Annotated in this window: 51 protein-coding genes and 1 tRNA gene (2 of these 52 cut by a window edge); 6 read left to right on the top strand and 46 right to left on the bottom strand. The window is 30.7% G+C overall.

Annotated features, from left to right (window positions below; all coding sequences use genetic code 11):
- From T483_RS0110285 to T483_RS0110225, 13 genes are all read right to left on the bottom strand, one after another.
- Nucleotides 1–228 carry the beginning of a ferritin family protein gene (locus T483_RS0110285; RefSeq protein ID WP_026886780.1) on the bottom strand. The gene continues 324 nt to the left of window position 1, outside the view, so only the first 228 of its 552 coding nucleotides appear in the window; it begins with the start codon at nt 226–228; the stop codon falls past the left edge of the window.
- A gap of 66 nt (nt 229–294) precedes the next feature.
- Entirely contained in the window at nt 295–1,242 is a 948-nt protein-coding gene (locus T483_RS0110280) for a sensor histidine kinase (protein WP_035790099.1), read from the bottom strand.
- A 1-nt stretch (nt 1,243) separates the two neighbouring features.
- Nucleotides 1,244–1,933, bottom strand: a complete 690-nt coding sequence (locus T483_RS0110275) for a response regulator transcription factor (RefSeq protein ID WP_026886778.1) — start codon at nt 1,931–1,933, stop codon at nt 1,244–1,246.
- 25 nt (nt 1,934–1,958) lie between these two features.
- On the bottom strand, nt 1,959–2,336 hold the full coding sequence (gene crcB, locus T483_RS0110270) for a fluoride efflux transporter CrcB (protein ID WP_026886777.1): 378 nt from the start codon (nt 2,334–2,336) through the stop codon (nt 1,959–1,961).
- Between the two features lie 149 nt (nt 2,337–2,485).
- Nucleotides 2,486–3,127, bottom strand: a complete 642-nt coding sequence (locus T483_RS28925; RefSeq protein WP_080696968.1) for a TIGR01906 family membrane protein — start codon at nt 3,125–3,127, stop codon at nt 2,486–2,488.
- Nucleotides 3,128–3,254: 127 nt separating this feature from the next.
- Nucleotides 3,255–3,722, bottom strand: a complete 468-nt coding sequence (locus T483_RS0110260) for a chemotaxis protein CheX (RefSeq protein ID WP_026886775.1) — start codon at nt 3,720–3,722, stop codon at nt 3,255–3,257.
- Nucleotides 3,704–4,579, bottom strand: coding sequence for a response regulator (locus T483_RS0110255; protein ID WP_026886774.1), 876 nt, complete (start codon nt 4,577–4,579; stop codon nt 3,704–3,706). Before T483_RS0110255 ends, T483_RS0110260 begins: the two co-directional genes overlap by 19 nt.
- A gap of 460 nt (nt 4,580–5,039) precedes the next feature.
- Nucleotides 5,040–8,480 carry a pyruvate carboxylase gene (locus tag T483_RS0110250; RefSeq protein ID WP_026886773.1) on the bottom strand — a complete coding sequence of 1,147 codons (3,441 nt, stop codon included), beginning with the start codon at nt 8,478–8,480 and terminating at the stop codon, nt 5,040–5,042.
- Between the two features lie 308 nt (nt 8,481–8,788).
- Nucleotides 8,789–9,229, bottom strand: a complete 441-nt coding sequence (gene mscL / locus T483_RS0110245) for a large conductance mechanosensitive channel protein MscL (protein WP_026886772.1) — start codon at nt 9,227–9,229, stop codon at nt 8,789–8,791.
- A gap of 268 nt (nt 9,230–9,497) precedes the next feature.
- Nucleotides 9,498–11,228: a glycoside hydrolase family 13 protein gene (locus T483_RS0110240; protein ID WP_026886771.1), complete on the bottom strand. Its 1,731-nt coding sequence runs from the start codon at nt 11,226–11,228 to the stop codon at nt 9,498–9,500.
- A 35-nt stretch (nt 11,229–11,263) separates the two neighbouring features.
- Nucleotides 11,264–12,166 carry a sugar ABC transporter permease gene (locus tag T483_RS0110235; RefSeq protein ID WP_026886770.1) on the bottom strand — a complete coding sequence of 301 codons (903 nt, stop codon included), beginning with the start codon at nt 12,164–12,166 and terminating at the stop codon, nt 11,264–11,266.
- Nucleotides 12,166–13,125, bottom strand: a complete 960-nt coding sequence (locus T483_RS0110230; RefSeq protein ID WP_026886769.1) for a carbohydrate ABC transporter permease — start codon at nt 13,123–13,125, stop codon at nt 12,166–12,168. The genes T483_RS0110235 and T483_RS0110230 overlap by 1 nt, the downstream gene beginning before the upstream one ends.
- A gap of 104 nt (nt 13,126–13,229) precedes the next feature.
- Complete coding sequence (locus tag T483_RS0110225) at nt 13,230–14,453, bottom strand: maltose ABC transporter substrate-binding protein (protein ID WP_026886768.1); 1,224 nt, start codon at nt 14,451–14,453, stop codon at nt 13,230–13,232.
- Nucleotides 14,454–14,653: 200 nt separating this feature from the next.
- On the opposite strand from T483_RS0110225, the gene T483_RS0110220 reads away from it, so the two are divergent.
- A complete protein-coding gene (locus T483_RS0110220) occupies nt 14,654–15,334 on the top strand; it encodes a helix-turn-helix domain-containing protein (protein WP_026886767.1) in 681 nt (226 codons plus the stop codon).
- A 63-nt stretch (nt 15,335–15,397) separates the two neighbouring features.
- Here T483_RS0110220 and T483_RS0110215 read toward each other — a convergent pair whose 3' ends face one another.
- The 11 genes from T483_RS0110215 to T483_RS0110165 all read right to left on the bottom strand — a co-directional run bounded on the left by T483_RS0110215 (nt 15,398) and on the right by T483_RS0110165 (nt 31,155).
- The gene (locus tag T483_RS0110215; RefSeq protein ID WP_026886766.1) at nt 15,398–16,201 is read right to left on the bottom strand and encodes a response regulator transcription factor; all 804 of its coding nucleotides are present in this window, start codon (nt 16,199–16,201) and stop codon (nt 15,398–15,400) included.
- A gap of 44 nt (nt 16,202–16,245) precedes the next feature.
- Nucleotides 16,246–18,006 (bottom strand): sensor histidine kinase, encoded by a 1,761-nt coding sequence (locus tag T483_RS0110210; RefSeq protein WP_026886765.1) that lies wholly within the window; start codon nt 18,004–18,006, stop codon nt 16,246–16,248.
- A gap of 15 nt (nt 18,007–18,021) precedes the next feature.
- The gene (locus T483_RS0110205) at nt 18,022–19,176 is read right to left on the bottom strand and encodes an extracellular solute-binding protein (RefSeq protein WP_242841831.1); all 1,155 of its coding nucleotides are present in this window, start codon (nt 19,174–19,176) and stop codon (nt 18,022–18,024) included.
- 284 nt (nt 19,177–19,460) lie between these two features.
- On the bottom strand, nt 19,461–21,173 hold the full coding sequence (locus T483_RS0110200; RefSeq protein ID WP_026886763.1) for a methyl-accepting chemotaxis protein: 1,713 nt from the start codon (nt 21,171–21,173) through the stop codon (nt 19,461–19,463).
- 211 nt (nt 21,174–21,384) lie between these two features.
- Nucleotides 21,385–22,410, bottom strand: coding sequence for a sugar ABC transporter substrate-binding protein (locus T483_RS0110195; RefSeq protein WP_026886762.1), 1,026 nt, complete (start codon nt 22,408–22,410; stop codon nt 21,385–21,387).
- A 120-nt stretch (nt 22,411–22,530) separates the two neighbouring features.
- A complete protein-coding gene (locus T483_RS0110190) occupies nt 22,531–23,547 on the bottom strand; it encodes an ABC transporter permease (RefSeq protein ID WP_026886761.1) in 1,017 nt (338 codons plus the stop codon).
- Nucleotides 23,540–25,042: a sugar ABC transporter ATP-binding protein gene (locus T483_RS0110185; RefSeq protein WP_026886760.1), complete on the bottom strand. Its 1,503-nt coding sequence runs from the start codon at nt 25,040–25,042 to the stop codon at nt 23,540–23,542. The genes T483_RS0110190 and T483_RS0110185 overlap by 8 nt, the downstream gene beginning before the upstream one ends.
- Nucleotides 25,043–25,487: 445 nt before the next feature.
- Nucleotides 25,488–26,006, bottom strand: a complete 519-nt coding sequence (locus T483_RS0110180; protein ID WP_026886759.1) for a nitroreductase family protein — start codon at nt 26,004–26,006, stop codon at nt 25,488–25,490.
- A gap of 136 nt (nt 26,007–26,142) precedes the next feature.
- A complete protein-coding gene (locus tag T483_RS0110175) occupies nt 26,143–27,750 on the bottom strand; it encodes a glycoside hydrolase family 43 protein (RefSeq protein WP_026886758.1) in 1,608 nt (535 codons plus the stop codon).
- Between the two features lie 202 nt (nt 27,751–27,952).
- On the bottom strand, nt 27,953–28,930 hold the full coding sequence (locus T483_RS0110170; protein ID WP_026886757.1) for a glycoside hydrolase family 43 protein: 978 nt from the start codon (nt 28,928–28,930) through the stop codon (nt 27,953–27,955).
- A gap of 95 nt (nt 28,931–29,025) precedes the next feature.
- Nucleotides 29,026–31,155, bottom strand: a complete 2,130-nt coding sequence (locus T483_RS0110165) for a glycoside hydrolase family 3 C-terminal domain-containing protein (protein ID WP_026886756.1) — start codon at nt 31,153–31,155, stop codon at nt 29,026–29,028.
- 150 nt (nt 31,156–31,305) lie between these two features.
- Here T483_RS0110165 and T483_RS0110160 point away from each other — a divergent pair, with 150 nt between their 5' ends.
- The 5 genes from T483_RS0110160 to T483_RS0110140 all read left to right on the top strand — a co-directional run bounded on the left by T483_RS0110160 (nt 31,306) and on the right by T483_RS0110140 (nt 36,771).
- Entirely contained in the window at nt 31,306–32,076 is a 771-nt protein-coding gene (locus T483_RS0110160; protein ID WP_026886755.1) for an AraC family transcriptional regulator, read from the top strand.
- A 171-nt stretch (nt 32,077–32,247) separates the two neighbouring features.
- Nucleotides 32,248–32,961, top strand: coding sequence for a MurR/RpiR family transcriptional regulator (locus tag T483_RS0110155; RefSeq protein WP_026886754.1), 714 nt, complete (start codon nt 32,248–32,250; stop codon nt 32,959–32,961).
- A gap of 226 nt (nt 32,962–33,187) precedes the next feature.
- Nucleotides 33,188–34,735 (top strand): PTS transporter subunit EIIC, encoded by a 1,548-nt coding sequence (locus T483_RS0110150; RefSeq protein ID WP_026886753.1) that lies wholly within the window; start codon nt 33,188–33,190, stop codon nt 34,733–34,735.
- A 15-nt stretch (nt 34,736–34,750) separates the two neighbouring features.
- The gene (locus T483_RS0110145) at nt 34,751–36,088 is read left to right on the top strand and encodes a 6-phospho-alpha-glucosidase (RefSeq protein WP_026886752.1); all 1,338 of its coding nucleotides are present in this window, start codon (nt 34,751–34,753) and stop codon (nt 36,086–36,088) included.
- Nucleotides 36,089–36,525: 437 nt separating this feature from the next.
- Nucleotides 36,526–36,771 carry a hypothetical protein gene (locus T483_RS0110140; RefSeq protein ID WP_026886751.1) on the top strand — a complete coding sequence of 82 codons (246 nt, stop codon included), beginning with the start codon at nt 36,526–36,528 and terminating at the stop codon, nt 36,769–36,771.
- A 236-nt stretch (nt 36,772–37,007) separates the two neighbouring features.
- Here the strand turns inward: T483_RS0110140 and T483_RS0110135 are convergent, their stop codons facing one another.
- The 22 genes from T483_RS0110135 to T483_RS0110030 all read right to left on the bottom strand — a co-directional run.
- Nucleotides 37,008–38,456, bottom strand: a complete 1,449-nt coding sequence (locus T483_RS0110135) for an MFS transporter (protein WP_026886750.1) — start codon at nt 38,454–38,456, stop codon at nt 37,008–37,010.
- Between the two features lie 46 nt (nt 38,457–38,502).
- The gene (locus T483_RS0110130; protein WP_026886749.1) at nt 38,503–38,946 is read right to left on the bottom strand and encodes a MarR family winged helix-turn-helix transcriptional regulator; all 444 of its coding nucleotides are present in this window, start codon (nt 38,944–38,946) and stop codon (nt 38,503–38,505) included.
- A 249-nt stretch (nt 38,947–39,195) separates the two neighbouring features.
- The gene (locus T483_RS0110125; RefSeq protein ID WP_026886748.1) at nt 39,196–39,984 is read right to left on the bottom strand and encodes an alpha/beta fold hydrolase; all 789 of its coding nucleotides are present in this window, start codon (nt 39,982–39,984) and stop codon (nt 39,196–39,198) included.
- Between the two features lie 748 nt (nt 39,985–40,732).
- Nucleotides 40,733–40,822 (bottom strand) — tRNA-Ser (locus T483_RS0110120).
- Between the two features lie 289 nt (nt 40,823–41,111).
- Nucleotides 41,112–42,287 carry an SAM-dependent methyltransferase gene (locus T483_RS0110115; protein WP_026886747.1) on the bottom strand — a complete coding sequence of 392 codons (1,176 nt, stop codon included), beginning with the start codon at nt 42,285–42,287 and terminating at the stop codon, nt 41,112–41,114.
- A gap of 82 nt (nt 42,288–42,369) precedes the next feature.
- Nucleotides 42,370–43,041, bottom strand: coding sequence for a FadR/GntR family transcriptional regulator (locus tag T483_RS0110110; protein ID WP_026886746.1), 672 nt, complete (start codon nt 43,039–43,041; stop codon nt 42,370–42,372).
- 21 nt (nt 43,042–43,062) lie between these two features.
- Nucleotides 43,063–43,650 (bottom strand): hypothetical protein, encoded by a 588-nt coding sequence (locus T483_RS0110105; protein ID WP_026886745.1) that lies wholly within the window; start codon nt 43,648–43,650, stop codon nt 43,063–43,065.
- 16 nt (nt 43,651–43,666) lie between these two features.
- A complete protein-coding gene (locus tag T483_RS0110100; RefSeq protein WP_026886744.1) occupies nt 43,667–44,371 on the bottom strand; it encodes an LrgB family protein in 705 nt (234 codons plus the stop codon).
- The gene (locus T483_RS0110095) at nt 44,368–44,718 is read right to left on the bottom strand and encodes a CidA/LrgA family protein (protein ID WP_026886743.1); all 351 of its coding nucleotides are present in this window, start codon (nt 44,716–44,718) and stop codon (nt 44,368–44,370) included. The genes T483_RS0110100 and T483_RS0110095 overlap by 4 nt, the downstream gene beginning before the upstream one ends.
- 288 nt (nt 44,719–45,006) lie before the next feature.
- Nucleotides 45,007–45,456, bottom strand: a complete 450-nt coding sequence (locus T483_RS0110090; RefSeq protein WP_026886742.1) for a nucleoside deaminase — start codon at nt 45,454–45,456, stop codon at nt 45,007–45,009.
- Nucleotides 45,457–45,670: 214 nt separating this feature from the next.
- On the bottom strand, nt 45,671–46,609 hold the full coding sequence (locus T483_RS0110085) for a carbohydrate kinase family protein (RefSeq protein WP_026886741.1): 939 nt from the start codon (nt 46,607–46,609) through the stop codon (nt 45,671–45,673).
- Nucleotides 46,602–48,059: a glycoside hydrolase family 32 protein gene (locus T483_RS0110080; RefSeq protein ID WP_026886740.1), complete on the bottom strand. Its 1,458-nt coding sequence runs from the start codon at nt 48,057–48,059 to the stop codon at nt 46,602–46,604. The genes T483_RS0110085 and T483_RS0110080 overlap by 8 nt, the downstream gene beginning before the upstream one ends.
- A gap of 21 nt (nt 48,060–48,080) precedes the next feature.
- The gene (locus T483_RS0110075) at nt 48,081–49,073 is read right to left on the bottom strand and encodes a LacI family DNA-binding transcriptional regulator (RefSeq protein WP_026886739.1); all 993 of its coding nucleotides are present in this window, start codon (nt 49,071–49,073) and stop codon (nt 48,081–48,083) included.
- Nucleotides 49,074–49,263: 190 nt separating this feature from the next.
- Nucleotides 49,264–50,619, bottom strand: coding sequence for a sucrose-specific PTS transporter subunit IIBC (locus tag T483_RS0110070; RefSeq protein ID WP_026886738.1), 1,356 nt, complete (start codon nt 50,617–50,619; stop codon nt 49,264–49,266).
- A gap of 351 nt (nt 50,620–50,970) precedes the next feature.
- On the bottom strand, nt 50,971–51,444 hold the full coding sequence (locus T483_RS0110065; RefSeq protein ID WP_026886737.1) for a hypothetical protein: 474 nt from the start codon (nt 51,442–51,444) through the stop codon (nt 50,971–50,973).
- Between the two features lie 269 nt (nt 51,445–51,713).
- Nucleotides 51,714–51,980 carry a hypothetical protein gene (locus T483_RS0110060; RefSeq protein ID WP_026886736.1) on the bottom strand — a complete coding sequence of 89 codons (267 nt, stop codon included), beginning with the start codon at nt 51,978–51,980 and terminating at the stop codon, nt 51,714–51,716.
- Entirely contained in the window at nt 51,973–52,866 is an 894-nt protein-coding gene (locus tag T483_RS0110055) for a ParM/StbA family protein (RefSeq protein WP_026886735.1), read from the bottom strand. The genes T483_RS0110060 and T483_RS0110055 overlap by 8 nt, the downstream gene beginning before the upstream one ends.
- 234 nt (nt 52,867–53,100) lie before the next feature.
- Nucleotides 53,101–53,286, bottom strand: a complete 186-nt coding sequence (locus tag T483_RS0110050) for a DUF1778 domain-containing protein (protein ID WP_026886734.1) — start codon at nt 53,284–53,286, stop codon at nt 53,101–53,103.
- Between the two features lie 344 nt (nt 53,287–53,630).
- Entirely contained in the window at nt 53,631–54,116 is a 486-nt protein-coding gene (locus T483_RS0110045) for a PTS sugar transporter subunit IIA (RefSeq protein WP_026886733.1), read from the bottom strand.
- Nucleotides 54,117–54,124: 8 nt separating this feature from the next.
- Nucleotides 54,125–55,450 (bottom strand): 6-phospho-alpha-glucosidase, encoded by a 1,326-nt coding sequence (locus T483_RS0110040; RefSeq protein WP_026886732.1) that lies wholly within the window; start codon nt 55,448–55,450, stop codon nt 54,125–54,127.
- Between the two features lie 60 nt (nt 55,451–55,510).
- Nucleotides 55,511–57,100 (bottom strand): PTS transporter subunit EIIC, encoded by a 1,590-nt coding sequence (locus T483_RS0110035; RefSeq protein ID WP_026886731.1) that lies wholly within the window; start codon nt 57,098–57,100, stop codon nt 55,511–55,513.
- Between the two features lie 129 nt (nt 57,101–57,229).
- Nucleotides 57,230–57,671, bottom strand: partial view of a MurR/RpiR family transcriptional regulator gene (locus tag T483_RS0110030; RefSeq protein ID WP_026886730.1) — the 3' portion only. It continues 317 nt past the right edge of the window; 442 of the gene's 759 nt are visible here — the last part of the coding sequence; the start codon falls outside the window, past its right edge; its stop codon occupies nt 57,230–57,232.

Genomic DNA, 57,671 nt, shown 5'->3' with positions numbered 1-57,671 from the left:
ATTAAAAAGTTCGAGCTTAACAGCATGATCTAAAATTTTTAAAGCATTCTCATTAAGTAAATTACTATCCACTTTAATAATTTCGTCGCTTTCAACCAAGTATTTTTTTCCTGCTCCACAGAACGGACAATATATAATATTGTCTTCAGAATTCTTATTTATAAAAGCTAATTCATTAAAATTATAGTTTTTTTCGTTTATCTCCATGCCACATACTTTGCACTTCAAATACCCCACCGCCTTTAATCTTTATATAAATTTTTACACATTCTTTTATTAAATTATCTATTCTTACTATTTAATATTTTTCAAATCTAAATTTTGAGGCAATGTAACTGTAAATACTGTTTTCTTAAATGGAATACTAGAAACTGAAATAGTTCCATTTAAAGCCTTTACCAGCCTCTTTACTATAGCTAGCCCAATTCCACTGCTCCTTGTATTAATTCTTCTTGATTTTTCAACTGTATATAATCTATCAAATATATAATTTATCTCGTTTTCCGGTATTCCAGCACCATTATCGTATACTTCCACAGAAATTTTATCTTTCTGATTAATTAAGCTAATTCCTATTATTGTCCCTTGTAATCCATGTTTTATAGAATTATTTATAAGGTTAGTTAAAATCCTGTTTAATGCTCTTTCATCTCCTAAAGCGTAAACATCATCTTCTGGAAGATTTATTTGAGGCTGTATGTTAAGTTTTTTTATTTCATAAAAAAAGCCAACAATATTCTGCCTTATAATTTCAGAAACATTTATTTCTTTTATTTCTAAATTAATATCATTAGAATCCAATTTAGAAAGCTCAAAGAATTCTTCCATTAAATTATATAAATAATTCCCTTTATTATAAACAATTTTTAAGTATTCTTCTCTTTTGCTTAATTCTTTAACATCTGTAGTATTATCGTCTAATATAAGTTCCATATATCCAAGTATTGAAGTTAGAGGTGTTCTAAGATCATGAGACATATTAGATATCATCTTTTTTCTTGATTCTTCATTCCTCTTATTTTTTTCATATACTTTTTGAAATTCTTCTATTACTGAGTTTACTTTTATACTTAATGTACTCAAAGATTTTATATTGTTCTGCAATCTTATTCTTTGATTTAAATTTCCATCTGAAACTTCATCTAGTACCTTACAAATATGATTTAGTTTTTTGAAAAAAGAAACAAAAAGCATTATAAAAATAACTATAACAAGCATTAATATATAATTTAATGTATTCATATTATTCACCAAGTTTATATCCTATTCCCCATACCGTTTGTATATATTTAGGTTCATTAGAATTATCCTCAATTTTATTTCTAAGCCTTTTAATATGGACCATTACAGTATTATCATCATTTAAATATTCATTATCCCATATACTGTTGAATAGTTGGGCTTTTGTAAAAACCCTGCTAGGGTTAGACATGAACAATTTTAAAAGTTCAAATTCCTTTGGTCTCAAACTTAACTCCTGTTCATTTTTGAGTACTTTATAATTTAAAGTATCTAATTTCAAATCATTATATCGTAAAATATCATCCTTAGTTTCTACACTATTATAATCAACATATCTCCTCAATTGTGCCTTTGCCCTAGCTACTAATTCCCTTACAGAAAATGGCTTTACCATATAATCGTCTGCACCCATGCTGAGTCCAATTATTCTATCCGTTTCCTCATATTTAGCTGAAAGAATAATTACAGGTACAGTACTTAAATCTCTAATTCTTCTTAAAACTTCGATACCATCAAAATACGGAAGCATTAAGTCTAATATAACTAACTGATAATCTTTGTTATATTTTTCAATAGCCTGCTTACCGTCAAAAGCCTGAATTATATTATAGCTTTCTTTTATTAAAGCTTCAGTAATTAAGTTATTTATTTCCTCATCATCTTCTACTACTAAAATATTAGGTTTTTCCACATCTATGCCCCCTATTACGCTTAACTTAGATAGCTATTCTACATATTAATCTAGCCAAAACAACTCCACCTAAACTCAAAAATAAATTTAAAAAAATATTAGCCATTCCAATCAAATACTTTCCATCACTTATTAAGTTTATTGACTCAAGACTAAATGTAGAGAATGTTGTGAGTCCCCCCATAATTCCTGTAGTCAAAAATAACTTCAAATTAGGAGATATAAGCTCTGTAGACATACTTAGTTCTACTATCGTTCCTATAAGAAAACCACCAACTACATTTACTATTAATGTACCTAGTGGAAAATCTGAATTAATCATTTTTGCAGATTGGATGGTAACCAAATACCTGATTATTGCACCAATACCTCCACCAATTCCAACAAATAAAATTTTTTGCAAAATAATCTCCTCCTTAATAATAAAAAAACTCCTGCCTTCTAAAGCAAGAGTCTTTAAGATAGCGCATTTTGCATTAACCCCGCTATATTTTAATCTGTTTTCCCAATAAATGTTATTATATATCAGAGAGTTTCAAAAGTAAATTATAATTAACCTTTTGAAACTGACTTATTTCTAATATAAAGTATCTTTATAGCTAGCGTGACTACTACTAATAAAATTATTATAATCATTAATTCAATCATGAAAAACTCTTCTGGTAATGCATTTATTATAGGGTCAGTTATAGGATCAAATATCCAATAATTATTTCTAAAAAATATTTTATGAAAATAAATGAATGCTTTAGAAAAATCCTTTGCTGATATTGCACCAACAAATATGAATATTAATGCCATTATATTTACACCACTATTAAAATTTGCTATAAGCCTCTTTCTTAAATCAGTTGATTTATTAGTTAATATTTTAAAGATTATAACTCCAATAAATATTATGCCAATTACATATAGAGTTACAAATATCCTCTTTACTTCAAAAAAGTGTATTCTTCCGAATTCGCTCATAGGTAGATTATTAAACTTTAATTCCTTAATAAACGGGTTCTGGACATAATCAATTACTCTTTTATAATTATCCATTAATACTTCTGCTGATAATCCTGTGTATTCATTTAGCTTATATCTTTGTATTGCATAACCATACACACTAGTTGTATTTAAAACACTTAAAACTATAATAGATATAATTGAGATCGCATAAAATATATCTCTAGAGATCCCAAAAAACACCTTTAAAACCTTTGAAAATATACTCTTATTTATATGAATTCACTTCCTTAAATAATCTAATTCTTCTTTAATAAAACCATTTATGATTCAAAATCACAAATGGCTTTATATTAAAATTATAAATATTCTAAATTGTATTTTTCTCCATTGAAATATTAACTTCAATAGTCATATCTCCCACGGCCATTTGTACACATACAACTTTATCTGAACTTGCATTTGCAGTAAAGTTTCCATGCACAAGAGTTGGCGTAGATATATTTATATTAATATCTTCTTTTGAAAAATTAGTTGCTACAGTTGCAGTCAACATATTTGTAAGTTCTGAAATTGCACTTTGAGCCAATTCATCAAATTGTTCAACTGGCATTCCCATCATCATTGTTGATGCTATTCGTTTTGCATCATCTATACTTAAGCCATAAATAACATTACCTTTAATATCACCGATAATACCAACGATAATGACAACTCCAGGGCTCTCTATAAATCTGCCTTTTAAACTTATTCCTTTTTTCTCTACATCAGGCAATCCTAACTGTGGCAATACACTTGCAAAAGAATTTAATATTGGATTTATATAATTGACATCCATTCTCCTTCACCTCTTCCAAAGCCTATACTAATTGATAAATCTCCGAACTGAGTTTTTGCATTTGCAGAATAAGTAGTTTCTAATTCTGCTTTCGATATACTAATTGATTCTCCATGGAATGTAGTTGGCGGGGCAACCCTTAATCCAAATATCCTATTTCTTTTATTTATCATCGAACATGCATTTCCTGCCGCCATATTCGTTATTTCAGACATAACATTAAGCATTTCTTCAGTATTCTTTACATCTCTCTTAAGCAGTACTTTTCCTATACTCTGGGCAGTTTCAAATGACATATCGAAAATTATTCTTCCAGAATACTTTCCTATAACACCCATGACAATTGAAATTCCCTTGCTTATTTTCTCAACATTTTCATTGCTTTCATGTGTAATCATTGGTACTGTCTTAGTAATCTTATTAAAAACATCTAAGAGAGCCTCTCTAAACACTACTGAATATAGACCTTCCAATTCTAGAAACAATTCTTCATCTGCCATGACTCTATTTATTAATAATGTTAATTCTTCCGAATCTACTGGCTTTTGTGCATACCCAGATACATGATTTTTTTTCGCTTTTCTCACTATCTCATCATCCATCATAGAACTAACAATTATAACTTTAATATTAGGATCAATTTTATGTATCTCTCTTGTACATTCAAATCCATCAGTTCCTGGCATAGTCATATCCATTGTTACTAAATCCGGCTTCATACTTGTAACAACTTCAATGGTCTCATCTAAAGAACCTGCTTCCCCCACAACATTAAATCCACTTTCTGTCAACAAATCTCTCAATAAAGCAATTTGAAAAGGTGAGTCATCCACTATAACAATATTCACATTTTTCATAATTACACCACCTACCCTTTTATTTATAACTACTATCAACCTACCTAACTTTAATATTAATCTGCCTCAAAATTCTCTCATTATAAAATCACCATTAAAAATTAATATGTTCTGTAAGTTAATCATATTATCATTATATTTTAAAATCTACTAATACTCAACGAAATTTCTACATAATATAATAAATTTATCTTATTAATACATATTTTAGTTAAGATAAAATGATAACTTACTCTATTCCTTATTTCATATTTATATTATATTTTAAGCTTGTCATTTCATGTATTTTCATATAATACTTATGCATACAAATTTTTAATTTATTTATTATATACCTTGACTAATAAAACATCTCAATATAAAAATAACGATTAATTACAATAATAACCTTCTATGTTAATATTCTATTCACTATAAATAACCCTATAAAATATATTATAGGGTTATTTATGTATTCTTACTATTTAAGTTTGACTAATAATTCACCTGTTTTAACCTGTTGGCCTTCACTTACTAAAACAGATTCAATAGTTCCAGCACTAGATGCAACAATATTTGTTTCCATCTTCATTGCTTCTACCACAAGTAAACTATCTCCTTCTTTAACTGTATCTCCAGCTTTAACAAGTACCTTAATTATAGTTCCTGGAATACTTGCACCAATTTCCAACTTATTATCAGTATCAGCCATCTTAGAAGCAATAACTGAATTTGAGTTGCCTATTATTCTTTCTGTTTTATCTTTTATTTTAATTTCTCTTCTATTTCCGTTAATTTCAAAATCTAAAGTTCTATTTCCTTCCTCATCTAACTTGCCAATTTCAACTAACTGAACAATCATTGTCTTACCTTCTGCAACTTCAATTTCACTAGTTTCACCTTCTGCAAGCCCATGGAAGAATATATCGCTGCCCATACGGCTTAAATCACCATACTCTAATATAGATTGAATATATGCTTCAAATACATCTGGGTATAATGCATAACTTATTATATCTTTCATACATGGCGTAAATTTGTATTTGTCTTTTAAATATGTTTCAATTTTATCGAAATCTTCCGATGGTAGTAATTCTCCTGGTCTAACAGTTATAGGTTCTTCTCCTCTTAAAACAAGTTCCTGTAATTCCTTAGGGAACCCGCCTTCTGGCTGACCCATCATTCCTTTAAAGTATGAAACTATAGAATCTGGAAATGCCATGTTTTTGGCTTTCTCAAGAATATTTTCTGGAGTTAAATCATTCTTAACCATAAATATTGCCATATCTCCAACCATTTTTGATGAAGGGGTAACCTTGATTATATCACCAAGCATATCATTTACCTTTTTATACATATGCTTTACATCATTAAATCTATGACCAAGTCCAAAGCTTTCAACTTGTGGTTTTAAGTTTGAATACTGTCCACCAGGAATCTCAAATTTATAAATTTCGGCACTTCCTGATTTTAAGTCTGATTCAAATTGGTTATATACAGGTCTTACTGTATCCCAGTAATCAGATACCTTTTGAATTCCACTTAAATCAATACCAGTATCTCTGCTTGTATTTCCAAGAGCTGCTACTATTGAATTTAATGCTGGTTGGCTTGTAAGTCCTGACATACTATTAAATGTTGTATCAACTATATCAACTCCTGAATCTGCTGCCATTAATACTGTAGCAACACCATTACCAGTAGTATCATGGGTATGAAGATGAATTGGAATTGAAACTTCATTCTTTAATGCAGTTATAAGTTTCTTAGCTGCATAAGGTTTAAGTAATGCCGACATATCCTTTATAGCAAGAATATGTGCTCCCATTTTTTCAATTTCCTTAGCTTTATCCACATAATATTTCAAGCTATATTTGTCTCTAGTCTCATCCAAAATATCACCAGTGTAACATAATGCAACTTCTGCTACCTTATTACATTTTAGTACTTCGTCTAATGACACCTCTATACCTTTTAACCAGTTGAGTGAGTCAAAAATTCTAAATACATCTATTCCACTTTCTGCTGATTCCTTTATAAATGCTCTTATTACATTATCAGGATAGTTTTTATATCCTACAGCATTTGCACCCCTAATAAGCATTTGAAACATAACATTGGGAATTCTCTTTCTTAAGGACTCAAGCCTCTTCCATGGAGATTCCTTTAAAAACCTATAAGCTGTATCAAAAGTGGCTCCACCCCACATTTCAAGTGAAAACAAGTCATTTCCATAAACAGCTGTTGCCTTTGCTATATTCTTCATATCTTGAGTTCTAACACGAGTCGCCATTAATGATTGCTGTGCATCCCTCATTGTTGTATCTGTAAGAAGCAGCTTCTTTTGATCTTTTATCCATTTAACTACACCTTCCGGACCTTGCGCATCTAAGATTTGCTTAGTACCACTTAATCCATCTAAAGAAGTTATAACTGGAATATCCGGTACATCATATTCTCTCTTCTTTCCTTTAGTCTCATTTACAACCTTTTCTCCAATAAATTTTAAGATTCTATATTCTTCATCACTTCTTGCTGTTATATCAAATAATTGCGGATTGTCAGCTATAAAGTTAGTATCGCACTCACCTTTTTTGAACTTCTCATGGTTTAATACATTTATTAAAAAATCGACATTAGTCTTAACACCTGAAATTGTTAATTCTTTAATTGCACGTATAGATTTTCTAACTGCATCATCAAAGGTTCTTGCATATGCAGTACTCTTTACAAGTAAGCTATCATAATATGGGCTTATTATTGCACCACTATATCCATTTCCTCCATCAAGTCTAATACCAAAACCTGATCCAGTTCTGTAAACATCAATTTTACCTGTATCTGGTGAGAAATTGTTTGTAGGATCTTCTGTAGTAATTCTACATTGGATTGCAAATCCTCTTGGTTTTATATCATCTTGAGAATTTATTCCTACTTCTTTAGAACCTAATTCATATCCTTCTGCTATTAAGATCTGACTTTGAACTATATCAATTCCTGTAGTCATTTCAGTTATAGTATGCTCAACCTGAATTCTTGGATTCATTTCTATAAAGTAGTGATTTTCGTGCATATCAACTAAGAATTCTAAAGTTCCTGCACTTCTATACCCTACAGACTTAGCTATTTTAAGTGCATCTGCACAAATTTCTTCTCTTTTTTCTTGAGTTAATGATAATGCTGGAGCAATTTCGACAACCTTTTGGTGTCTCCTTTGAATAGAGCAATCTCTCTCATAAAGATGAACTATATTCCCATATTTATCTCCTAACACTTGTATTTCAATGTGCTTTGGCCCTTCGATATATTTTTCAATAAACATATCGTCATTACCAAAAGCTTTTTTAGCTTCATTTTTAGCATTTCTGAAAGCAGCAAGAAGTTCTCCCTCGCTTCTTACTATTCTCATACCTCTTCCGCCACCACCTGCAGCAGCTTTTATCATTACAGGAAAACCACACATTTTAGCAACTTCAAAAGCTTCATCCTCAGAATCTATAGGTTTCTCTACCCCTGGTATTACTGGAACACCAACACTTTTAGCTACTATTTTTGATTTGATTTTATCCCCTAACTTATCCATCATTTCTGGTTTTGGACCTATAAATTCTATACCAGCTTCTTCACATCTTCTAGCAAATTCTGGATTTTCAGATAGGAACCCATATCCCGGATGGATAGCATCTACATGTTTTTTTAACGCAAGATTTATTATTTCATCAATGTTTAGATAAGCTTCTACTGGCCCCTTATTTTTTCCAATTTGGTATGCCTCATGAGCCTTAGTTCTAAAAAGAGCAAACTTATCTTCTTCTGTGTATATAGCCACGGTTCTTATTCCAAGTTCATGACAAGCTCTGAAAATTCTTATTGCTATTTCCCCTCTGTTTGCAACCAGTACTCTTTTAAATTTTTTCCCCAATTGAAATACAACTCCTTTAATGCTTATTTTTTATTTCATATGAATTATTTTTTTGATGCATGTATTAGTCGTTCGAAACTAATTATGCAATTTTCACAACTCATAAGTTGTCATAATATAGATTTTATTCATTTAAAAATTAATACATTGATTATAACATATTTAACGCCAAATGCTATATGTTATTTATCTTTTCTATTAATTTTTACACGATTCTCACTATAGTTACAAGTTGTTTTTTTTCACAAATATGAAATTTAAAAATACTTTTCCTTCATTTTTCTGTATTTATATACCAATTCGCTTATCTAATTTTCTTTTAATTGAGATGTACAATTAGGACATCTTGTTGCATCTTGATGAATTTCAGTATAACAATATTTACATTTTTTCTTATCAGGAATAATATTTTCTCCCCTTTTCTTAGAAAACTTGCTTATTTGCTGTATAATAATAAAAATTGAGAATGCTACAATCAGAAAATCTATTATGTTATTTATAAATATTCCATAGTTCACTGTAGGTACTCCTGCATCTTTAGCTTCTTGGACAGTTTTAAAATTTCCGCTTCCTAAAGTAACAAATAAATTAGAGAAATCAACCTTTCCCATTAACAATCCAACTAACGGCATTATAATATCATTAACTAAAGATGTAACAATTTTACTAAAAGCCCCACCAATAACAACTCCTACTGCTAGACTGACCATGTTCCCTTTCATCGCAAACTCTTTAAATCCTTTAAACATTCTTTATTCTCCTTTTTCTTGCTTTATTGTTTAGATACGTAACTGCATTAAACTTAGACTTCTCATTCATAACTTATTTTATTATCTGTCACTTTAACTTTTTTATTCTGATGCTATTTCACTTCAAATTTTGTTCTACATATCTTCCTTTATATGAAAAAACAAAACATTAGGAATTGTTTAATCATTAAACTTTTAACAAAAAAGGTATATATCTTTTTTACTTAATAGATATATACCTCAAATAACCCATTTTCTATAAATAGCTTTATTTAATTATTCTATATATTTTGAACTCCATAGGATTCAAATGTATTTTTTCTCCAACGAACAATGATTTCGAAGTGAAAATGTCTTGAACTTCAGCATTGATGGATAGATTAACCCCACAACTTTCATAATCATTATTAATTGCTACAATCACTTTTTCATTTTTATATTCTCTTTCAAAGATTATCTTGTTTCCTCCACAATATAATATCTTGAATGATCCATACACAAGAATCTGATTACCTTTTCGAATTGAAATAAACTTTTTATAAAAATCAAGAAGTTCATTATTTTGATTTTCCTCTTTCCATATCATACACTTTCTTGATTGGGGTTCCTCACCACCATTTACTCCCACTTCATCTCCATAGTATATATATGGTACCCCTATGTATGTGAATTGAAAGGCAATTGCTAATTTCATTCGCTCAACCTTCTCATGACATTCAGTTAAAAATCTCTGTGTATCGTGGCTACCAATCAAGTTCCACATTTGTCTTGTTATACTATCCATATAAATATTCCTATTAATAGATAAAATCTCATTAAACATTTGTGCATCTATAGTTCTATTTCCAAAAAAGTCTACCAACGCACCTTTAAAGGGATAATTCATAATCCCATCAAGCTGATCTCCTCTTAAGAACGAACTTGCTTCATGCATAATTTCTCCAATAATTATAGCCTCTTTTTTAATACTTTTTACAGCCTTTTTAAATTCCCTCCAAAAAGCATGATCAACTTCATCACAAACATCAAGCCTCCAACCATCTATTCCTATTTCATTTATCCAATATTTTGCAACATCTAATAGATACTTTTTTACTTGCTCATTATTAGTATTAAACTTTGGCATTGTTGCAACATTATCAGCGAAAGTATAATAGTTCACTTCTGCTAAGCTTACTGGAAAACTGTCTATGAAATACCAATCCTTATACTTAGATTTTTCTTGATTAAAAATTATATCTTTAAATGCGAAAAAATCCGAACCCGAGTGATTAAATACTGCATCAAAAACTATCTTTATATTTTTATCATGGCATTTTCTCACCAACTCTCTTACTTTTTCTAAATCACCAAACTGTGAATCAATTTCATAATAATCTGCTGTGTTATATTTATGATTGGAAGATGATTTAAATATAGGAGTTAAATATAATAAATTTACGCCTAAGTCTTCTAGATACTCTAACTTATTAATTATTCCTTGTATATCTCCACCAAACATTGATGCTTCATTCACATCACTTCCCCATTTTGCAACATTTTGGGGATCATTACTCGTATCTCCATTGTAGAAACGATCCACAAAAATTTGGTAAACAACAGCTTCCTGAAGCCATTTCTCTTCATTATATACATCTGGTCGCGCTATATATGGATATTGAAATGCTGTTGCTTCTTTTCTCCTTGCCTCCCTTCGTCTAAGGCCTCTTTCATCTAAAAAGAATCTATCTCCTCTATTATCTATTAATTCGAAAAAATATCTGTACCTATTTCTTTCTATGGATATATCTGTTGAAAAAAAATCAAATAAACTATTATTATCCTTAATTTTCATTTCTTTTATATTGAAGCTGTTTTCCCAATCATATCTGCTTTTATAGTGTATATTGCATATTTTTATATCATTTTTAGCAGCTCTCAGTGTAACTGATAATGTATTAATATCTTTTGCATATGCATATGGTGTGTCTAATATATGATATATTGCATGTCTATTCAATTTAAAATTCCTCCTCTATAATGCCTATGAACTTTCTACTCTTTCACTGCGCCTGAAACTAACCCTTTAGAAATAAACTTTTGAATGGCTACAAAAAGCATTGCAAGAGGAACCGAAATCATTATAGAACAAGCCGAATACATTGGCCAATCTGTTAACTTCCCTGCTGTAAATGACTTTAAACCTATTACTAATGTTTTTAAATCCTTATCTTTAAGTAGCGATGCTGAAAATACGAATTCACCATATACAGCAATGAATGAGAAGAAAAATATTACTACCGACATGGATTTAGTTAATGGTAAAATTATTTTGGTAAATACCTGCCATACAGTAGCACCATCAACCTTAGCTGCCTCATCTAATTCTTTAGGCAAGCCATCCATATATCCTTTCATAAGCCAGATATTATATGCACTTCCAGCACAAAGTACTAGTGATAAGAATATCAAATTGTCCATTCCAAAAGGCAATCTATATGCAACTGCTAATATTGCTGGTACACTCATTATTGTAGGAAACATTTGAAGTATTAACAGTAGCATTAAGCCTTTTTTTCTACCTATAAATTTTAATCTAGAAAATGCAAACGCCGCCGGTAACGTCATTGCCAATTGAATAATCGATACTAGTACTGCTACAAAAGTAGTATTAACCATCCATTTAATAAATCCAACATTATCATCTAAAGCCTTTTTGTAATTTTCAAAAGTTATAGTCGATGGGATAAGATTTTTTTGCATAAAGCTTGTCCCAGTGGAAAGTGACGCTGATATTATAGCAAATACAGGGATTATTATTATTATTATAGATGCTATTAAAAATATACGTTTTCCCCATAACTCTATTCTTTCTGTATTAGTAATTCTCTTCTTATATACTAGTTTTTCTTCTAGCGCTAAAGATTGTTTATCTGTATTTACATTAACTTTTGTCATCAATTTTCCACCTCCTTAAATTGTCCTGAAATCTTCATATTAATAAGTGATAATGTACCTATTATTACAAATAATAGTATAGACATAGCTGCTCCAAGGCCAAAATTACCTTTATCTACTGACATTTTAAAAGTTGCAGAACCTATAATATCAGTCCATCCAGCGAAAGATGACCCTGCTTTTGCTGGTCCTCCCTCAGTTAATAAATAAGCAGCATTAAAATTATTAAAATTAAATGCAAAACTTGATATCAAAAGGGGATATGAGACACTTGCTAGTGATGGTAATGTTATCTTTTTAAATTTTTGCCATCTGCTTGCTCCATCAATATTTGCCGCTTCATAATAAGTATCTGGTATTGCTGTTAGTGCACCAATACAAATATTCATCATATAAGGAAACCCTAACCATAAGTTTACTATGATAACAGCGACTCTAGCTGCTATTGGAGTAGTTAACCATGAAATAGGATCATTAATTAAGTGAAATTGCATCAAAATATTATTAATGGCTCCATATTGACTGTTAAATAATCCTTTAAATGAAATTATTGTTATTGCTCCAGGCAGTGCCCATGGAATTACTAAAAGTCCTTTATAAATGAACGCTTCTTTCATATTTTTATCTGACAATGCCATAGCAAAAATAAGTCCAATGGCAAATGCACCCAATGTAGACACTATTGTAAAAATCAACGTCCATCCAAGCAGTGGAAAAAATTCGTCTTTCAAGGGACCCACTAATACCTGTTGAAACTGGTAAATTCCAACCATTTTCCATCCACTAGCAGTGCCATAACCAAAATTCTGGTTTTTTAATGTATAATTAGTGAATGCTATGAATATTGTATATAACATTGGTGATACACTTAATATAGCTATACTTATTATAGCTGGTGAAAGATATCTATAACCCTGCATGCTATTTCTTAATGTAATACCCTTTCTTGCTTTAAACATATTCTCACCCTCTCCTTAATGTTTTGATGTATATTATTCCAAGCTTAGTTTTAAAAATAATACTCATATAATTCAGAACCAACGCTTGGAACCTTTTAAATATTCTAATTGTTACTAGCTTTAATATTGTCCTGAACTGCTTTTTCTATGTCTTTAGCCACTGTAGCTGGATCTTCTCCGTTTAATATTCTTGACATGTTATCCATGGGTTTCCATATGGATTCAATTTCTGGTATATTAGGAATTGGTACTGCTGAATTTGTTTGGGATATAAACCCTTGTGTATATTCATTATTCTTTATTTGGTCCTTATTTAATTCCGTCTTAAGTACTGGTATTCTATTTCCTATCTTATATAGTCTTTCTCCTGAATTATTGGCTAAATACTTCATCAATTTCCATGCATCATCTTGTATCGGTGATTTACTGCTTACAAATCCGGCTTGCAATCCCATTAGAGTTTTTGCTTCTTCTCCATTTATCTTCGGAAGCTTGACTACCCCAAAGTTTACACCTGCATCTTTAAATCCACTAATATCCCAAGGTCCTCCTATATAAAATATTGCATTTCCTGATTTAAATGAACTATTAGCTATATCAGCAGTTATATCTGCTGGCATGAATTTATCCTTTTGTACTAAATCTTGTAAAAACTTATAAGCTTTTATTGCTCCATCATTTGCAAGTCCTATGTCATCAACTTTTAAACTTCCTTTGTCTCCCCCAAATATATCCCCGCCATAGGATTGAACAAAAGCCGCACCATAATAAAACTCATTCATTGAAAATTGAAATCCAGATGGGCCATAAGCTTTTGCTTGACTTACTAAATCTTCAATTGTTTTCGGAACTTCCTTAACCTTATCTTTGTTATAGAATAAAGCATAAGTTTCCATCGATAGTGGAACACCATATGCCTTTCCATCATAAGATACAGCATCCCAAACAGCACTATTTACATAATCATCTCTGTTTGCAAAATCTTGTGGAACTTCTGCAAGTAATCCAGCTTGATGAAACGTTCCTAAGTTGTTATGAGTTAATCCAAAAACTAAATCTGGACCTTTTGATGAATTTGCAGCTTGCAAAAAAGATTGAAACGGGGAATTATCCTTAACTACTTTTACCTTTTTTCCATTTTCTTTTGCCCATTCTTGAGCAATATTATTTAATTCTTCAACTTCATTATCCATTAAGTATGACCAAACCACTATTTCTTTACTATCCTTTTCAGCTGAGCCTTGAGATGATTTTCCACATCCGCCAAGCATTGATGTAAAACAAATACCTGCAACTAACATAGTCATAATCTTCAATTTTTTACGCATCTTAACCCCTCCAGATCATTGTATAAAATAGGACATATTGTTAAACGATTGCAATCTTCACAGGTTTATTATATCAACTTTATATTTAATAATTGGTTTTAAATTAACCTTTTTTGTTTTTAACTATCCAAATTTCTATATATTAGTATATAATTTAACTAATATACAAACTTAATTATCATTTACTAAGGGGGATTTTCATGTATGATGCATATGATTCTGATAGTTATTTCTTTAGCAATGAAATTGCCTTTTTGCTGGAACAAAAAGATAAACAGGCAATTCTTAACATAATTGAGCAGAAACATAAGGATGAGAATAAAGAATTTATTCCAATATCAACTAAAAAGAATGATTTAATGATTTGGAACGTTATATTTGCTAGAGAAATAATTAAACAAGGCACATCCAAGCAATTTATACATACGTTATATAATAAATACTATAGAACAATTCAAACATTAAATAACTTAGAGCTCCTTCAAAGGTTAGAAATTAATATTGCTACATCATATTTAGATATATTAATTAATTTTGTTGAAGTAACTGATAATTTTATTATAAATAAGGTTATCGGCTTTTTATATATACATTTGGAAGATCACTTGAGTCTCAATGAAATATCTAATGAACTAAAGGTTTCTGTCGGATATATCTCTAGGTGCTTTAAGAAAAACATGGGTGTATCAATAATGGCTTATTTTAAAAATATAAAAGTAGACAGGGCTAAAACTTTACTTAAAAATACCGATAAGACAATCCTCGAAATTTCATCACAACTCAGCTTTTGTGATCAAGGAAACTTCTCAAAAGCCTTTAAAAGTATAGTGGGAATGGCTCCAATGGAGTACAGGAATACCTATCATTCAAAAGATAAATAATAAATAAAAAAGTGTCTATCTTAACAAATACTCGTTAATCAATAGACACCTTTGTTTATGTATTCATGATTTTTGCTTTTTATATTCTTTAATTGATAAACCAGTACACTTCTTAAACCAATTGCTAAAATAATTAGGATCATCGATACCAATTTTTTTTGAGATTTCATAAGCCTTCGCATTCGGGTTCTTGAGCATTTCAGTAACTATTTTCACTTTTGTATTTACAATATATTCCGAGAAAGTTTCATCAGTTTTTTCCTTAAAAATTCTGCTTAGGTAACTTGGATTAACATAAAAATATTCAGCTACCAGTTTTAAAGATAAATCTCTATTAGATATATTTTTCACTATAAACTTTTTAATTTGTTCTATACTTAAATTTTTGTCCTCAGTTTCATTAGAATCATTTAAATTTATTATATTGTTGTATACAACCATCTTTTCTTTAATATCCTTGTATTCCTTTTTCTTTAAATATTCGTCTTGAATCTCGTCTTTTAGCTTTAAAACTGAATTTCTTAATTCATCTTCATCTATAGGCTTAAGGATAAAATCATTCACACCAATCTTTATACTTCTTTTAGCATATTCAAATTCATTGTAACCTGTAATCACAATAACTTTTATATCTGGATACCTTTCCAATATACTTTTACTCATATCCAATCCATCTGTTACAGGCATATTTATATCTGTTAAAATAATATCTGGCTTTTCTTTATTTATTAGATTTAATCCCTCAACTGCATTAGAAGCTTCAGCGACTATCTCCATGCCGATTTCATTCCAATCTATGCAATTTTTTATTAGATCCCTTATAAGATGTTCGTCATCAATTATCATAACTTTTATAATGTTATCCATAAATTAATCCACTTCCCTTTAGAATATTCGTTAGAAAACTTAATCTATTTCTTAATTCTAGGCATCTTAATAGTTATTCTAGTACCAACATTTTTTTTACTTTCAACAATAAATTCGTGCTCATCTCCATAGAACACGCTTAATCTTTCCTTTGTAGTTCTTACTCCAATGCCAGTAGTTTTATTTTCGTTTATATTTCTAACTTGTGATTCCTCCATACCATTCCCATTATCTTCCAAATTTAATATGACTTTTTCTTCATCTTGAGATGTAGATATTCTTATCTTTCCTTTATCCTTGCTGCTTCTAATCCCATGATAAATAGCATTTTCAACCAACGGCTGTAATACTAACTTTATTATCTTAAAATCGTCGCATCGTGGATCTAAATCATATTCAACCTCAAACATGTCCTCATATCTTATATTCTGAATGACTAGATAGCTTTTTACCGTATTTATTTCTTCTTTTACAGTAATAATATCTTTCCCATTATTCAAACTCGTTCTATAAAACTTACCTAAAGCTTTTATCATTTCATATATTGTTTTATTTTTTCCGAGTAGAGCTAACGAATTAATAGTATCAAACGTATTGTATAGAAAATGAGGCTTTATTTGTGACATTAATAAATTCAATTCATTTTGTCTTTTTATCTTTTCATCTTTACGTATTTTATCCAAAAGCAAATTAATTTGAGAAATTGCAATGTTATATCCTTTTTTTAATTCTCCTACTTCATCATCATACGTTTTTATATTAACAATATTAAACTCTCCGCTTTGGATCCCCTTCATTGATTCACTAAGTTTCTTTAAAGGCATTGTTATAAATTTAGATATTACTATAGATCCAATAATAATTAATAGAAAATTTATTATACTGAAACATAAAAGAAAATAATTAGTATACTTTGTTTGCTCTGGAGATTCGTTATATTCTGCTACAGTCATCAGATTCCAGTTGTAGTCTGAATTTTTAAGATTTGATATTATATAATCTTTATCTTCCATTCTTTCCTCTAAAAAGAACACTTTTGATTTAGAATCATTATAATTTTTTATTCTGCTTAGTATTTTAGAATCAGCCTCTGACCCTGTTATCAATTCGCCTTTATCATTCTTTATAATCAATCTTGTTCCATATTGGTTATTTAGTTTCAAACTTAAATTATAGAATGCATTCTCGTTCATGTTTATAATTATTAAACCAATCTTTTCACCAGTATTTATATCATTTATTTCTCTTATTAGGGATACATAATTATTACCATAACCCTCAAAAAATCCTCCGCCATTTAATCTTAGTATATATTTACCCTTACCCTCTAATAATTCATTATACCATTCAGAATTTTTAATCTTATCCATCTGAAAATCTTTATAAAAGACATTTTCAGAATAATACTTATTGCCATAGTTATCTAATATATATATCGAAGATATATTAGAGCTAAAATTAGTGAATTGTATCAGATAATTACTAATATTATCATAGGAATTTCCTTCTTTCTGAACTCTCTTTAATGTATTTTGAACATTGTCACTTGATATAATCATCTTTGAGACGTTATTAACATTATCAATTATCATGCTCGTATTAGTTTCTGCACTTTCCAAAACCTCAACCGAACTTTGTTTCATCTTCTCTATATTATAAATAGAATTTATTTTCTTATATGCAAAGGTAAGTATGACCGTTGAAAGCACAAAAATTATTGAAAAATATACAATAATCTTTATACTTATTTTTGAATTTAAATATTTATCCTTCAAATTCTTTAATATAAAAAATTTATTATACATTTAATCATATCCTCATCATTCTATTTTCACCATTTCCTTTGTGAAGTCTTCAGGACTTATTTGTCCTTTGAATAGCTTACTAACTAGCTCCTTCTCTTTGTTTCCCTTTTCTTCTCCCAAGTAAATATCTCCGTATAAGCTATATGATGCATTCTCTGTTAGTGTCTCTAATTCTTTGGATAATTTATTTACCTTGCTCTTATCATCAGTATATTTCCACGCTGGAAGCCCTGAACCAAATTCAAAATATCTTTTTGATATTCTTTCAGCTATAAATTTTGCCGCATCAACAGCTTCTTTTTTATATTTTGTATTATTACTTACCATTAAGTGATCCACTGCTCCACCTAAAAATTCTTTATCATTCCCTTCTCCCTCTTTAACTATCGGAAACTTCTTAACGATTACATTATCCTTTATAGACGGATCCATATTCCCTATCTCACCAATGAACCAGTTTCCTGTATAATACATAGGAATTTTTCCTTGTTTAAATAAGATCTCAGATTCATCTCTTGTAAGCTCCATATTTGATTCGTTAAAAGCTTTTGAATCTACTAATTCCTTTAATCTATATGCAGCTTTTAATATTGTATCACTTTTATTAGCACCTACATGCGGATCACTGACTCCACCTATTCCACCTTCCCGTAACGCTAAGATATCATAATAGAGAATTCCTGTCCAATTGTCTTTTTCACCTACTAAGAGAGGTGTTATACCTTTATTCCTAAAAGCTTTTACTGCATCTAGGAATTCATCATAATTTTCTGGTACTTTAATATTTGCTTGTGAAAAGAGCTTTGTATTACAATAAAATGTTCCAACTGATAAAGTCATTGGTAATCCATATATGTTGTTATCATAGGTTACATTATTAAGCATATCTTTATTAATCTTATCTTTTGTATCTTCATCTATATATTCATTAAGGTTTAATACCTTTCCAGATTCTATGAATGGCTTACTAAAGCCACCTCCCCAAGAATAAAATATATCAGGTAACTCGTTTACAGCAAATGCTGTTTTTATTTTTGCTTTATATCTTTCATTTTCTACAGCCTCAACTTTAATTTGGACATTAGGATTATCCTTATTCCATTCTTCCACCGTATCCTGAATTATCCTTCCATTAGCATCCATTGTAGTTTGTGACCATATATGCCACATTGTTAATGTTATTTTTTCTTTATTTTCTGTGTCATTTTTTTTATCTAAAGAACAGCCATTTAAACTAACTAAAAATATTAAAATTATAGGAAATAAAATTACTTTTTTAATAATTATCCCTCCCCAAAAAACTGATAATTAGGTCGATGATGATCAATCATTTAAATTTTCCTTCTTTAACTATATCTGTATTATGCTTTTACTGCAAGTCTTCAAATTCCTCTTAAAATATAAATATACTTTATATTTTAATAAAACCAAAATTCTCTTTTAACATAACTCATCTATATAGTAAATCTATTAATGACCTCATTCAATTTTAATGTTAATTCACTTTGATTCTGCGTATTAAAGGAAATTTGCTCTACTTCTTTGGTTACTTCATTTATACTATCTAATATTTCATTAGAATTATTTTTAGATTTCTCTATATTACTTGAAAACTCTCTCATTGTACTATCTACATTATCAATATTTGAATTTATTGCCTTTACCATGATAGCAATTTCCTCAGACATTTCATTTATAAATCTAGCATCATTTTCATAACTTTTACTGGATTCTATCATAAACTCATAATCATCGTTTACGTTTTGTTCTATATACTTTAAAATTCCCTTTGAATTTTCTGATAAATATTCAAATACATTTTTTATTTCTTCTACAATTCCATGAATACCACTTACAGTAGTAATAGATTCTTCTGCTAACTTTCCAACTTCATCTGCAACAACTGAGAAACCTTTTCCCATTTCTCCCGCTCTTGCTGCCTCTATTCTTGCATTTAAGGCTAAAAGGTTAGTCTCTGAAGCAATGCTTACTATAGATTCACTTAAAACTTCTATTTCTTTAACTACCTTTCCCCTCTCTATAGCATCTTTAATTTTTTTGTTTTTCTCCTCATATATCTTTCTAGATAATTGTATGGAATCTTCGCTTTTTTCCATCATGCTACTTGATTTAGTTTTTATATCTACTGATTTTTTAACCTCTTGATTTACTATTCCAGCTAGATTATTTATATTCTCATTAATCTTTTGGATAGATAAAACAAATCTCTCGGTTGATGAACTCGTCTGCTCAGCTCCTACTGCTATTTCATCTGTCGATTCATTTATAAAAGAAAGCTTTGAGCTTATTTCGTGAACAGATGCAGCTAATTCCTCAGATGACGCTGATAGTTCTGTTGAGTTATCTAGGATTGTCCTAATAAGTTCCCTTACATTTTTCAATGCTATATTAAGAGCGTCTCCTGTTTGTGCAAATTCATCTTTTCCCCTAAGTATAATTTCCTCCGAAAAATTATACTGTGCAAGATTATTCGCATAATTCTTTATCTTCTTTAAAGGTACTATCATATTTCTAGCCATTGAATATCCTAAAACTATAGTAAGCATCAACCCTGCTATTATAAAAGTTAATATTTGTATCTCTACCTTACTGTATAAATCAGCATTGTTAATATTCTCATTCTTTGCCTTAATCGAGCTATACTCTAATAATTTAGTTAGTGACGCTGCAACCTTGCTTCGCGATACTGATAAATTTCGATAATCTAGTATAGCTTCATCATAATTATTTTCCTTTACAAGCTTTAGCAACGAATCACTTTTTTCCTTATAATCCTTATAAATTTCATTATAATTTACAAGCTCATTCTCCTGATATTCATCTAAATTTAACCCTCTATATTCATCTATAAATATATTTCCTTGTTCAAATCCTTTTGAAATGTCATCATTTAATTTTTTTATCATTAATTCATCTCTATCATAAATTAGGCTTAATATGTTATTATTTATTTCCAATGAATTTGCGTTTAATCTATGTAAGATATCTATAGATACTAGATCGGTATTGTACATACTATCTGATGCATTATTAACTTTACTTAAACTCTTTAAACCTATGACTCCTACCGATGTTATAATTATGAATAATAGCGTGTATGAAATTACCAATCTTTTACCCACACTAAGATTATTTCCAAAATTCATCCTCTAAACCTCCTGTAAACTTTAGTTCAAAGCTTGATTTTCATATGTATCTTAAATCACTTGTAAATCATTCCCAATTCATAATTAATCTGTATAGTTAGTTAATTAAATAGCAATAAAAAGGGCAACTCAATTTCAAAATATACTAAAGTAAATTTGAATACATTAATCATTTGAGTTAGCCCTTATTAATTTTATTTGTATTTAGTTATTATTTAGTTTCTGTTGTAAATTGCTTTTGCTTTTCTTTTCCGTATTCAACAATTTTATCTGCAGTTACCCATTTAACTGGTACTGGATAAACATCATCAACTTTTTCACCTTTTATTTTCTTATCTAAAGTATCAATTATAGTTTTACCTATTGCATAAGAATCTTGGTCAACAATTCCTGCTATTAAATTGTTGCTTATACCATTTTCCCAAGTTGGAGTATAGTCGAAACCAAAGTGATATATACTTCCTGCTTTACCTTGAGATTTTATAGCTTCCATTACACCTGTATCTGGCCCTTCTGATCCTAATGAGAATACAGCTACCATATCAGAGTTTGAAGTTATTTGTCCTTCTAATTGTCTTTTAGATTCTGCTGATTGGTCATTATCTTGGATTGGTTCTAACCACTCAAAATTCTTAGCATCTGCTCCCATAACTTTTTCAAATCCAGCTTTTATTCCGTCTTGTCTATATGTCATAGTTGTTTGAGTTAAGTTTACTGCTGCCATTGCAATCTTACCTTTTGTGATGCCTTTTTCCTTTAAAGATTTAGCACCATTTTCACCAAGTTGTTCTCCTGCTAGCTTATTATCTGTTCCTATATAAGACGTTCTATTTTCTTTTGTCTTTACATCGGCATCAAAGGTTACTACTGGAATTCCCTTATCATTTGCTTCTTTAACTTTCTTATCAAACATATCTGGATCCATTGGAGCAATAGCTATTCCTGCTGCTTTATTTTTTATAGCTTCATCAAGGAATCCTATATGCTTTTCATTCTTTTGTGTTTCATTTGGTGGTGAAGTTTTAACTACCAAATCATATCCTAATGCCTTAGCCTCATCCTCGGCTGCTTTCTTCATAGGTGACCAATAAGCTCCTGTATCAACTATTGGAATAAAATAAATAACCTTTTTTCCATCTGTACTTGCTGTTCCCCCAGTTTGTGTTTTTGTTCCACACCCTGCTAAGCTACCAACAATAAACACTGTTGATAATAAAGCAATTATTTTCTTCTTCATAAAATTTTTCCCCTTCCGTAATTCCAATTTTTTAGATATGTTTTTATATTTTAAGCTTTATTCGGTAGCAAACACTTAAGCCTGAAATCTACCAAATTACACTCAAACGACTCTTTATGATTAGCTTTTTTTCTTAAACAAACTTCCTTTTCTGTAAAAGTCAACAACTATAGCAAGTACGATAACAGCTCCTGTTACAGCTTGTTGTAAGAATGAGTTGATTCCAAGTATTGCAAGTCCGCTTTGGAATACCTGTATAGTAAATATTCCTACCATAGCTCCACCGATGGTTCCTACTCCTCCACCGAATTGTACTCCACCCATGATTGCACCAGCCATTGCAAATAAATCTGGGCCATTTATTTCACTTGGAGCACCAACATTTATACTCGACATTAGTAATATACCAGCTATTGCAGCTAAGACACCTTCTATTGCATATACCTTTATAACGTGCTTGTTTACATTTATTCCTGATAATCTTCCTGCTTCTTTGTTCGATCCAACTACATAGCAATATCTACCAAATCTTGTATTTTTCATTAAGTAAGCCATTACTAAAACTATTATGATGAATACTATAGTATTAGTGTGTATTATTGACACTCCAACTTCTGTGTTAGAGATATTATAAAACCAATCTGGAACACCCTTGATGTAAATCCCATTTGTAAAAAATAGTATTAATCCTCTTATTAAATAGCTTGTACCCATAGTAAGTATAAAAGATTCTAATTTAAATTTTGTAATTAGTAATCCATTGAATAATCCCCAAACTGCACCTACTAATAACCCCGCAAGTAAGGAAATTGGTACGCTAACTCCCTTTACAGCTAGATAGGCCACTGTGCATCCAGAAAATGCAGCTATTGCACCAATGGAAAGATCAACGCCTCCAGTTATTATTACCATAGTAATAGCAACAGTTAAAATTCCAACTGTAGGAATTTGTCGTAAGAAATTTGAAGCGTTTGCTGCCCCCAAAAAGTCCGGGCTTGCTATTGAGAATACTAAAATAAGCACTACAAGTACTAGATAGATTGAATATTTGAGAAATAAGTTTTTAATATTAAATCTTTCCTTTTTCATCTTAATACCTTCTTCGTGTACAATTTTATTATTAATTGTTTCATTCATCTTTATTAATCCCTCCAAGCGTAGCTAATTTCATAATCTTTTCTTGTGTCGCTTCTTCTCTGCTAAGTTCTCCAGTAAGCTTTCCTTCGCACATAACATATATTCTATCTGACATACCTAGTAATTCAGGTAATTCAGAAGACACCATAATAACTACTTTACCCTTTCTAACTAGATCATTCATTATGTGATATATTTCAGCTTTAGTCCCAACATCTATTCCTTTAGTTGGTTCATCAAAGATAAATATTTCCGAGTCCGTATTTAACCATTTAGCTAGTATTAATTTTTGTTGATTTCCACCTGATAATGTTCCTGCCATAACATCAAGATTTGCTGTTTTAATCTCAAGTGCTTCTTTAAATCTTTCTCCTGATTCTCTTAATTTCTTATGATTTAATACAAAATCTTTTAAGTTAGTTAAAGTTATATTATCAAGCACACTCATCACTAGAGATAATCCTTGACTTTTCCTATCTTCTGTTAAAAGGCAAATACCATTATTTATTGCATCCATAGGTGAATTAATCTTAACTTCTTTCCCATTAATTATTATCTTACCCTCACTTATTTTGTCAGCACCAAATACAAGTCTCATAAGTTCCGTTCTACCTGATCCAACTAAGCCAGCTAGACCTAAAATTTCACCTTTTCTTGCTTTCAAACTAACATTCTTAACTCTACCAACATTATCACTAAGATTTTCTACTTCTAAAACGTATTCTTTAGGCTCAAAAATCTCCTTAGGAAATAGCTCTGTTAAATCTCTTCCTACCATCATATTTATAAGTCTTTCCTGAGTTATCCCTTCTAGTTCACAGCTTTCAATATAAGTACCATCTCGGAGTACTGTAGCTCTATCACAAATATCAAAAACCTCTTTTAATCTATGTGATATATATATTGCTGCAACACCTTCCTTTTTCAGTGTTCTTATAACTTTAAAAAGGTTTTCAACATCCTTCTGAGATAACGATGTTGTTGGTTCATCAAAAATAATCGCTTTTGCATTTAAACTTATTGCCTTTGCTATTTCTACCATCTGTTTCTTTGCAGTTGGAAGCTGCATAACTAGGTCAGTAGCTTGTATATCTATTCCTAATTTTTTTATTATAGAATCTGTATCTTCGTGCAATTTCTTATAGTCAACAATACCCAAGGCTTCATTTTTATATGGTAGTCTTCCCATATAAACATTTTCTGCAACCGTCAATGTCTCTGCTAGATTTAGCTCTTGATGAACAAATCCAATACCTAATTGTGCAGCTTTAGTTGGATTAATAACTCCACAATCAACTCCTTCAACAAATATTTGACCTTCATCCTGTGTATGAACTCCTCCAAGTATTTTCATTAAAGTTGATTTTCCAGCACCGTTTTCTCCTAATAAAGCATGTACTTCACCTTTTTTAATTTCCAACTGTGCTCCCTTAAGAGCATAAACTCCTGGAAATCTTTTATGTATATTTTTCATTTCTAAAAATACATTACTCAATTCTAACCACCTCAACTTTCACTAATCGTTTTCATGAACATTTTACAATAATATATTTAGTTAATTATATTTAATATCTTTACCTCTACATTTGAAATTCTTACTTTTTAAACAATAATTAAAAAGTTATTAAATCCCTAAGAATACGTTTGCTAAACTCTCATCTTTAGAGCATTTAACATCGTTTACATTTCTTATTTTACAGTAATGCATTAATTAATTATATGTAATATCTTTACCTCTACATTTGAAATCTTTACTTCCTAAACTTATTTTAAAAAGTTGTTATTTATTAAATTTAATAGGAACTGTTGCTAAACCAACATATTTAGTTTTGTAGAACCTCAATTTTATAAATGTAATTTTCTAAAGAATAAAAAAATGTGAATTCCGAAGAACTCACATTAATTGTATGATTAAATTATGTTAATAGATAAATCACTCATTAAAAATTATTATAAAATACAGTTTGGGAAATATCTTTTCTTTTTTCATGGTTAGGATTTGGTTTAGCCTCGTTACTTGGATAACCAATTGGTAAAAGACATACGGGTTCAAGGTCTGTTGGTATATTAAAAGCAGCACGTATAGCAACAGGGTCAAAATGGCCAACCCATGTTGATCCTAAACCAAGCTCAGCAGCTTGTAGCATCATATGTGTAGCAATAATACTTCCATCAATATCAGTATGGATTTTTCCATCATAACTACGCTCCCATGCTTCATTTTTATCAGCACATATAAGTAAGGCTAACGGTGCATTAAAATGATAAATTGTGCAAGTTTTTAGTTTAGCAAGAGCATCCTCACTTTCAATTACCAAAATTCTTTGCGGTTGACGATTTGCAGCAGTCGGAGCTAATTGTCCTGCTTTTAAAATTAAATTTAAATCATCCTGACTGATTTTCTTTGTGTCAAAACTTCTTACAGAATATCTTTTTGCAGCTAATTCTATAAATTTCATATATACATCTCCATTCATTTAAGTTAATATCTTTATACCTCATCTATTATGACTTTGTAAAATGTTTTATGATTAAACTTGTACAATTGAATGCTTCTACATTGTTAAAAATTTATAAATAGCCATATTTTTTAAGTTATCTCCCCTCTACATATGAAAAATAATCAAAATCTGCATACTTATTCATACCCGATAAGTCCTGACACGCAATTCCTACAAAAGCACCGGTGAAAGCCCATGAACCTTTAATCGCATCATCTGACAATGTACTTGCGTCATAAACTTTGCCTATAGGCCTCCACTCGTCCTTATTGGTAGCAAAGAAAAATCTAAGTTGCCCAAAATTCACTTCCACTTTTAGGTAAATACGTTCTACATCAGTTATCAAAATGTTATCATCCTGAGTCATGGACTCTGATAAATCATTATTTATGCTAGCTAGAACCCCTATGCATTTGCCTCCTAATTCTTCATCCATGCTTATCCTCAAATAATAATAGTTTTCTGTGTTGTAATAGCAAATTAATCCTGCAAGCTGCAACGTTGTTTCAGGTTCAAATTCAACACAGGTTTCGGCAGAATAAACAAAGTTCTGCTGACGTCTTGCTATCATACTTTGTGTAAACTTGGAAAACATTGATTCTTTTCCATATAACCTTAAAAATCCTGGCCTTTCAGTAAGTGACATAAAGGTTTCCGCTGGAACTCTTAAGGACTGAAAATTTATATTTAATAAAGTATTATTAAAATCGTCATACTGTGAAACTAAGACATCTTCTTCATTATTTGATTCACTTTCACTGTTATTGTTAATTTCTATTTCCCAAGAAGGTAAGTTATCTGTGTCATAACATAAATAAAGCCAATCATCTTCACGCCATTCCACCTTTTGTATAGCTGTTTCTCTTCCTAGAATGCAGCGATCTGTTTCAGGAAGAGGCCTTCCACAAAGATGAACCATAAACCATTCATTATTAGGACCTTCCACAATGCTTGCATGTCCTGCTTTTTGAAGAACTTTATGCATATCACTTCCCACAGAAGTAAGAATTGGATTTTGTGGATGAACCTCATAAGGACCCGTAATTTTTTTCGAACGAGCAAGTGTTACTGCATGTTCATAACTAGTGCCTCCTTCAGCCGCCATCAAATAATAGTAATCATTATGCTTATATATATGAGGACCCTCAGAGCAACCCAAATCTGTCCCTTTAAAAATATTAATTACAGGGCCAGTAAGGCATTTGTTTTTTTCATCATATTCTTGTAAAAGGTGACCAGCAAAATTATTCTTTCCTATACGATTATCCCATTTCATGTTTATAAGCCACTTTTTTCCGTCATCGTCATGGAATAGAGATGGATCAAAACCACTCGAATTAAGATAAACAGGCTCTGACCACTCACCACAAATATCACTTGAGGTTACCAGATAATTATGGGTATCTTTAATATGTCCATTGTTGTTTACTATTGTATATATTAAGTAAAAGATACCTTTATTATAGGACAAACATGGTGCCCAGATTCCACCTGAATCGGGGGTTCCTAACATATTTAGCTGAGAGACTCTATTCAAGGGATGTGCTATAAGCTCCCAATTCACTAGATCTTTGGAATGATGAATTTGAACTCCTGGAAACCATTCAAAAGTAGAGGTTGCAATATAATAATTGTCCTCAGCTTTACATATAGATGGATCTGGATTAAAGCCCTTTAAGATTGGGTTTTTAATTTTTAACATAATTCTCCTCCTTAAGTTAAGAGTTTTATATATAGAAAGACCATATAAAATATTAAAAGATCTGACTCCAATGGACTATTGAAATCAGACCTTAGCATCATAATTTTTCATTATTTCTCCTGTCTACTTGACAGGGTGAATTTCAAATATGAAGTACCTTTCTATAAACTTTCAAGATACATATTTATTATAATTTAGATTATTAAGATAACTCTACTTTTTGTAAAGTACCATCATCATTGTACTTTATTTCAGTGTATTTTACACAACGTTTGTTGTCAGCCCCACCTGATAAAGAACTATCATGATAGAATAAATACCATTTATCTTGGAATTGAACAATTGAATGATGAGTGGTCCAACCAATTACAGGATCAAGTATTTTCCCCTTAAATGTATAAGGACCCTTCGGATTTTTACTCATAGCATATACTATGCAATGTGTGCTACCAGTAGAGTATGAAAGATAATAATTTCCATTATATTTATGAACCCATGGTCCTTCAAAATATCTTCTTTCTTCATCACCAGCAAGTATAGGATTACCATCTTCATCAACAATTGATATCTCCTCTGGAGCTTCTTTAAAAGTGAGCATATCATCATTTAATTCAGCTACTCTTGGTCCTATAGCAGGTGCTGTAGCAGCAGGACCTTCTCCATCTGGATTAAAAGTGCCAGTTTGCCATTTTTCTAGCTGTCCTCCCCAAAGGCCTCCAAAATAAACATATGATCTATTATCGTCATCCATTAAAACAGCAGGATCAATGCTATAGCTGCCAGGTATATAACTTTCTTGCGCTTTGAATGGTCCAGAAGGAGATTCACTAGTAGCTACTCCAAGTCTAAAGATATCTTCTTTATCTCTTGCTGGGAAAAACAAGTAATAAGTTCCATTCTTATAAGCAGCATCTGGAGCCCATAATTGTTTACTTGCCCATGGAATATCTTTTAAGTGCAGTGCTTCTCCATTGTCGATACAAGGTGAATTAGTATCATCAAGAGATAAAATATGGTAATCTTCCATGTTATATTGGTCACCATTATCATTTGAAATCTGTACTTGGTCAAGATCATGAGAAGGATAGATGTAGATCTTACCTTCAAATACATGAGCAGAAGGATCTGCCGTATAAATATGAGTTACTAGAGGTTCGTTTTGTTTTGCAATATTTTTCATATGATTCTCTCCTATCTTTTCTTTGAATATTTATTTCCATACTAACTTACGTTTTTGTAATTATAATTTGTCTGTTTAATATATAATTTAAATCTTTATATTAATTCAATATTTGCTTCCAATGGTGCTACCGATGTAAGTTCAAAACTTCTCTTATCCGGTTGCGATACCCCAACAAATAGTTTGAATTTCTTACTATCAAGAAGTCTTTCTCCATCATCATTTACTACTTCAAATGATTTCTTATCCAATTTCATTGTTACAGTTTTGCTTTCTCCCTTTTTCAAGGAAATACGCTTGAATCCTGCTAGGCTATGATTTAGCACAGCATATTTTGATTCTAAATCTTTTACATAACATTGAACTACTTCTTCAATCTCATATTCTCCCGTATTTTTAATCTCTATGCTGATATCAAAACTCTCAAAGCCAGGCTTAACAAAAGGCACTTGTAAATTAGATAATTCTACTGTTGAATAAGTTAAACCATACCCAAATGGATATAAACTCTCATGTTCTAAATATCTATAAGTTCTTCCCTTCATTGAATAATCAGTAAACTCAGGAAGCTTAGCTGTGTCTTTATAAAAAGTTACTGGTAATTTCCCACTCGGTGAGCATTTTCCAAATAATATATCTGCAACGGCTGTACCTCCATGGCTACCTGGATACCATGCATTTAAAATGGCTGCACATTTTTCTTCTGCACCATTTAGTGTTAAAGCACTTCCAGCTCCAAGGACAACAATAACCGGCTTTCCAACCTCAAGTACTTTTTCAAGTAAATTTTGTTGCCTTCCTGGCAAGTTCAAATTCTCTTTGTCTCCTGCCCCGTAGCTATTACCAGCATCCCCTTGTTCTCCTTCAATTGTGGAATCTAATCCTAGGCATAATACAACTACATCAGATCTTTCTGCTACTGAAATAGCTTCAGATAATCTATCATCTGGTCTTGCTAAGTCCTCCACTTTATCTTTAAATAAGTGACATCCTTCAGAGTAATATACTCTCACATCATTACCAACTGCATCATGAATTCCTTCTAATATTGTTGTATACTTAGATGCTGTTCCTGAGTAATTTCCCTTTAACATTATTTCGCTGTTTGCATTCGGGCCAATTACTGCTATTGATTTTAAATTTGATTTATTCAATGGAAGCGTTCCATTATTCTTTAGTAATACCATTGATTTTCTAGAAGCTATTAATGCAACATCGTTATGCTCTTTAGAATCGTTTACTTCATATGGTATCTTGTTATATTCACAATCTTCATCAAACATACCTAATTTAAATCTTGTTGTCATTAATCTTTCTGCTGCTGTAGTTATTTGTTCTTCAGTTACTAAACCTTCTTTATAAGCTAATAGCAAATTAAGATACATATTCCCACAGTTAAGATCACAGCCATTTTCTATAGCCAATGCTACTGATTCAGTTGCAGTACTTGTAACCATATGGTGTAAATGAAAATCTGCAAGAGCCCAGCAATCAGATACTACATGTCCTTTAAATCCCCATTTTCCTCTTAATATATCTTTCAACAAGGTCTTACTACCACAACATGGCTCCCCATTTGTACGGTTATATGCTCCCATTACACTTTCAACATTTGCCTCTTTTACACATGCCTCAAATGCTGGTAAATATGTTTCATATAGATCCTTCTTGTTAACTACCGCATTAAATTCATGCCTTAACCCTTCTGGCCCGCTATGAACCGCAAAATGTTTTGCACAAGCAGCTAACTTTAAATATTTTCCTTCTCCTTGCAATCCTTTTATGAAAGCAACCCCTAATCTAGATGTTAAATAAGGATCTTCCCCGTAAGTTTCATGTCCACGTCCCCATCTAGGATCTCTAAAAATATTTATATTAGGAGACCAATAAGTTAATCCCTTATATATGCCTCTGTCGTCTTTTTTGCTGTATTCATTGTATTTAGCACGTCCCTCTGTAGCAATAATATTTGCAACTCTTCCCAGGAATTCATCATCAAATATAGCGGCTAAACCAATCGCTTGAGGGAACACAGTTGCTGTTCCAGCTCTAGCTACCCCATGAAGACCTTCATTCCACCAATTATACTCAGGTACATTTAAGTGCTTTATTGCTGGTGATTGATAAGTTAATTGCTCTGCTTTTTCTTGTAATGTCATTTTAGATACTAATTCTTTTGCTGCCTTTACTGCAAATTCATGAGTATTTTCTTGCTCACCATTCATATATATCCCTCTATCCTTTAAATATTTATGGAGATTAAAATTTATAATACAATATTCAATTTGTAATTTAATAATATAAAATTTATGGTTGACTTAACAAGAAAGTATTTATATAATTGTAGACAAAATTTACTCTCTTGGAGGTATTCTATGTTAAAATACGAGTCGCACCACTTTGGAGAAAACACTCTTTTTTCCCACTACCATCCAATTAGTCTTAATTACCCTGTTCATCTACATCGAAGCTTCGAGTTCATATCTGTTATTGATGGAGATCTTCAAATTTCTGTTAATAATAGAAATTTTGAAGTAAAAAAGGATGAATGTATATTAATTTTGCCTTACGAAATCCACTCTCTCTCAACTAATAAATACTCTGATGCTCGTATTTGCATATTTTCCCCCGAATATGTAAAAACATTTGACAGCATGATCTATGGTAAATTTCTCCAAAATCCAGTCTTTAATTTATCTCATAATGCTCAATCTCTTATACTAGACAAAATTTTCAGAGATAATGTCAATGTTCTTGAGATGAAAGCTTGTCTTTATTTGCTTTGTTCTGAAGTTATGGAACATACGCAATTACTTGTAAGCGTGAAAAATGATTATGAATTATTACATAAAATTCTTAACTATATTCAAAATAATTTTACTAAAGATATCTCATTAAAAAGCATTGCAGATGAATTTTGCTACAGTTACAATTACCTATCCAAATATTTAAATAATGTACTCGGAATATCGTTTGTTGATTTTGTTAATCAAAATAGAATTAATTACGCAGCATATTTATTAAAAAACACAGAGGACCCGATTACTGATATTACTTATAAATGTGGCTACTCAAGCATCCGTTCATTTAATAGAAACTTTCTTAAGATTATGAATATGACTCCAAAAATTTATAGAAAACTTTAATCTACATTTAATTTGGTACTAAGTAATGGCAATTCCAGTATTCTCAAACGACTATAAATAAGATTACGCTTTTATCTATTATGTAGATTTTAACTTAATCATAATGATATACTAAAGGAAAAGTAATCTCATACGCATAAGAATTATTTTTACAGACGGGAAGTGTTAAAAATGCAAAGTAATATAAACCTCTCAGAGCTTGAAAAAATAATATTGAATAAAATACATGAGCATATCAGCAAAAATGAAAAGGTTGGAATAAATGGAGTTGCGCAAGAGTGTTTTGTTTCAAAAGCAGCAATTATAAAATTATCGAAGAAACTTGGCTACAGCGGATATAGTGAAATGTATTATACAATTCTTGCCTCTACTAATAATGCACTCAAATTAGACTTTTCGAATAATATTATTAGTACTTATGAAAGTGAGGCTTTAACAATTCATGTTAATATGCTTGTAGAATTACTAAGAGAGTATAGCGAAAAAAGAATCTATCTTGATTCCCTAGGCTTTTGCGACAGTGCTAAGGAATATTATTTACAAAAATTATTATCATTTGGATTTGATGCCGCTAGCAGCTATCATTACGAAGCATTTAGTAAGAATAAATCTGGACTTTATTTCTTTCTTTCTTATTCTGGGGCAAGGTCAGAAGTTCTTGAAAAGGTTAACGTAGCTATAGAGAATAATTTTAAAGTTGTAGCCTTTACTTCAACTAAGGATTCTCCATTGGGCAAAATAGCTCATATGACAATAGAGGTTGCTGGAACAAAATCAGATAAAGAGCATTACCTACCTAACTTTTTCACTTCAAATTTAATAATCTTATTAGAATTAGCATTAAGCAAATATTCTAATAAATATTTATCGTCACAAAGAAACTAGTGCTTATAAACTCAATTAAATATGATATTTACTCCATGAAAGGTCTGTTAAAAGTAGATTGCTTTGTAAAACTCTTTACAATATTCACTTCTAACAGATCTTTTTATATTTGTAGCTCAGTGAACTTTTTCACTAAAAGTAAACATTATCATAGAAGTGGCAATTCCATTGATACTCTATATATTCTAGTGTATTCTAAAGACAAATAAAAGGAGGTACATATTATATGAAAGAAAAATTATTATCATTAAGTCAAAGGTTTTCACAAGCCGCAGTTCAACCTGTAATGTTTTTAGCAATCATGGGAACTGGTCTCGCTATTGCTGTCATTATGCAACTCAGCTTTATGCCATCATTTATGATTTTTATTGGAACTTTATTAAAGACCATGATGAATGCTATGCTAAATAATCTTTCTATTATTTTCTGTGTTGGACTAACAACCGCATTTGCTAAAAATAAAAAAGTTGATGCTGCTATTATTAGTCTAATTGTGTACATTATATTTTTGGCTGGAAACAATGCATGGCTTACTTCACAAAATATGCTAGCTCAGCCTGGCGCTATGGGATTATTTGGAACTGGACAAAACCTTGTTTTAGGATTCCAAGTAGTAGATATGAATGTATTTTTAGGAATAATACTTGGATGTATTACTGGATACGTGTTTAATAAAGCGTCTAATATACAATTCGTAGAAATGTTTCGAGTATACGGCGGATCACGACTTGTATTTATAATTATGATACCAATTACTTTAATATTAGCAATTGTACTTAGTTATGTATGGCCTGTTATAAATTATGGTATTTCTTGTTTATCAATATTCATGAAAGGAGCAGGCGCATTAGGAGTATTCGTATATGCATTTGGTAACAGATTTTTAATTCCAACAGGATTGCATCATTTATTATGGATGCCATTTTGTTTCACTGGATTTGGAGGAACCTCCCAAATTGACGGTAATACTGTTCAAGGCGCCGTAAACATTTTCTATGCCGAAATGGGTAGTGGTGCTAATTTAACAGCTATTGACCCTTCGATAAGATTTGCTACTTTTGGATTTGCAAAAATCTTTGCAAGCTTAGGTATAGTTCTTGCTATGATAAAAACTGCAAAACCAGAAAATAAAAGTACTGTGAAAGGTTTGCTTATACCAACACTCTTCGTTTCAATGGTAGCAGGTATTACAGAACCACTTGATTTCTCATTTCTTTTTATATCACCATTACTTTGGCTAGTACACGGATTACTCACAGGATTTTCAGAAATGCTGCTTTGGGTATTAGGGTCAAGGACATATTCAATCTACGGATTACTTGATACTATAGTTTGCAATTCTGTTATAGATCCAAAGATATCTAAGATATATATTTTCTTTGCCGTTGGTATTGTAATGGCTATAGTATGGTACTTCACCTTTGTTTTCCTAATTAAAAAATTTGATATTAAGACACCTGGTAGAGAAGAAGAATCTCTTAATAATGACTCAAACCATGATTCCTCTACAAATGACAGTTCTAGTAATCAAAATGCAGAATTATTTATTAAAGGACTAGGTGGTGCAGAAAATATTGTGGAAGTAAATAACTGCTTTACACGTTTAAGAATTGATGTAAGTGACATTAACAAGGTAGATAAAGAAATAATTAGTAAAGCAAAACAAAAAGGTGTCGTCATTAAAGGAAATAACGTACAAATTATTATTGGAATGACTGTAGAATCTGAAAAAGAAAAACTTGTTAATGTATTAAACATAAAAAAACAAAACTAAAAGGAGTAATGTAAAATGAAAAAGTATTCAATCTGTATCGTTGGTGGAGGAAGCCGTTATACACCAGATATGCTCGCAATGTTATGTAATCAAAAAAATAGATTCCCTTTAAAGAAAATTATCTTATATGATAATGAAAGTGAACGTCAAAATATAGTTGGAAAATATGCTGAAATCTTATTTAAAGAGTATTATCCGGAGCTTGAAGAAATTATATATACTACTGATGAAAAGGAAGCCTTTAAAGATATAGACTTTGCACTTATGCAAATTCGTTCAGGAAGATTAAAAATGCGCGAAAAAGATGAAAAAATCTCATTAAAACATGGATGTCTTGGTCAGGAGACATGTGGCCCTGGGGGCTTTGCTTATGGATTAAGAAGTGTCCCTGCTGTTATTGACCTAATAAAAAATATTCGTACTTATTCTCCAGAATGTTGGATTTTAAATTATTCAAACCCAGCTGCAATTGTTGCAGAAGCAACAAAGAGAGTATTTCCTGGCGATCATCGCATTATAAACATTTGTGATATGCCAATTGCAATCATGGACATTTATGCAAGTGTGCTTGGATTAAAGAGAAAAGACTTAGAGCCTAAATATTTTGGTTTAAACCATTTTGGATGGTTTACACATATATTAGACAAAAAGACTGGAGAAGATTATTTACCTAAATTAAGAGAAATATTAAAAACTCCAGTAGATGTGCAAACAGAACCTCTTTTTAAAGAGCCTTCATGGAAAGCAACCTTTGATTTTATGAGTCAAATGATTAATGATTATGATGAATATCTGCCAAACACATATTTGCAATATTATTTATACCCAAATAAAATGAGAGATAAAGAAAATCCAAAATACACACGAGCTAATGAAGTAATGGATGGGAATGAAAAGGAAACTTACGAAAGATTGCGTGAGATTATATCTTTAGGTACAATTCGTGGTACTAAATATGAAATCAACACTGATGTGGGATGCCATGCAGAATATATAGTTGATTTAGCAACAGCAATTGCCAATAACACAAATGAAATCTTCTTAATAATTACAGAAAACAATGGAGCTATTCAAAATGTTTCATCTGGAATGATGGTGGAGGTCCCATGCCGTGTTGGAAGTAATGGTGTTGAACCATTGGCCGTAGGAAGTGTACCTACTTTTTACAAAGGACTTATAGAAAATCAATATGCATATGAAAAGCTGTCCGTAGACGCGTGCTTAGAAGGAAGCTATCAAAAAGCATTACAGGCACTTGTATTAAATCGTACGGTTGTAAACACTAATATTGCTAAAGAATTATTAAAAGATTTAATGGAGGCAAACAAAGGCTATTGGAATGAACTCCATTAGATTCTAGCTGATTCATAACTTATGTAATCTATATACTTGATCGAACGATCTTCTCTGATACTTCAAAATAAAACCAGGGTTTATTTTTAAACCCTGGTCTGTTTCGAAACAAGTGTACTTATGGGGACTTTAAAATCATTTTCGGACTAATCCTAAAATATTATAGTTAAAATCAATGTCCATGAGAACCACCTCTTTCAGTTATTATTGTGTGTAATATAAAATTAAATATACTAAAATATAAAACCACATATTCCATATAATGCTATTACTTCTATGAAAAAACTTATAATTTTTTTCATCATAATAATTTATGTTTACTAATTAATGCTCCGTCAACGACTTCTAAATTCCACATTCGCCTTTCATAATAAATTTCATAAATTAGCGGTGAAAATTCTATTATAGTGGATATAATTGTAATAGGAGGTGTTTAAATGGAATCGAATAAAATAAACACTAGACTTTCTTTAGTCGGGGCATTGCTAGGCTTAACATTATTCATTATGGGTGGATTATTAAATACCATCCTAGGTCGTTATATAATAATTATCCCAACTGTTACTGTAATAATTAGTTTCATATCCTTAATAAAATCTAAAAAAACTGATATAAAAATTCAAAGTTATTCTTCTTTGGGATTAATACTTGGACTATTTTACTTTATTTTATCTTTATTATAATTATGATTCTGGCACTATCAGCTCCCATTACGGACTTTCACCTATTAGCACGTACCCATGCTGGGCACACTAAAAAAATAAGAGCTTATATTTCATAAACTCTTATTTTACACAATGATGTCTCAAGTTCTGATGTACCCTATAAATATTTACATATATTTATAGTTATATAGGAATATAGTTACCTTTTTAAATATGTTTCTATGAATAAAGGTATATATTTACTTTTGTCCATATTAAACTTTAAACTGGTGCTTTAAATACATATTAGATCTTTTTAGCTTTTTGCTTCTTAATCTAAAAAAAGTCAAGACAGCTCCAATTAAACTTATTACCGCTGCCGCTATATATACAGTTCTCATACCATATATAAAAGCATCACTTCTTCCTACTACAAAATCAGTAACACGCTGTCCGATTGCTGAACTCATCATACTATACAAAAGTGTTGTAGCTAAAGCTATCCCACATACCATTCCTAAGTTTCTTACAAGAGCATTTACACTTCCTGCAATTCCAAGTTTATCTTTTGGTACTGTTGACATTATCAAAGAATTATTAGGCGATTGAAATAATCCCAGACCAATAGACATGATTCCAATAAATACTATTGTAATTAATAAATTTGAATCAATATTTAATGTAGCCATTAATACTAATCCTAAGCTTATGAGAATTAAGCCTATGAATGTTAAAATTTCTGAACCAATCTTATCTGATAAACTTCCACTAAAAGGAGCTACTACTGTTAAAAGCAAAGGATCAACCATCATTATTAATCCAGTATGTTCTGGTGTATAATTCATCACATCCTGAAGATAAAATGGAAGAATGATATTGTTGCAGAATATTCCAACAAAGGTTATGAATGCACAAAATATACTTAACGAAAATAACTTATTACTAAATATATTCAATTGTAATAGAGGATCTTCTTTTTTCTTTTCCACAAAAATAAATATTATAAATGAGATAATCGCAATGGCAAAGCTCAATAAAATCATTGGATCTTCAAAGCCAATGTTTATCCCTTCATATAAAGCTCCAAAAAGTGGAACTATTGCAAACACAAATAATACAGCCCCTAAGATATCTAATTTGCCCTTAGCTGCTTTATTTTCTTTCGGCAACAATTTAATAGCGCAAAATAATGCTATTACTCCAATAGGCACATTTATTAAAAATATATACTCCCAACTAGCTGCACCTACTATTAGCCCTCCAAGTCCTGGTCCTATTAGGGAGCCTAAAGCTATAGAAGTCCCTAAAAATCCAAGAGCTTTTCCCCTTTCACTTGGGGGAAATGTTTCTGTAATAATCCCTTGATTATTAGCCATAGTTCCAGCAGCACCTATAGATTGTACTACTCGTGCTAGAATAAGTATTGGAAAAGAGCTTGTTATACCACATAGCAAAGAACCAAGGGTAAACAATCCCAACCCAAATATGAACATCTTGGACTTTCCAAACATGTCTCCAAGTCTCCCAAAAATTAATACTGTTCCCGCGATGACTATTAAATAACTTGTTGCAACTAATTGTATACTAGATGTTGTTACATTTAAAGCAGTAGCCATTTTAGGTAACGCTACATTTACGATACTACCATCTAAGGCAGACATAAATGTAAACATTAAAACTATTATTAGTATGGACCACTTGCTTCTATCTTTTACATTTCCCATTAGTTTTCCTCCTTTGTCACCATTTAGCTAATATAACCGTATTACCTTAATCTTCAAATTCGTTTAATCTTCGAATATTGACTAGAATTTTCTTTAAAGACTGCATTGTAATCAGCATTTCTGCTTCTGATACATCTTCTGTTATTGAGCTCATCAACGTTTCAACATCTTCATGAATTTTTGGCAATACTTTTTTTGCTTTGTCTGTTAAATATAATTTATAAGATCTGCTATCTTTTTCATCTTGTTCTCTATAAACGTAACCAAGAGCTATTAATCTTGTAATTGTTCTTGCAGACATTGCCTTGTCATTGCCAAGTTCTTTGCTTAAACCGTTTTGGCTTATACCTTCGTTTCTTTCAAGATTAAACAAATATGGGCTTGACCCACTGCTTAATCCATATTTTTTTAAAGTCTTCTCTAAATACATTTGCTTATATCTGAAAATTTTACTTGTAATCATTATGAGGTTCATGCTTTCAACATCCATAATTATTCTCTCCTTATAATATAATTGATTAGTCTACTATATTATATTTATGTTATGTTGACTTGTCAACCTTTATAGTGGGACATTTTCACTTCATATAATATGAATATTCTATTTATATTCACATGATCTTGATCCTCATACAACCCGTTCTCACAACAGACTTATATAAATTACTTTTGAATTATTGAAAGCATGATAATTGATCTCTTGCTACAAAGTGATAATATAGCAGCTCCTAATTAAATTCTACTGCTTAGCAATATCAAATAATATCGTTGCTACCCCCTGCGGATCAGAAAAAAACGAAGAATGTCCTGTATCTAATTGATACACCTTATTTACTGGCATTGCATCAAGCATTTTATCTTGCAGTTCTAATGGCACTGATAAATCCTGAAGAGTTTTAATATAATATCGTGGAACACTTCCATAATTTTTAGATGTAATATGTACTATGCCATCTAGTGTTGCAATTGCCTCTCCACCCAGCTTTGTAATTGCAAATTCTATATCGCTTTCTGAGCAACCATTATAAAAAAATGGAGCCTTATCTTCTTTAACAGTGACACTTCTTTTGTCTGCCGATAATACTGTAAAACCCTGTGAGCTGTACCAATCAGTTTTATGTGCACGTATATCACCAAAATTCTGTCCATCTTGCAAGAGAGCTGCTGAAAGATAAACCACGCTCTGTATTTTTTGTGGTCTTTTTTCAGCAACGTTTGAAATTATAGTACCACCAAGGCTGTGCCCAACCAAAATGACTTTACTTGGTTCCCTATCAATGATTTCAATAACTTTAGCCACATATGTATCTGTGTTTTGATATGCAAGTGTAGAATTATCATCCCCATGTCCCGGACAATCAATAGTCACAACCTTTGCTCCACCTACTCTCAAAATTGGAACTAGTTTATCCCAGCACCAAGCTCCGTGCCATGCCCCATGAATTAGCACGAATGTCGTACTATAAGCTTTAGCATCAAAATTTTCAACTATGCTTACCTCTCCAGTATCCCCTGTGTTTTTATTCATTTATAAACCACTCCTTGTCCATATTTACTTATAAACATTATCAAATTTATACTTTTAAAATTTATCATCCTATCATATTGCAATACGATTGACTAGTCAACCATATCTTATCACCATTAAGTTGACTAGTCAACCTATTTGTTTATTTTTACATATTTTATGAAGATGAAGCAAAAACTCATTTAACTCATAATTGGTAATAATGATGCTATGGCTATAGGTGCAATTAATACTTTTCAATGATCTTGCAAATAACAAATGATAAAAAAACATTAAGCAAACTTATAAAATTTCACCTGCTTACACTTTATGCGGAAATATAATTAAAGGTACAAGCAACCCTTTACTTGTACCTTTAATTTATAATTTATGAATTTGAGTTCATACTGTAGTCAACTTCTAATTATTCTTGCAACGCCTCATCTTCACATCTTAGTTCTCCACTGTCTTTCAAAATTATTTTTACAAACTTATTTATATTTTTTATCTAACCATAACAGTTCATTTAAAATTTTATATCTCTCGAAACACTACGTAAGTCTTTTTCCATGCTAAGTAGCACACTCCTCTTTATATTATTATCTCCCATCCACGCTCGCATAAAGTGTTGCATCGCCGCATTTGATTACAATATATCTGGTAACTTAACATTTCATACGGTAGGTTGGGGTATGATTTGGACAACTTAAAAAGTGCCTGAATCCTTAGTTTCACTAAGTTCTCAGGCACTTTTAACATCTTATTTCCATGGCGGAGAGAAGGGGATTTGAACCCCTGATAGAGTTGCCCCTATACACGCTTTCCAGGCGTGCTCCTTCAACCACTCGGACATCTCTCCACATAGTATTTAATGCTTTATTATAATATCATATAATTGTTACCGATTCAACTGAATATTTTATATATAGAGATCCTATCACTTTAATGCACTAGAATCCATTTATTCACATTTAATATAAGCTATTGTCTTTCCATTTTCCTAATTAACGCAAATAATAGGCAGAAATACTTAAAATTTAAGTACTTTTGCCTACTATTAAATTACTGTTAATTTAATTATCTATCATTTTCTACAAGTAAATGGATAATAGCACCACAAAGTTATCTCTTAAAGTATTTATATAATCCTATTTATACATATACTCTCTGGTCCATGGTAAATCATTATTTACTCCTTTATTAAATACAAATTGATGAATACTTATATTTCCCGAATTAAAAGATGCTGCACAAGCATTTAAATATAATCTCCACATTCTTATAAATGTTTCATCCTTAGTCTTCCTTATCTCTGGCAACGCATTCTCAAAATTCTTTGCCCAATGCTCTAGAGTTCTCCCATAATGAAGTCTTAGGTTTTCTGCATCAATTAAAGCGAACTTTTCATCCGACATACAATTAATTAATTCTCTAACTGCTGGCACATATCCGCCCGGGAATATATATTTATCAATCCATGTATTATTTCCTCCAACCTCTGTTGATGTTATACAGTGGAGTAAAGATACACCTTTATCGTTTAATAAATTATTAACATTTGAAAAATACTCTGCAAGATGATCTTGCCCTACATGTTCTAACATTCCGACACTAACGATTTTATCAAAACTTCTATTTTTTATTTCCCTATAATCTATAAGTTCAACTTCAACTAGATCCTCTAATCCTTCATTTTTTATTCTTTCTTTAACTTTTGCTAATTGTTCAGAACTTAAAGTTATTCCTGTCGCTTTTACTTTATATTTTTTTGCTGCAGAAATTATCAGTTCTCCCCAGCCACAACCTATATCGAGTAGTCTTTCACCTTCTTTTAAATTTAACTTTTTAAGAATATGCTCTACTTTATTCTTTTGCGCTTGGGTTAGTGAATCACTTTTAGATTTAAAGTATCCACATGAATATGTCATAGTATCATCTAACCATAATTTATAAAAGTCATTTCCAATATCATAGTGGTACTCAATATTTTTCTTACTATTTTTAATATTATTTGTAGCCATCCTTAGTAAATTTGCATATTTGTCACTATTACTCAAAAAACTTTCCTGATTATTATATAAGGATTCTATAACTTTTTGAATGCTCCCTTCAATATCTATTTTTTTAGTCATATAAGCTTCACCAAACGTTAATGAAGGATCCTTTATAATATCAGCCTTAGGAATAGGTTCGTTAAATATTATTCTAAATTCTGGATTTCCTTCCCCATAAATTTCTGAACTTCCATCCCAAAGTTTTAATTCAAAAGTATCTGAAAATAAATTCTTAAATAATGTTTTGTAAAATATTTTATCAATAATCATGATAGTCATCTCCCTATTTAAAATTAATTATTAAATATAGAACTTTAAACAGAAATATACAAATTAAATTTCTAAATAGATTCTAAACAATGTGATTTAATTCCAAGTGTTTTTGTGCTGCAATTGAAGCTGCATTAGAATTATGATCTTTTAAAGCTCTCCATATTTCTTCATGATGATTTTTTACAAGTATTTTATTAATAGTATGAACTTTTGAATTTTCAATATATTTTTCAACCAAAGAAGATATAGAAAACATTATAGTTGAAATTAAGTGATTGCCAGTAGCTTGCGCTATTTTATAATGAAATTTTTTGTCTAATACAGCACAAGCTTCAATATCTGAATTATTATTTAATTCGTCCATTATTTCCTTCAATTCTATAAGTTGTTCATCTGTTATATTTTTAGCGGCAATAGCTGCTGTTTCTGGTTCAATTATCTTTCTAAGCTCAAGAACATCCTGACTTTTGCTTCCTAGAAGTAAGAATACAATAGATAACGGTTCAAGCAGACTATTTTCGAAATTCTCATTGATAAAATTTCCTTCACCATGCTTAGATTCTATAAGCCCAAGCATTTGTAGCGATTTCAAAGCTTCCCTAACAGATGCTCTGCTAACTTCAAGCTTCTCACATAAATCTCTCTCTGAGGGTAACTTATCCCCACTCTTTAGTTCTCCTCTTTTAACAATTTCTTTTATTTGCTCTATTACTATTTCATATATCTTTGTACTTTTCACAGGACTTAACATCGATATCATCCTCTCAAAACTTTATATGTTTGCTTTTGATAAGTAGTTAAGTAATTCATCATAATTTCTTTCTGCCAATAGTTCTTTATTTTTTGAATTTTCTATCTTATGGTTATGCATATTAATATTTTTTCTAAAGCTATCCAATGTGCTCATGATAGCAGTTTTAAAAAGAGGAATACTATCAATTATTCTCTTTATCCCATATACATATTCATCATCACTTAATTTAAAACATTGAAATAATCCCGAGGTTAGCCTTCCATCAGAAAATATATATATATATCTATCGCTCATTTCATCAGATAAATTAACTTCAATTTTATGTTTGTACAGTCTAAAGATAACATCCCTACTTTTTATAAATATTGGAAATATGCTAGAAAAAAGCATTGCCATGTTATTATCTTCCTCATCAATTAAACCAGAGAAGTCATTTTCATTAAGTTTTAGTACAATTTCATCAGTAAATATACTATTTCTTATTTCTTTTCCTAACCTTATTTTTAACCTCTGTTCTCTCTCTTCAATTAATAAATTATCAATAGAATTAAACAACTTATTAATTGGACTTACTCCCTTTTTGTAATTATCTTTATTATCACCCAAGATAACACCCCCTCAACTAATTAAAAAACATTGAAAACAAATTCAATAATATAGGTGCTATCAGTACAGTAACAATCCCTGAAATTGCAATAGTTAAACTACTCATAGCCCCTTCGATTTCTCCTATTTCCATAGCTTTAGCCGTTCCAACAGCATGTGATGAACTTCCCATTGCAATTCCCATAGCTACTTTATCATTTATCCTTAATATTTTATATAAAAACGGTCCAATGATAGAACCTAGTATTCCAGTAATTATAATAGCAACAACAGCTACAGAAGGAAGCCCCCCTAACTGCTTAGATAGTGCCATTCCTATGGGCGTTGTTATAGATTTAGGAATTAATGATTTTGTAAGCTCACTTGACAGATTAAATGCCTTAGAAAGCAGAATTACAGATATTATCCCAGATACAGCTCCAAATAAAATACCTAGTAAAATAGGCAAAGCATTTTCTTTAAATAAAGAAAACTTTTTATATAGTGGCAATGCTAATGCAATAGTTGCTGGAGCCAAAAAGAAAGAAATCACTTGTCCTCCGCTATTATAATCATCATAATTGATATTAAACTTCAATAAAAATGTAATCAGAATTATTATTGCTATAAGCAATGGATTAAATATTGAAAGCTTAAGTTTTTGTTTTATTAAAAGACCTATTTCATAAGCAATAATAGATATTAAAACCCCAAAAACAGGTGAATTTATCATATCATTCATTTCGAAGTCACCTTCCTTAAAAATTTAACAACGTAGGCAGTCACAATCCAAACTACAAATGTGGAAATAACAACTATAGCAGAAAAAGGTACAATCTTACCTTTAATTGCTTGAAATGATGTCACTAACCCTACTCCAGCTGGAATAAACAAAAATGACATATGGGATATTAATACTTCACATATATCTTCAATCATCTCAACTTTAACAATTCCAAAATATAGTGACAAGAAAAGAAAAATAAGACCTAAAACTGTGCCTGGTATAGGTAATTTAAAAACTACTTGTACTATTGTTCCTAAAAAATATGATATTAGAATAATCATTAACTGTTTTAAATACTTCAACTAAAAATCACCTCTTATGTAAAAATTATTGGTATAGTGGTCTGACCAGTTGCTATTACTATATCATATTTATTTTCATATCTCAACTTCATAATATTCCAAAAATGTGGTTTTATTCTCCATATTTCCGATTGGCTCTCACTAACTACCTATATCTTTACTAATCTCTTTAAATATGAAAAGCACTTTAAATCTACTATTTTTAAGATTTAAAGTGCAAAGTTTATTTCTATATTGGAATAAATTTAAAAATTAATTCCATTCTTAACTTAATATATATTTTATAATTTATTTATACTTATTTCTTCTACTACAGAAAAACTCCAACATGATATCAGAACACTCTTTATCATATAACCATTTAGTACTTACAAAGGAATTTAACCATTTATTATTCGTAACATCAATTACTGAACCACAAGCTCCCATATCTTTATTAAATGTTCCAATATATATTTTAGATATTCTACTTTGAATTATCGCACCCGCACACATTGGACAAGGTTCTAATGTCACATACATTTCAGCTCTATTTAATCTCCAATCTCCAATAAATTTTGAAGCTTCTTTAATCGCTAAAATCTCAGCATGAGCGGTACTATCATTTAAGGTTTCTTTTAGATTATGAGCTCTTCCTATTATTTTATCATCCAATACAATTACTGCTCCTACTGGAATCTCTCCTTTTTTCATTGCCATCTTAGCTTCCTCTTTTGCAATTTTTAGAAAATCAACCATTTGTAATGCTCCCATCATAAATTTTCTTAACTAAAGATTTTTAATATTATACATGTTCCTTTCTCAACATTCTACCATATAATAAAAATATAAAATCATAAGTTTCATACTCATCGCTATCAACTTATATTCAATAATCAAATAAAAATCCAAAAATATAGAAGGGATATATTTAAAATATCTCCCTTCTATATATGAATTCATCTAACTCGGCTTAATTTAATTCATTTAGTGTCGGCATTGAAGCTATAGCACCGTAGTTCGTGCATGTTATCGCCCCTACCTTATTTGCAAATGAAACTATCTCTTTCCATCTATCAAAACTTATACTCTTTTTGTCATCAATATCAGATACCTGTCTTAATACAGCTCCAACAAATGCATCTCCTGCACCAGTGGAATCTACTTGCTTAATTTCTATAGATGGTATTACTTCATTCTTTCCATTAACACTTAAGTATGTGCCCTTAGACCCTAAAGTAACTGTTACAACCTTAACTCCAATTTCATGTAACTTGTTAACAGCGCTTTCTATATCTTTTTCTTTTGTTATTAAATATAATTCTTCATCACTTAGTTTCGTAAAGTTACTATATCTCAAGAATTTAACACAATCCTCAACAAACAACTCTAACTTGTCTTGAGTGATTAGTGCATCGCGGTAATTAGGATCAAATGATACATATATGTTATTAGATTTCGCATATTCTAATAGTTTAAAATATGTCTTTTTTAACTCTCCCTCTAAAAATCCCGTTGCAGACCCAAAATGAATTATATCTGAATTACTTATCTTCGATAAATCTATATTATCAAACGAATATTCCCCATCACTACCTCTTAGGAAGTCAAAGTTACGTTCACCAATTGCATCAATTCCAACTAATGCAATTGTTGTACTTCCTCTTTCTACGGTCATCTCAGTATTTATATTCAAGCTTTTTAGCAACTCAACTAAATGCTTACCAAAAAAATCATTACCTACTTGTCCTAAAAAATAAGCATTACCTTCTAATTTACAAATACTCGCCGCTACATTTGCTGGTGCTCCACCTGCTTTTTTCTCAAATTTCTCTCCATTTTTTAAACCTTTATTATCTACACAAACCATATCAATTAAAAGTTCTCCAATGCAAAAAACATTATTATTCATACTTCACACTCCTTAAGTTCCATATATTTAGCTCATTAATTGTAATTTTGCTATCATTTCTTATTTGAAGTTCTAATCCTTCACTCTTAGGGTAATATGTTAATGTTGTTACTTCTAATCCATCTTGATAATATATTTCCATCACCGAATTGTCAATAAATACATTCAATTTTAATTCTTGCGAAGCTTTTAATTTAAATTTTCTTATCCCCTTTCCACCAATTCCCATATTACTTCTATCAACTAGGCATATTTGTTTCATGACATCATAAATTATTGATATCGATTCATCATTAAATTTAAATTTAATTTCTGTAGATTCAACACCGTTAATTTCCAAATTCAACTCTATTTCTACCGAGCGTGAATTTAAAGCCAAATTATAGCTATTAGAAGCTAAACCTTTAATATTTATTAATTGATTTTTCCTTAAATTCATCATTTCATCAAGAGGTCTTTGGTAAAGAATATTATTCTTATACTCTAAAACTCTAGGCATAGTTAGTGAATACATCCATCCATGCTTATATGTCGGATATTCAGAGTCCCTATCTGGCATTCCGATCCATCCAATCATTATATTCTCACCATTATGCTTAAATATTTGTGGAGCATAAAAATCAAATCCCATATCTAATTCTTTAAATCTACTATGATTTTTCAACTCAACGCTCTTTATATCTAGCTCACCAATTACATATCCTGACTGATATAAATTTTGATTTTTCAATTCTTCTTTTTCTAAACCTTGTGGTGAAAATATAAATGCATGTTTGCCTTTACTTATACTTATTATATTGGGACATTCCCACATGTATCCAAAGTCCTTCATATCTGTCTTTAACTCACCAAGCAAGCTCCATTTAACTGAATCTATTGATTCATAAATTAAAGCTCTTCCTTTTAAATCTTCACTTTGAACACCTAATATCATGTAATAAGTGTCATCTTCTATAAATACATATGGATCTCTAAAGTGAGATGTATATCCGTTTGGCTGTTTGTCTATAATTACTCCATATTTATCTATTATTCCATCTTTATGATAAGTGGCTAAGCACTGATATGACTCTCTTTCACCATTTGTACCTTTTACGTTTCCTGTGTAGTATAACTTTAACTCATTATCTTTAACCAATCCACAACCTGAATAGCATCCATTTCTATCAAACCAATCTTGTGGTTTTAACGCTATTTTGGGCTTAGTAAAGTTAATGAAATTGGTTGTTGTTACTAATCCCCAGTGCTTTGTTTTATGCTCACATCCAAATGGATTCCATTGATAGAATATATGAAACTTATTGTCGTAATAACTTAATCCATTTGGGTCATTGATCAAACCAAATGGCATCTCAATGTGAAAGTTGTTTTGCCATCTACTCGTTTCTTTATTACTGTAATAATTATTTAATTTTTGGTTTATTTCCTGGTATGATTTTGGGTTTGGCATCTTTCCTCTTCTCCTATTAATTTAATTAATCCCACCCACACTTTCTCTTTCTATTAGCTTCAAGGAAGTATCTTTATTCTCTTCTAACTCTTTTCCCTCTATTAAATCCAGGATTCCTTGAGCTGCTTTTATACCGATTAATTCATAATCAAAAGCTACTGTCGTAAGTGTAGGGTATGAAACACTTCCTATGTCATATCCTCCAAATCCAGCTACCGAAATTTCTTCTGGAACCTTAATATTATTTTCATGCAAGTATCTAAGCACTCCTAGACAAATATTATCAGTTGCACAAACTATTGCTGTCGGCCTATACTCTAACGCCTTGCTAGCCTTACTATATGCATTAGTAAATGAAAAATCAGTTTCAACAAATTGGACATTACAATCTGGATTATCTTTCTTTACAGCATCAATGAATCCGTTTTTACGATCCACTCCCACCGCTATATCCCATTCATTCACTCCTAAAAATACTATATTTGTATGTCCTTTAGACTTAAAGTAACTTCCAAGGATTTTCCCTGCTTCATAATCATCTATTTTTATATAATTAGTAAATTCATTTTTTTGTCCTGTAAATATAGTTGGAATACTAAGCTTACTAATTAATTGAATATGCTTTTTAGTAATAGCCATAGAATTAATAATTATTCCATCAACCCCTTGCTGATAAAGGCTATTAATATTCGCTAACTCTTTTTCTATATCCAATTCACTGATCAAAATAATTCCTTGATAATCATTTTCCATTAACTTTTTATTGATACCAGTTAACACCTTGCCTATTGTAACAGAATCAATTCTAGGAATTACAATTCCAACTAACCCACTTCTTTTAGTCTTTAATCTCTTTGCAAAAAAATTAGTTTCAAATCCGGTCTTTTCAATCGCTTCTTTTATCTTTTTAGCATTTTCTTCGCTCACATATCCATTATTCAAGTATCTAGAAACACTACTCTTTGAAACATTGACCATATTAGCAATATCTTGAATTGTGACTTTTCGATCCATATTATCCTCCATATATGTTTTATATAAATATTATTATATATCATTCCTACATATTATTGAAAAGATAACTTATAAACGTATATATATACTAATACATAAAAGAGAATTTTATATAACTTGATAGATTTAGCAGATAAAATTATACCTACTAAATCTATCTATAATACATCTGAATATTATTTTCTTATTTCTATTCTTCTGCCTTAAAGAAGAAGAATGTTAAGCAAAAAGCAACTGCTATAGCTATAGCATTAACTAAAATGTACCCTCCAAGATTGCCCACATACAATAACATACCTGGTAATGCTGTAATACCCATTCCGGTGCCTGCTAGGTGAAGTATTCCTGAAAGCATTCCACCAACGGCTCCTCCTGCACATCCAAATATAAAAGGTTTTATAAATCTTAAATTCACACCAAATATTGCTGGTTCAGTAATGCCTAAAAATGCTGGAATCGCTGATGAAATGTATAATGAACGTTTCTTTTTATCTTTTGTTTTGAATGCTACTGCTAAAGCTGCAGCACCTTGTGCTACAATACCACAAGTTATCATTGCATTAAATGCATCTTTTCCTGTGCTTGATAGTAATTCAACTTCTAAAGCATTTAATGCATGGTGAACTCCAGTAACAACTATAAGTTGATGCACGCCACCAACAACTAGTCCACCTAATCCAAATGGAAGGCCCATAAATCCTTTAATAGCTCCAAATATTAATTGTTCTGCATTATGCATAATTGGCCCAACTATTAATAATCCCAATATCATTGAAAATAATAATGTAATAAATGGTGTCACTATTAAATCTAATACATCTGGAACTACTTTCTTAAGTGCCTTTTGAGTTTTAGCTGCAATAATTCCTAAAACTAATGCTGGCAATACAGATCCTTGATATCCAACAACAGGAATACTTAATCCTAATATAGTTAGATTAATCGGAGTTGCTGTTCCTGCTGCCACAGCATAAGCATTTGGCAAACTCGGTGATACAAGCATTAATCCTATTACTATGCCTATTACTGGTGTCCCTCCAAACTTTTTCATCGTTGACCATGCAACTAACGCTGGTAAAAATGCAAAAGCAGTATCTGTTAATACTTGTGTAAAGAGAATAAAATTTTCATTCATTTGGATTCCTAGATTGGTTAAAAGGCCTCTTAACCCCATAAACAAACCTGTTGCGACTAATACTGGTATTATAGGTACAAATACATCTCCAAAAGTTCTAGATATTTTTTGGATTAATGTCATTTGACTATACGCTTCCTCTTTGTTATTTCCAGTTACCAAATCAGAATTTTGTCCAACTATAACATCATAAACCTTATTTACAAATCCTGTTCCAAGAATTATTTGATATTGCGCTGCTGCAAAAAATTGTCCTTTCACGCCATCAATATTCTCAATGGCTTTCTCATTTATCTTTTCCTTATCATTAAGTATAAGCCTTAATCTAGTTGCACAATGTTCTAATGATTTTATATTTTCTTTTCCGCCAATATGCTCTAGAATTTCTTTTGCCACTAGTTGTTCTTTCATTAATGTACCCTCCTAATTTGTTTTACTTTAAAAATCGTTTTCACAATCATATGATACCAGTTCCACATGTAGCGTGTCAATATTTTTTTCATGCAATTAATAGCTTTTTAATTTTTCTTCTATTCCTTACTATTCATCAAGTATTTATTTAAATATAATCAACTCTATACCTTAATCTATGTATGTTATAATATGAAAAAAAGTGACTCTTAACCTTGTGGTACTGTTCCCACTTATATTATTTATTATAAAGCTAAATCTATATTTAAAATAATTAATCCTTTGGAAATGAAAAAAAGTGTATTCCCTTTAATAATTTTAAGGAACACACTTATCCGCTATACTCTATTTTTAAAATGTCATTTTTTGAACGTAAATTATCTTAACTATTTTCTCAAGTTCTTCATTTAATGCTAATTGTATTATTTTTTTATTGTTCAATTCAAAAGTATAAATCTTTAATCCATTTATGTTAGTATTATAATACGCTTCCACACCGCTCTTAAGAGCATTTTTTCTCTCTGTAGGATATACTTTTTTCACGTCATCTCTACTAATCTTTTGCGCAATTTTTCTTCTGCTTGCATTGTAAACCTTAGTTATTGTTATATCGCCATTATACAACTCATACTCATAATCAATATACATAAAATAGCTTCCAACAAAAAATATTAATGCTACTATTCCTAATGCTATTCCAATTATTGGTGATGCAAAAACAATCATTAATGCAACTACCAAAAAAATAATTGAAATCTTTTGAAGTATGTTACTAATTCTCTTAGGTTTATCTGATGAAATAAACTGCTCCAAAACAACTTCCATATTCTCACTCCCTCTTTAAACAAGTTATATCTATAATAAATATTTTAAATTAGTTTATATTATATAGTAAATATAATATTTATTCTAATAAAAGCTATGTTTCACCAATACTTAATTATTATTATACATATTAAGAGCGTCCAATTGTATTAGTTCCTTTACTTTTTGTAAAATGTCACATACATTTCATATAAATTTCTATAATCCATCAGCTATAAACTTATATTTTTTGTTGATGATAAAAACAGATGAAAAAATTCATCTGTTCTCTACCATTGCAACAATCTATCAATCTCATTTTCCTGATCACTGTCTATTTTTATAGATTCTTTTACATCTATATCTATAGCTGCCTCATCAACTTTATCATCACTAATTTTTTTAATAGTTGAAGGTATCATATTTCCTCTCATTTTTTCAGCTATTAGCACAGTTATATATGCTGAAAAATCTAAACCAAGAGACTTGGCTTCTTTAGATGCAAATTCCTTAATATGGGGAGCTAAAGTAATTGTGGTTTTTATCTTTTTACACATTCTTACTCTTACCTATTATGTCATACGTCTTTACATTAATCATCTGTGCATCGTCCAACACTCTGTAGTCGCTCAAATAACTTTTAAGCAATAAGGCTCCCCCGCCTATAAAAACAAATCTCGAATACTTTGATTGCTCTGGAAATGCCTGTTTTATAGCATTTATTATTTCTCCCGCTCTCAAACTTAATACATTGTCAATATCTTTACTTACGTTTACTTCCTTGCCTTCTACAAATATAGCCTTATCTGCAATTATTTGTTCTGCCTTCATACGATTAGAATAGTTTACTCCATACTTGGTTAACTCTTGTAAAAGCACATCATATGTGGGATTTACTCCTAGTGGATATGTTCTACCTTCTTTAAATTGACCATTGCTCATATATGCTATGTCTAATGTACCACCACCTATATCTACTACTAGAGTATCCTTTTCTACTAGTGATTTATCATATAAAAATAATCCTGCCGATTGAGGAAATACGATTACTTTTGTAATAGTAAAACTTCTATTTTCTCCATTAAGCTTCATAAACACTCGTCTATTTTCAAGAGCTCTTATCAAAGAATTCTTTTGTTCTGCAAAAAATTGAGCCGGAAGTCCAGTTATAACTCTTACATTGTTATCTATTGTGGAACTCATTGTAGCTGCTATGGCTGTATATAAGCAAATATGAAATATAATATCCTTATCTCTTGAATGTTCAATACTGGTAAAACCATCATCATTACCAATTAAATATGTTTTATTATTGTACTCAACTGTATATTTAGCTGTCTCCAATTCGTGCATCTTTTCTTTTACGGTCGATGAAAAGGAGCCTTCTATATTATGTCCAATAAAGTTTGTTGTATTGTAGCCTATATCTGCACTGATTCTCATTTTTTAATCCCCCTTTTTTGCTTTTACATTCTATTTGAATATCTTTTTATGGCGTTTATACCACTGTTTTCTAAAAATTATTTATCCTTATGAAATGTTTCTCCATTAATATTCCTTTGTGCGTAGTTTATATAGCTATCATACTACTATTACCTTAGGCAATTAAATACTTTTGTACATCGTATTGCTTGTCCATACTTTATATACAAGTAAATAAAACTCAAGCTCAATTGACTATCTTTTAGATTCTAAATTTAAGTCAATCTCTCCATTTATTTCAGATAATTCAGATTTACTAATCGATTTCATCATATTAAATAGCATGAATTCTGTAATAGTCATCCCTTGCTTTCTGGCCATTCTCTTTATGGCTAGCTTCTGTTCCGTTGTAACCCTGAGCATTATGGTAGCATCTTTCATCGTATCCCCCCATCCCACATACTGTATATAATGTAATTACAATTTATACATTACATACAATACCATACTTGTTTTACATTTTTTGTAAAAATATAGCATAAGAATCATAAAATCTCTCGACTTCTTTCGTATTTTGCTTTTCATATCAGATATATGTTATCAATTATACACGTTACTCCAGCATATAGCCTTGAATCTCTCACTACCATCTTGACTTGTATAAAAGATTATTTAATAACTATAATTTAAAAAATATAAAAATAATCTAGAGCACATATTATACTCTAGATCATTTAAATTAACCTTTATAACTTATCATTTTAATTTATTGTATCTTTACTAAACTAATTGTACTCCAGTAGAATTATCTCATTTGCCTTCATATCCAAACCAGTATGAATGTCTACAACCTTATAATTATTAGGTTCAGATATTACTAGCATGGTGATATCATCCAATCCCTTCTCCCTAATAAGTTTTCTATCAAAACTTAAGATAATATCACCTTTTTTTACTGCTTTTCCTTCTTCACAATGTAATTCAAAACCTTCTCCGTTTAAAGCTACAGTATCAATTCCTACATGAATTAGAAACTCCATTCCATCTTTTGTTCTAATACCAACTGCGTGTTTACTTTCTTTCATAACTGCTGCTATAGTTCCATCACAAGGTGAATATATTTTTCCTTCACTTGGTTTAATAGCGACTCCTTCCCCCATCATTTTTTGTGAGAACACTTCATCATTAACCTCACTTAAGTCAATACTTACACCATCAGCAAAAGCATAAAATACTTTATTCTTATTTTTATTAAATAAATTCTTAAACATATTTACCTCTACTTTAATTCCGGCCAATAGCCTTTATTAGCTTCAATAAGCTCATCTAGTAGCAACTTAGCAACACTAGCACTTGGTACAGTCTTAGATAAAGTAAGTGCCTGCCATAATTTCAAATAGCTATTTTCAATCCATGCTTCAACAACTAATTTTTCTACTGATACTTGCTGCTCCATCAATCCCTTTTGGAATTGAGGAATTTCTCCTTGCGCTAAAGGTTCTGGTCCATCACTTCCAACAATACATGGAACCTCAACCATAGCCGTTGGATCAAAATTAGAAATAGCACCTTTATTCTCTACAATACATAACATTCTTTCATGAGTATTATAAGCAATTGCTCTAGCTAAATCTACAATAAAACTTGCATGAGCATCAATATGGAATTCTCCACCTTTTGCCGTTCCTGCCTTTGTAATAGAACGTGCTGCGTTAAACACATCTTTTTCTCTTCCATCCATAACCTCATTTGCTCTAGAATATTCTGCATTAGAATGTTCTACAACATAATCTGGATACAGATAGTACTTTAGGTAGGTATTTGGTAAAAACCTCGGATCTACTGCTAACAAATCTTTTGCTTTCTTATGAGTTTCCTGCCAGCTTGGATCAGTATGTTGTGTCTCCACTTCTTTTACAGTTAAATAGCCATTTTCTGCAACATAGGCTTTAATTATATCTGTTAAATCATTACCTTGTTTATCCTTAACGCTAGTCCACCATCCAAAGTGATTTAATCCAAAGTATTTAACTTCTAAATCACCTGGTTCTAAGTTCACAATGCCAGCCATACGACGAAGAGTTCCAACAGGCATATCACAAATATTTAATACCTTCGAATTTGGTTTTAATCTACGGCAAGCCTCAGCTACAATTGATGCTGGATTTGAATAGTTTAGCATCCAACAGTCTGGGGAGTATTTTTCCATTAAATCTATTAATTCTAGCATGCCTCCTATACTTCTCATTCCATATGCAATTCCTCCTGGCCCACAAGTTTCTTGACCAAGTACTCCATATTTTAAAGGAATCTTTTCATCCTTTTCACGCATTTCATATTTTCCAACACGTATATGAGCCATACAGAAGTCAACATCTGTAAATGCTTCTTTTGGATCTGTAGTATAAGAAAATTCAATATCCGGTGCATTTTCTTTTAATACAATATCTAAAGCCTCACCAATAACACTTTGACGTTCAGCATCATTATCATATAATTTTAATTTTCTAATTGGAAAACGGTGTAGATTATCTAATAGCATCATAACTATTCCTGGAGTGAATGTGCTTCCGCCTCCTGCAATAACAATAGAATGTTTTTTCATATATATTACCTCTTTCCTCTAATTTATATTATTCTTCAAATATTTCTACAATTTATATTATTATTCTCCTACAATTCCTAGTGCTTCATCCACTATAGATCTTATTCTAGTTACATGTAATCCATAAATTACTTGAACATTTTCTCCTTTTTTAACTACTCCAGTAGCCCCTGTTCCTTTTAACGTAGCTTCATCAACTTTTGATGTGTCATCAAGAATTAATCTTAGTCTTGTAAAACAGTTATCTACTTTTTTAATATTTTCTTTTCCACCTAGAGCCTCTATTATTACAAGTGCTTCATTCCCTGAAGCTTTACCTCCTGTGTTTTGTTCTCCTGCTACTTTTTCTTTATAATCTTGTTTATTATAAAGTTTAACTTCCTCATTACTGTCTTCTCTTCCAGTAGTCTTTAAGTTAAGCTTAACTATTAGAAATCTAAATATTACATAGTAAACTGCAAACTGTGCTATACCTACTAAAATAAACATTGGCCAGCCTGTTTTTTCTATACCTAATGGTAAATTATAAAGTAAGAAATCTATAAATCCATTAGGTGCTATAGCCCTTACGTTTAATATATTTAAAGCTACCATTCCAAGACCGCTTAAAACTGCATGTACTCCAAACAATATTGGTGCTGTAAATAAGAATGAAAATTCTATTGGTTCTGTAACACCTGCTATTATTGAAGTTACTGCTGCTGGTATAAGAATTGCTCTAGCCTTCTTTTTCTTGTCAGGGTCAGCAGTGTGATAAAGTGCTAAACATGCGCCTATTAATCCAAACATTTTTGATAATCCTCTAGCGTCCCATATAACTGTGCTAGATAAAACTTTGATTGAAGGATCTGCAATTTGTGCAAAATAAATGTTTCTAGCTCCTTCTATTGCCTTACCACCTATAGTCTCTATTCCTCCAAGCTGACTATATAAGAATGGAGTATATACCAAGTGATGTAATCCCGTTGGTATTAAAAGCCTTTCTAGTGTCCCATACATAAATACTCCAAAGTTGCCGCTCTTTTGTATGTAATATCCTAAACTTGATATTCCCCACTGTACTGATGGCCAAACATAAGAAAGTATAACAGCTAATACAACAACCACTGGAATTAATATTAAGAATACTAATCTTGAGCCTCCATATATTTGAAATGCTCCATTAAACTCTTTTTTGCAATATTTATTATGAAAATACGCTACAACTATACCTAAAATTATTCCTAAAAAAACTCCCATATCCAAAACCTGAGTTCCAAGTACAATCGCCTGACCAGAACCTCTTAAATTATCAGGATTTACTAACTTCCCTGATAAACTCAAGAAAATATTCATGGCATTATTAAATATTAAGTAAACTAGTACTGATGTGAAACCTGACTCTGCTTTTTTCTCTTTTGCAAGTCCTACAGCTAAACCAACACAGAATATTATTCCAAGGTTTGATAGTATAGGAACCAAGGACCCTGATAATATTTTTCCAAATCCAAATATTACACTATTCTTTAAGAACGGTGCATATTCCGCTAATTTGGTATTTGTGAGAATATTTCCAAAAGCTATTAATATACCTACAATCGGAAGTATTAATACTGGAATAAACATAGCCTTAGAAAATCTTTGCATAGCATTCATAATTTTATCCTTCATATATTCCACCTCTTATCAAATTATTGTGTCATCCATAGGCTCATTATATATACGTTTTCATTGAATTGAAATAGATTTCAACCATTAAGAAACCTGTTAGCTTAAAAGATAACAGGTTTCTTAATTTGACTATTTATTTTCTTTTCTTGTTTCTTGATAATATCTGTAAATTAAGTATTCCATAAACATAAGCATATTTGCAAAAAACGAGTTAGGCAGCACATTACTGTCATCTAATTTATGCATATCAAATATCTTAAATGAAATATCCGAAAGAGCTGAAATGCTGTTTTCTAATTCCTTTGTGAAGGAAATTACTACTTTATTTTTCTTCTTCGCCACTTGAACCTTATCTAATACTTCTTTAGTTTCTCCAGATTTTGATATTACTATTAGTGTTTCCATGTCTTCTAGATTATTTTCAAAGCTGCCCTTAGAATCTATCAATATGCTCTTTACACCTATACCAAGCAGCTTTTTATTAAAGTATTCTCCAGCAATTTCAGAGTAGCCTCTTGCATAAATAAAAATATACTTTTTGGTTCCACTTACCAATATTTCTATAAACCTT

Source organism: Clostridium beijerinckii HUN142, assembly GCF_000621745.1.
Classification (GTDB): Bacteria; Bacillota; Clostridia; order Clostridiales; family Clostridiaceae; genus Clostridium; species Clostridium beijerinckii_A.
This window is presented reverse-complemented; position numbering and strand designations above follow the sequence as displayed.

Coding starts and splice junctions, on each gene's coding strand:
- T483_RS0110065 (WP_026886737.1), bottom strand. CDS start 51,444: ATGGAAGTTGTTTTGGAGCAGTTTATTTCATCAGATAAACCTAAGAGA.
- T483_RS0110080 (WP_026886740.1), bottom strand. CDS start 48,059: ATGCCAAACCCAAAATCATACCAGGAAATAAACCAAAAATTAAATAAT.
- T483_RS0110140 (WP_026886751.1), top strand. CDS start 36,526: ATGGAATCGAATAAAATAAACACTAGACTTTCTTTAGTCGGGGCATTG.
- T483_RS0110215 (WP_026886766.1), bottom strand. CDS start 16,201: ATGGATAACATTATAAAAGTTATGATAATTGATGACGAACATCTTATA.
- T483_RS0110090 (WP_026886742.1), bottom strand. CDS start 45,456: ATGGTTGATTTTCTAAAAATTGCAAAAGAGGAAGCTAAGATGGCAATG.
- T483_RS0110160 (WP_026886755.1), top strand. CDS start 31,306: ATGTTAAAATACGAGTCGCACCACTTTGGAGAAAACACTCTTTTTTCC.
- T483_RS0110135 (WP_026886750.1), bottom strand. CDS start 38,456: ATGGGAAATGTAAAAGATAGAAGCAAGTGGTCCATACTAATAATAGTT.
- T483_RS0110070 (WP_026886738.1), bottom strand. CDS start 50,619: ATGAAAGAACAACTAGTGGCAAAAGAAATTCTAGAGCATATTGGCGGA.
- T483_RS0110165 (WP_026886756.1), bottom strand. CDS start 31,155: ATGAATGGTGAGCAAGAAAATACTCATGAATTTGCAGTAAAGGCAGCA.
- T483_RS0110200 (WP_026886763.1), bottom strand. CDS start 21,173: ATGAATTTTGGAAATAATCTTAGTGTGGGTAAAAGATTGGTAATTTCA.
- T483_RS0110260 (WP_026886775.1), bottom strand. CDS start 3,722: ATGGATGTCAATTATATAAATCCAATATTAAATTCTTTTGCAAGTGTA.
- T483_RS0110040 (WP_026886732.1), bottom strand. CDS start 55,450: ATGAAAAAACATTCTATTGTTATTGCAGGAGGCGGAAGCACATTCACT.
- T483_RS0110050 (WP_026886734.1), bottom strand. CDS start 53,286: ATGAAAGATGCTACCATAATGCTCAGGGTTACAACGGAACAGAAGCTA.
- T483_RS0110255 (WP_026886774.1), bottom strand. CDS start 4,579: ATGAAAAATGTGAATATTGTTATAGTGGATGACTCACCTTTTCAAATT.
- T483_RS0110210 (WP_026886765.1), bottom strand. CDS start 18,006: ATGTATAATAAATTTTTTATATTAAAGAATTTGAAGGATAAATATTTA.
- T483_RS0110075 (WP_026886739.1), bottom strand. CDS start 49,073: ATGGATCGAAAAGTCACAATTCAAGATATTGCTAATATGGTCAATGTT.
- T483_RS0110100 (WP_026886744.1), bottom strand. CDS start 44,371: ATGAATGATATGATAAATTCACCTGTTTTTGGGGTTTTAATATCTATT.
- T483_RS0110045 (WP_026886733.1), bottom strand. CDS start 54,116: ATGTTTAAGAATTTATTTAATAAAAATAAGAATAAAGTATTTTATGCT.
- T483_RS0110125 (WP_026886748.1), bottom strand. CDS start 39,984: ATGAATAAAAACACAGGGGATACTGGAGAGGTAAGCATAGTTGAAAAT.
- T483_RS0110110 (WP_026886746.1), bottom strand. CDS start 43,041: ATGTTAAGTCCTGTGAAAAGTACAAAGATATATGAAATAGTAATAGAG.
- T483_RS0110115 (WP_026886747.1), bottom strand. CDS start 42,287: ATGATTATTGATAAAATATTTTACAAAACATTATTTAAGAATTTATTT.
- T483_RS0110225 (WP_026886768.1), bottom strand. CDS start 14,453: ATGCGTAAAAAATTGAAGATTATGACTATGTTAGTTGCAGGTATTTGT.
- T483_RS0110060 (WP_026886736.1), bottom strand. CDS start 51,980: ATGTGTAAAAAGATAAAAACCACAATTACTTTAGCTCCCCATATTAAG.
- T483_RS0110155 (WP_026886754.1), top strand. CDS start 32,248: ATGCAAAGTAATATAAACCTCTCAGAGCTTGAAAAAATAATATTGAAT.
- T483_RS0110175 (WP_026886758.1), bottom strand. CDS start 27,750: ATGTTAAAAATTAAAAACCCAATCTTAAAGGGCTTTAATCCAGATCCA.
- T483_RS0110230 (WP_026886769.1), bottom strand. CDS start 13,125: ATGTTTAAAGCAAGAAAGGGTATTACATTAAGAAATAGCATGCAGGGT.
- T483_RS0110180 (WP_026886759.1), bottom strand. CDS start 26,006: ATGAAATTTATAGAATTAGCTGCAAAAAGATATTCTGTAAGAAGTTTT.
- T483_RS0110035 (WP_026886731.1), bottom strand. CDS start 57,100: ATGAAGGATAAAATTATGAATGCTATGCAAAGATTTTCTAAGGCTATG.
- mscL (WP_026886772.1), bottom strand. CDS start 9,229: ATGTTTAAAGGATTTAAAGAGTTTGCGATGAAAGGGAACATGGTCAGT.
- T483_RS0110280 (WP_035790099.1), bottom strand. CDS start 1,242: ATGAATACATTAAATTATATATTAATGCTTGTTATAGTTATTTTTATA.
- T483_RS0110150 (WP_026886753.1), top strand. CDS start 33,188: ATGAAAGAAAAATTATTATCATTAAGTCAAAGGTTTTCACAAGCCGCA.
- T483_RS0110055 (WP_026886735.1), bottom strand. CDS start 52,866: ATGAGAATCAGTGCAGATATAGGCTACAATACAACAAACTTTATTGGA.
- T483_RS0110170 (WP_026886757.1), bottom strand. CDS start 28,930: ATGAAAAATATTGCAAAACAAAACGAACCTCTAGTAACTCATATTTAT.
- T483_RS0110190 (WP_026886761.1), bottom strand. CDS start 23,547: ATGAATGAAACAATTAATAATAAAATTGTACACGAAGAAGGTATTAAG.
- T483_RS0110205 (WP_242841831.1), bottom strand. CDS start 19,176: ATGTGGCATATATGGTCACAAACTACAATGGATGCTAATGGAAGGATA.
- T483_RS0110085 (WP_026886741.1), bottom strand. CDS start 46,609: ATGAATAATAATGTTTTTTGCATTGGAGAACTTTTAATTGATATGGTT.
- T483_RS0110235 (WP_026886770.1), bottom strand. CDS start 12,166: ATGACAAAAGTTAATGTAAATACAGATAAACAATCTTTAGCGCTAGAA.
- T483_RS0110145 (WP_026886752.1), top strand. CDS start 34,751: ATGAAAAAGTATTCAATCTGTATCGTTGGTGGAGGAAGCCGTTATACA.
- T483_RS0110130 (WP_026886749.1), bottom strand. CDS start 38,946: ATGGATGTTGAAAGCATGAACCTCATAATGATTACAAGTAAAATTTTC.
- T483_RS0110220 (WP_026886767.1), top strand. CDS start 14,654: ATGTATGATGCATATGATTCTGATAGTTATTTCTTTAGCAATGAAATT.
- T483_RS0110195 (WP_026886762.1), bottom strand. CDS start 22,410: ATGAAGAAGAAAATAATTGCTTTATTATCAACAGTGTTTATTGTTGGT.